The sequence below is a fragment of the Nonomuraea sp. NPDC059194 genome (genome assembly GCF_042754765.1).
In the GTDB taxonomy this organism is placed as follows: domain Bacteria; phylum Actinomycetota; class Actinomycetes; order Streptosporangiales; family Streptosporangiaceae; genus Nonomuraea.
On sequence record NZ_JBHZBH010000037.1, the window covers coordinates 1 to 55030 of the forward strand.

The 55030-nt window shown below is 70.0% G+C and carries 56 protein-coding genes and 2 pseudogenes (1 of these 58 cut by a window edge); 38 read left to right on the forward strand and 20 right to left on the reverse strand.

Going from position 1 to position 55030, the window contains the following annotated elements:
- Positions 1–104: 104 nt before the first annotated feature.
- Positions 105–650: a TetR/AcrR family transcriptional regulator gene (locus tag ACFXJ8_RS33795; RefSeq protein ID WP_379648057.1), complete on the reverse strand. Its 546-nt coding sequence runs from the start codon at positions 648–650 to the stop codon at positions 105–107.
- Positions 651–744: 94 nt separating this feature from the next.
- Between ACFXJ8_RS33795 and ACFXJ8_RS33800 the strand changes: the two genes are divergently transcribed.
- The 3 genes from ACFXJ8_RS33800 to ACFXJ8_RS33810 all read left to right on the forward strand — a co-directional run bounded on the left by ACFXJ8_RS33800 (position 745) and on the right by ACFXJ8_RS33810 (position 2171).
- Positions 745–1359, forward strand: coding sequence for a DUF2867 domain-containing protein (locus tag ACFXJ8_RS33800; protein ID WP_379648058.1), 615 nt, complete (start codon positions 745–747; stop codon positions 1357–1359).
- Positions 1356–1802, forward strand: a complete 447-nt coding sequence (locus ACFXJ8_RS33805) for a DUF6463 family protein (protein WP_379648059.1) — start codon at positions 1356–1358, stop codon at positions 1800–1802. The genes ACFXJ8_RS33800 and ACFXJ8_RS33805 overlap by 4 nt, the downstream gene beginning before the upstream one ends.
- A 126-nt stretch (positions 1803–1928) precedes the next feature.
- Positions 1929–2171 (forward strand): hypothetical protein, encoded by a 243-nt coding sequence (locus tag ACFXJ8_RS33810; protein WP_379648060.1) that lies wholly within the window; start codon positions 1929–1931, stop codon positions 2169–2171.
- Between the two features lie 87 nt (positions 2172–2258).
- Here the strand turns inward: ACFXJ8_RS33810 and ACFXJ8_RS33815 are convergent, their stop codons facing one another.
- Together ACFXJ8_RS33815 and ACFXJ8_RS33820 are read right to left on the reverse strand one after the other, a co-directional pair.
- Positions 2259–2855 (reverse strand): TetR/AcrR family transcriptional regulator, encoded by a 597-nt coding sequence (locus ACFXJ8_RS33815; protein ID WP_379648061.1) that lies wholly within the window; start codon positions 2853–2855, stop codon positions 2259–2261.
- A complete protein-coding gene (locus tag ACFXJ8_RS33820; RefSeq protein WP_379648062.1) occupies positions 2852–3175 on the reverse strand; it encodes a DMT family transporter in 324 nt (107 codons plus the stop codon). The genes ACFXJ8_RS33815 and ACFXJ8_RS33820 overlap by 4 nt, the downstream gene beginning before the upstream one ends.
- Positions 3176–3307: 132 nt before the next feature.
- Between ACFXJ8_RS33820 and ACFXJ8_RS33825 the strand changes: the two genes are divergently transcribed.
- Positions 3308–4240 (forward strand): radical SAM protein, encoded by a 933-nt coding sequence (locus ACFXJ8_RS33825; protein ID WP_379648063.1) that lies wholly within the window; start codon positions 3308–3310, stop codon positions 4238–4240.
- Between the two features lie 112 nt (positions 4241–4352).
- On the opposite strand, the gene ACFXJ8_RS33830 is transcribed toward ACFXJ8_RS33825, so the two are convergent.
- On the reverse strand, positions 4353–4946 hold the full coding sequence (locus tag ACFXJ8_RS33830) for a TetR/AcrR family transcriptional regulator (RefSeq protein ID WP_379648064.1): 594 nt from the start codon (positions 4944–4946) through the stop codon (positions 4353–4355).
- A gap of 102 nt (positions 4947–5048) precedes the next feature.
- Between ACFXJ8_RS33830 and ACFXJ8_RS33835 the strand changes: the two genes are divergently transcribed.
- From ACFXJ8_RS33835 to ACFXJ8_RS33870, 8 genes are all read left to right on the forward strand, one after another.
- Positions 5049–6053: an agmatine/peptidylarginine deiminase gene (locus ACFXJ8_RS33835; protein ID WP_379648065.1), complete on the forward strand. Its 1005-nt coding sequence runs from the start codon at positions 5049–5051 to the stop codon at positions 6051–6053.
- Complete coding sequence (locus ACFXJ8_RS33840) at positions 6050–6982, forward strand: nitrilase-related carbon-nitrogen hydrolase (RefSeq protein ID WP_379648066.1); 933 nt, start codon at positions 6050–6052, stop codon at positions 6980–6982. The genes ACFXJ8_RS33835 and ACFXJ8_RS33840 overlap by 4 nt, the downstream gene beginning before the upstream one ends.
- 10 nt (positions 6983–6992) lie before the next feature.
- Positions 6993–8576 (forward strand): ABC transporter substrate-binding protein, encoded by a 1584-nt coding sequence (locus ACFXJ8_RS33845; protein ID WP_379648067.1) that lies wholly within the window; start codon positions 6993–6995, stop codon positions 8574–8576.
- The gene (locus ACFXJ8_RS33850) at positions 8573–9529 is read left to right on the forward strand and encodes an ABC transporter permease (protein ID WP_379648068.1); all 957 of its coding nucleotides are present in this window, start codon (positions 8573–8575) and stop codon (positions 9527–9529) included. Before ACFXJ8_RS33845 ends, ACFXJ8_RS33850 begins: the two co-directional genes overlap by 4 nt.
- Entirely contained in the window at positions 9526–10371 is an 846-nt protein-coding gene (locus ACFXJ8_RS33855; RefSeq protein ID WP_379648069.1) for an ABC transporter permease, read from the forward strand. Before ACFXJ8_RS33850 ends, ACFXJ8_RS33855 begins: the two co-directional genes overlap by 4 nt.
- Positions 10368–11303, forward strand: coding sequence for an ABC transporter ATP-binding protein (locus tag ACFXJ8_RS33860; protein ID WP_379648070.1), 936 nt, complete (start codon positions 10368–10370; stop codon positions 11301–11303). Before ACFXJ8_RS33855 ends, ACFXJ8_RS33860 begins: the two co-directional genes overlap by 4 nt.
- Positions 11296–12045, forward strand: coding sequence for an ABC transporter ATP-binding protein (locus ACFXJ8_RS33865; protein WP_379648071.1), 750 nt, complete (start codon positions 11296–11298; stop codon positions 12043–12045). Before ACFXJ8_RS33860 ends, ACFXJ8_RS33865 begins: the two co-directional genes overlap by 8 nt.
- 77 nt (positions 12046–12122) lie before the next feature.
- Complete coding sequence (locus ACFXJ8_RS33870; protein ID WP_379648072.1) at positions 12123–13214, forward strand: agmatine deiminase family protein; 1092 nt, start codon at positions 12123–12125, stop codon at positions 13212–13214.
- Between the two features lie 45 nt (positions 13215–13259).
- On the opposite strand, the gene ACFXJ8_RS33875 is transcribed toward ACFXJ8_RS33870, so the two are convergent.
- Entirely contained in the window at positions 13260–13829 is a 570-nt protein-coding gene (locus ACFXJ8_RS33875) for a dihydrofolate reductase family protein (RefSeq protein WP_379648073.1), read from the reverse strand.
- 87 nt (positions 13830–13916) lie between these two features.
- On the opposite strand from ACFXJ8_RS33875, the gene ACFXJ8_RS33880 reads away from it, so the two are divergent.
- Positions 13917–14432 (forward strand): GNAT family N-acetyltransferase, encoded by a 516-nt coding sequence (locus ACFXJ8_RS33880; RefSeq protein WP_379648074.1) that lies wholly within the window; start codon positions 13917–13919, stop codon positions 14430–14432.
- A gap of 337 nt (positions 14433–14769) precedes the next feature.
- Here the strand turns inward: ACFXJ8_RS33880 and ACFXJ8_RS33885 are convergent, their stop codons facing one another.
- Complete coding sequence (locus ACFXJ8_RS33885; RefSeq protein WP_379648075.1) at positions 14770–15633, reverse strand: alpha/beta hydrolase; 864 nt, start codon at positions 15631–15633, stop codon at positions 14770–14772.
- A 321-nt stretch (positions 15634–15954) separates the two neighbouring features.
- On the opposite strand from ACFXJ8_RS33885, the gene ACFXJ8_RS33890 reads away from it, so the two are divergent.
- The 3 genes and pseudogenes from ACFXJ8_RS33890 (at position 15955) to ACFXJ8_RS33900 (ending at position 17687) form a co-directional block, all read left to right on the forward strand.
- Entirely contained in the window at positions 15955–16698 is a 744-nt protein-coding gene (locus tag ACFXJ8_RS33890) for an SDR family oxidoreductase (protein ID WP_379648076.1), read from the forward strand.
- A gap of 268 nt (positions 16699–16966) precedes the next feature.
- Positions 16967–17257: pseudogene (locus tag ACFXJ8_RS33895) on the forward strand (sigma factor); the annotation flags it as partial.
- An 88-nt stretch (positions 17258–17345) separates the two neighbouring features.
- A complete protein-coding gene (locus ACFXJ8_RS33900; RefSeq protein WP_379648077.1) occupies positions 17346–17687 on the forward strand; it encodes a hypothetical protein in 342 nt (113 codons plus the stop codon).
- Positions 17688–17711: 24 nt separating this feature from the next.
- Here ACFXJ8_RS33900 and ACFXJ8_RS33905 read toward each other — a convergent pair whose 3' ends face one another.
- From ACFXJ8_RS33905 to ACFXJ8_RS33915, 3 genes are all read right to left on the reverse strand, one after another.
- Positions 17712–19805 carry a transglycosylase domain-containing protein gene (locus tag ACFXJ8_RS33905; protein WP_379648078.1) on the reverse strand — a complete coding sequence of 698 codons (2094 nt, stop codon included), beginning with the start codon at positions 19803–19805 and terminating at the stop codon, positions 17712–17714.
- Positions 19805–20749, reverse strand: coding sequence for a class A beta-lactamase (gene bla / locus ACFXJ8_RS33910; protein ID WP_379648079.1), 945 nt, complete (start codon positions 20747–20749; stop codon positions 19805–19807). Before bla ends, ACFXJ8_RS33905 begins: the two co-directional genes overlap by 1 nt.
- A 515-nt stretch (positions 20750–21264) precedes the next feature.
- Positions 21265–22173, reverse strand: a complete 909-nt coding sequence (locus ACFXJ8_RS33915; protein WP_379648080.1) for a hypothetical protein — start codon at positions 22171–22173, stop codon at positions 21265–21267.
- 89 nt (positions 22174–22262) lie between these two features.
- Here ACFXJ8_RS33915 and ACFXJ8_RS33920 point away from each other — a divergent pair, with 89 nt between their 5' ends.
- Positions 22263–24074 (forward strand): M48 family metalloprotease, encoded by a 1812-nt coding sequence (locus ACFXJ8_RS33920; protein WP_379648081.1) that lies wholly within the window; start codon positions 22263–22265, stop codon positions 24072–24074.
- On the opposite strand, the pseudogene ACFXJ8_RS33925 reads toward ACFXJ8_RS33920, so the two are convergent.
- Positions 24071–24341, reverse strand: a pseudogene (locus ACFXJ8_RS33925) (family 20 glycosylhydrolase). The gene ACFXJ8_RS33920 and the pseudogene ACFXJ8_RS33925 overlap by 4 nt on opposite strands.
- 467 nt (positions 24342–24808) lie before the next feature.
- On the opposite strand from ACFXJ8_RS33925, the gene ACFXJ8_RS33930 reads away from it, so the two are divergent.
- Both ACFXJ8_RS33930 and ACFXJ8_RS33935 read left to right on the forward strand, forming a co-directional pair.
- The gene (locus tag ACFXJ8_RS33930; RefSeq protein ID WP_379648082.1) at positions 24809–25699 is read left to right on the forward strand and encodes a helix-turn-helix domain-containing protein; all 891 of its coding nucleotides are present in this window, start codon (positions 24809–24811) and stop codon (positions 25697–25699) included.
- A gap of 60 nt (positions 25700–25759) precedes the next feature.
- On the forward strand, positions 25760–26959 hold the full coding sequence (locus ACFXJ8_RS33935) for an epoxide hydrolase family protein (protein ID WP_379648083.1): 1200 nt from the start codon (positions 25760–25762) through the stop codon (positions 26957–26959).
- Between the two features lie 224 nt (positions 26960–27183).
- On the opposite strand, the gene ACFXJ8_RS33940 is transcribed toward ACFXJ8_RS33935, so the two are convergent.
- Complete coding sequence (locus tag ACFXJ8_RS33940; protein ID WP_379648084.1) at positions 27184–27777, reverse strand: helix-turn-helix domain-containing protein; 594 nt, start codon at positions 27775–27777, stop codon at positions 27184–27186.
- A gap of 99 nt (positions 27778–27876) precedes the next feature.
- Here ACFXJ8_RS33940 and ACFXJ8_RS33945 point away from each other — a divergent pair, with 99 nt between their 5' ends.
- From ACFXJ8_RS33945 to ACFXJ8_RS33965, 5 genes are all read left to right on the forward strand, one after another.
- Positions 27877–28503, forward strand: coding sequence for a class I SAM-dependent methyltransferase (locus ACFXJ8_RS33945; protein ID WP_379648085.1), 627 nt, complete (start codon positions 27877–27879; stop codon positions 28501–28503).
- Positions 28504–28539: 36 nt separating this feature from the next.
- A complete protein-coding gene (locus ACFXJ8_RS33950; protein WP_379648086.1) occupies positions 28540–29034 on the forward strand; it encodes a DinB family protein in 495 nt (164 codons plus the stop codon).
- Between the two features lie 29 nt (positions 29035–29063).
- Positions 29064–30101, forward strand: coding sequence for an alpha/beta fold hydrolase (locus ACFXJ8_RS33955; protein WP_379648087.1), 1038 nt, complete (start codon positions 29064–29066; stop codon positions 30099–30101).
- Positions 30102–30233: 132 nt separating this feature from the next.
- Positions 30234–30680 (forward strand): hypothetical protein, encoded by a 447-nt coding sequence (locus ACFXJ8_RS33960; RefSeq protein ID WP_379648088.1) that lies wholly within the window; start codon positions 30234–30236, stop codon positions 30678–30680.
- The gene (locus ACFXJ8_RS33965) at positions 30668–31342 is read left to right on the forward strand and encodes a BBE domain-containing protein (protein ID WP_379648089.1); all 675 of its coding nucleotides are present in this window, start codon (positions 30668–30670) and stop codon (positions 31340–31342) included. Before ACFXJ8_RS33960 ends, ACFXJ8_RS33965 begins: the two co-directional genes overlap by 13 nt.
- 6 nt (positions 31343–31348) lie before the next feature.
- On the opposite strand, the gene ACFXJ8_RS33970 is transcribed toward ACFXJ8_RS33965, so the two are convergent.
- Complete coding sequence (locus tag ACFXJ8_RS33970) at positions 31349–32473, reverse strand: Ig-like domain-containing protein (RefSeq protein ID WP_379648090.1); 1125 nt, start codon at positions 32471–32473, stop codon at positions 31349–31351.
- Between the two features lie 174 nt (positions 32474–32647).
- Positions 32648–34861, reverse strand: a complete 2214-nt coding sequence (locus tag ACFXJ8_RS33975) for an ATP-dependent RecD-like DNA helicase (RefSeq protein ID WP_379648091.1) — start codon at positions 34859–34861, stop codon at positions 32648–32650.
- A 164-nt stretch (positions 34862–35025) separates the two neighbouring features.
- Between ACFXJ8_RS33975 and ACFXJ8_RS33980 the strand changes: the two genes are divergently transcribed.
- From ACFXJ8_RS33980 to ACFXJ8_RS34000, 5 genes are all read left to right on the forward strand, one after another.
- Positions 35026–35415: a YbaB/EbfC family nucleoid-associated protein gene (locus ACFXJ8_RS33980; protein ID WP_379648092.1), complete on the forward strand. Its 390-nt coding sequence runs from the start codon at positions 35026–35028 to the stop codon at positions 35413–35415.
- Complete coding sequence (locus ACFXJ8_RS33985; protein WP_379648093.1) at positions 35412–35843, forward strand: hypothetical protein; 432 nt, start codon at positions 35412–35414, stop codon at positions 35841–35843. Before ACFXJ8_RS33980 ends, ACFXJ8_RS33985 begins: the two co-directional genes overlap by 4 nt.
- A 13-nt stretch (positions 35844–35856) precedes the next feature.
- Positions 35857–39621, forward strand: coding sequence for an ADP-ribosyltransferase (locus ACFXJ8_RS33990; protein ID WP_379648094.1), 3765 nt, complete (start codon positions 35857–35859; stop codon positions 39619–39621).
- 11 nt (positions 39622–39632) lie between these two features.
- Positions 39633–40001 carry a hypothetical protein gene (locus ACFXJ8_RS33995; protein ID WP_379648095.1) on the forward strand — a complete coding sequence of 123 codons (369 nt, stop codon included), beginning with the start codon at positions 39633–39635 and terminating at the stop codon, positions 39999–40001.
- A gap of 274 nt (positions 40002–40275) precedes the next feature.
- Entirely contained in the window at positions 40276–41607 is a 1332-nt protein-coding gene (locus ACFXJ8_RS34000) for a serine hydrolase domain-containing protein (protein WP_379648096.1), read from the forward strand.
- Positions 41608–41614: 7 nt separating this feature from the next.
- Here ACFXJ8_RS34000 and ACFXJ8_RS34005 read toward each other — a convergent pair whose 3' ends face one another.
- Positions 41615–42028 carry a hypothetical protein gene (locus tag ACFXJ8_RS34005; protein ID WP_379648097.1) on the reverse strand — a complete coding sequence of 138 codons (414 nt, stop codon included), beginning with the start codon at positions 42026–42028 and terminating at the stop codon, positions 41615–41617.
- Between the two features lie 118 nt (positions 42029–42146).
- Between ACFXJ8_RS34005 and ACFXJ8_RS34010 the strand changes: the two genes are divergently transcribed.
- The 6 genes from ACFXJ8_RS34010 to ACFXJ8_RS34035 all read left to right on the forward strand — a co-directional run bounded on the left by ACFXJ8_RS34010 (position 42147) and on the right by ACFXJ8_RS34035 (position 46989).
- On the forward strand, positions 42147–42941 hold the full coding sequence (locus tag ACFXJ8_RS34010) for a helix-turn-helix domain-containing protein (protein ID WP_379648098.1): 795 nt from the start codon (positions 42147–42149) through the stop codon (positions 42939–42941).
- 87 nt (positions 42942–43028) lie between these two features.
- Positions 43029–43439 (forward strand): molybdopterin-binding protein, encoded by a 411-nt coding sequence (locus ACFXJ8_RS34015; RefSeq protein ID WP_379648099.1) that lies wholly within the window; start codon positions 43029–43031, stop codon positions 43437–43439.
- 10 nt (positions 43440–43449) lie between these two features.
- Entirely contained in the window at positions 43450–44220 is a 771-nt protein-coding gene (gene modA, locus ACFXJ8_RS34020) for a molybdate ABC transporter substrate-binding protein (RefSeq protein WP_379648100.1), read from the forward strand.
- A gap of 5 nt (positions 44221–44225) precedes the next feature.
- Positions 44226–45044 carry an ABC transporter permease gene (locus tag ACFXJ8_RS34025; protein WP_379648101.1) on the forward strand — a complete coding sequence of 273 codons (819 nt, stop codon included), beginning with the start codon at positions 44226–44228 and terminating at the stop codon, positions 45042–45044.
- Positions 45041–46075, forward strand: coding sequence for an ABC transporter ATP-binding protein (locus ACFXJ8_RS34030; RefSeq protein WP_379648102.1), 1035 nt, complete (start codon positions 45041–45043; stop codon positions 46073–46075). The genes ACFXJ8_RS34025 and ACFXJ8_RS34030 overlap by 4 nt, the downstream gene beginning before the upstream one ends.
- A gap of 53 nt (positions 46076–46128) precedes the next feature.
- Positions 46129–46989, forward strand: coding sequence for a hypothetical protein (locus ACFXJ8_RS34035; RefSeq protein WP_379648103.1), 861 nt, complete (start codon positions 46129–46131; stop codon positions 46987–46989).
- Positions 46990–46999: 10 nt separating this feature from the next.
- On the opposite strand, the gene ACFXJ8_RS34040 is transcribed toward ACFXJ8_RS34035, so the two are convergent.
- The gene (locus tag ACFXJ8_RS34040) at positions 47000–48070 is read right to left on the reverse strand and encodes a class I SAM-dependent methyltransferase (RefSeq protein WP_379648104.1); all 1071 of its coding nucleotides are present in this window, start codon (positions 48068–48070) and stop codon (positions 47000–47002) included.
- An 81-nt stretch (positions 48071–48151) separates the two neighbouring features.
- Between ACFXJ8_RS34040 and ACFXJ8_RS34045 the strand changes: the two genes are divergently transcribed.
- Positions 48152–51025, forward strand: coding sequence for a BTAD domain-containing putative transcriptional regulator (locus ACFXJ8_RS34045; RefSeq protein ID WP_379648105.1), 2874 nt, complete (start codon positions 48152–48154; stop codon positions 51023–51025).
- Here ACFXJ8_RS34045 and ACFXJ8_RS34050 read toward each other — a convergent pair whose 3' ends face one another.
- On the reverse strand, positions 51026–51748 hold the full coding sequence (locus ACFXJ8_RS34050) for a PIG-L deacetylase family protein (RefSeq protein ID WP_379648106.1): 723 nt from the start codon (positions 51746–51748) through the stop codon (positions 51026–51028). It abuts the gene before it with no gap.
- 162 nt (positions 51749–51910) lie between these two features.
- Positions 51911–52033, reverse strand: a complete 123-nt coding sequence (locus ACFXJ8_RS34055) for a hypothetical protein (RefSeq protein ID WP_379648107.1) — start codon at positions 52031–52033, stop codon at positions 51911–51913.
- Positions 52034–52038: 5 nt separating this feature from the next.
- Between ACFXJ8_RS34055 and ACFXJ8_RS34060 the strand changes: the two genes are divergently transcribed.
- Positions 52039–52287 carry a hypothetical protein gene (locus ACFXJ8_RS34060; protein ID WP_379648108.1) on the forward strand — a complete coding sequence of 83 codons (249 nt, stop codon included), beginning with the start codon at positions 52039–52041 and terminating at the stop codon, positions 52285–52287.
- 61 nt (positions 52288–52348) lie between these two features.
- Here ACFXJ8_RS34060 and ACFXJ8_RS34065 read toward each other — a convergent pair whose 3' ends face one another.
- Genes ACFXJ8_RS34065 through ACFXJ8_RS34075 form a run of 3 tightly spaced genes read right to left on the reverse strand, consistent with a single transcriptional unit; the run spans position 52349 to position 54829 of the window.
- Positions 52349–53146, reverse strand: coding sequence for an ABC transporter permease (locus tag ACFXJ8_RS34065; RefSeq protein WP_379648109.1), 798 nt, complete (start codon positions 53144–53146; stop codon positions 52349–52351).
- Positions 53139–53894 carry an ABC transporter permease gene (locus tag ACFXJ8_RS34070; protein ID WP_379648110.1) on the reverse strand — a complete coding sequence of 252 codons (756 nt, stop codon included), beginning with the start codon at positions 53892–53894 and terminating at the stop codon, positions 53139–53141. The genes ACFXJ8_RS34065 and ACFXJ8_RS34070 overlap by 8 nt, the downstream gene beginning before the upstream one ends.
- Positions 53891–54829, reverse strand: coding sequence for an ATP-binding cassette domain-containing protein (locus ACFXJ8_RS34075; RefSeq protein WP_379648111.1), 939 nt, complete (start codon positions 54827–54829; stop codon positions 53891–53893). The genes ACFXJ8_RS34070 and ACFXJ8_RS34075 overlap by 4 nt, the downstream gene beginning before the upstream one ends.
- A gap of 156 nt (positions 54830–54985) precedes the next feature.
- On the opposite strand from ACFXJ8_RS34075, the gene ACFXJ8_RS34080 reads away from it, so the two are divergent.
- A protein-coding gene (locus tag ACFXJ8_RS34080) for a DUF6401 family natural product biosynthesis protein (RefSeq protein ID WP_379648112.1) crosses the window boundary here: on the forward strand, positions 54986–55030 show its 5' end (the start). 207 nt of this gene lie beyond the right edge of the window; only the first 45 of its 252 coding nucleotides appear in the window; the start codon lies at positions 54986–54988; the stop codon falls past the right edge of the window.

Here is a 55030-nt window from a genome sequence, read left to right on the forward strand (position 1 = left end):
GTGCGGTTGCGAGGGTGTCCAGTTCGGTCGTCACACACTGAGGATGGGCGCCCTCGCCCTATCTCCGCAGCTATGCCTTGGACTCATTCATCTAGAGGGCGTGGCTACTGCGGGCGCAGGAGGTGTTCTCCGGCGAGGTGGACGGCTTCGCGCGTGGTGTAGCCGGGGTGGTCGGCGACGATGAAGTGGCGGCCGATCGTGAGCGCGAACGCCAGGATGCTGCGGGCCTCGATCTCGTCGGGGTCGGTGATGAAGGTGGCGAACATCGTGCGCAGGAACGCCATGCGCTCGTTGTCGATTCGCCGCAGGCGCGCCGCGACGGCCTGGTCGTGGCGGGCCCAGGCCCGGACCGCGAGGTCAATGCGGTGCAGGTCTTCGGAGAAGGTCAGTTGACCGGCGCGCCGGATTCTCTCGGCGGGGTCGCCGCCTTCGGCCTCGACCTGGGCGAGGACCTCTTTGGTGCAGCGGCTTTCCCACTCGTCGAGCATCTCGGTGAGCAGCGCGGAACGGCCGTCGAAGTGTCCGTAGAAGCCGCCCTTGGTCACGCCGAGCGTGGTGGCGAGCGTCTCGACGCGGACCGCGTCGGGTCCTGCCTGGGCGAGGGCTTCGAGGCCCGCCTCTATCCAGCGGGCTCGTGTGGTGCGGGCCACGGCGGGAATCTGGCCACCTCCGTTTGATCACGTTGGGTTTGTACGTTACCGTACACATCAATTGTACGGTGCCGTATAGATAAGGGGGCCACCCGTGCCACGACTCGCCGAGGCCGCCTACACCGAGCAGCCGTGGCGCATCCACGAGCTCACGCGTGACTTCTCGGTCGAGGACGTGTGGTCCTTCCGCACGCCGGGAGCCGGGCCCGGCGACTTCCCGGCGATGCTCGCGGCGCTGCGAGCGGCCGGCGGACCCATGCAGCAGTCCTGGCCGACGAGGTCGCTGTTCGCCCTTCGGTGGAAGCTCGGCGCACTCCTCGGCTGGGACAAACCATCGGCGGGTGTCGGTACGCGGGTCCTCTCGCTGCGCGACCGACTGCCCGACGACGTCCGCGACGCTCCCCGCGGCCCCGACGACGCCGCCATGCCCCTCAAAGCGGTCTACGAGCTCGACCGGGAGTGCGCTCGCGAGCTGGCGAACAAGACCGTGCACACCGTGATGCATCTGGGCTGGGTTCAAGGAGCCGACGGCGACTACGAGCTGCGCATGGCCGTCCTGGTCAAGCCCAACGGATGGTTCGGACGGCTCTACATGGCCGCCATCGCGCCTTTCCGATACCTGATCGTCTACCCGGCCCTGACCCGGCAGTGGGAACGAGCCTGGCGCGACCGCAACCAGGCCGAGCACGAAGAAGGGACGTCACGATGAACTCCGGGAAGCGGCTGCTGCGCTGGGCGAGCGGGATCATGATCGTGCTGGGATCAGGGCACCTGTTCCTGCTGGCGCTCACCGCCTGGCAGGACATCACCGGCTGGGTGCGGCGGGGGATGTGGGCAGCGGTCCCGCTCGCGCTCGGTGACGGGGGCGCCGTTCAGACGGTGGAGTCCCTTCAGAACAAGGTCACCTTCTGGGGCGGTCCTGGAAGCTTCGCCGTACCCCTGATTCTGCTGGGTTGCCTGACCTGGCACCTCGCCGGACGCGGAGTGGCGGTGCCCGCCGGGATCGGCTGGGGCGTCGCGGCGTGGTGTGCGCTGGGCGGAGTCCTTCTCGTGCCGTCCCCGTTCTTCGCCGGGGTCGTCGCCGGGGCGCTCATCATCGTGGCAGCGCGCAAGAAAGATCTTCACCCGGCGGTTCACGCAGGCACGTCATAGGGCAGGCCGTACGGCTCGGCCATCGTGATCCGCCGGGACCGGCCTGCCGCTCTGATGTCGCCAACGACCGACGTCTCTTCTTTGGCGCGAGCCGCAAACCGGGGCCAAGGGCACGGCGGAGCCGACGTGTCCGAGCAGGTCCGGCGCGGCAGGCTCACCAAGCGCGACCCGGGCCGATGGGACGCCCCAGCGGTCGACGCCTTTCTCGGCTGGGCCGCCTGGCACAAGCACGCCGAGGATCCCCGATACCGACCCGACGTCATCGTCGATGACAGTTGGCCCCGTATGGTCTGGCACCGCTGGACTGGATGGACTTCCGACGATCAGCGATGGCGCACCCACCTGCTCGACACCACGAGCAATGGGTGACCGAACAGCGGCTATTCGGGTTTCCCTGGGTTGACCTTGAACCCATTCCGCCATCAAGGCCGCCGTGCTCCCCGCCGAATGCCCTGATCATCGACGCTGACCGCCCTCCTGGGTGACGGCCCGCAGGGCGAGCTCGAGCAGGGCTCTGGCGTCGTCGGCGGGCCGTTGCTCGACCACGTGCTCCAGCCACAACGCCGAGACAGTGGTGTACAGCAAACGCACCCGGGCGTCGGTCGCGGGCAGCTGGAGGGCGTCGGCGATGACGGCGACGCAGCCGTCGGTCCAGCGGCGGGCGATCTGCTGCAGGACCGGGTCGCGGCCTGCGTGCACGTACAGCTCCCACAGCGCCAGTTGCCGCATCCGGTCGGCCTCGACGACCTCCTCCAGGATGGCGCGCACCCCGTGGGTGCCCACCCAATGGCGGGTGGCGGCCAGTTCGGAGTCGACGAGCTGGCCGAACGCCTCGGCCAGCAGCTGGTCGCGGGAGGTGAAGTAGTAGGTGGTGGCCGCCAGCGGCAGGGCGGCGCGCTGGGCGACCGCCCGGTGGGAGACCGCGGCGAACCCGCCCTCGGTAAGCAGCTCGACCGCGGCCGCCAGCAGCGCGGCCCTGCGCCTGCGCGCCCGGGTCTGCTGCGGTTCACGCGCTTCATCGTCTACGGCGGGCCGTCCCGCCCGGCCGGTCAATGACCACCGGCCAGGTTGAGCACGACCACCCCGCCGATGATGAGCAGGATCCCGGCGACCTTGACCAGGGTGAGGCTCTCGCCGAGGAACAGGGCTCCGATGAGCGCGATGGCCGCCGTGCCGACACCGGACCAGACGGCGTAGGCGGTGCCGACGTCCATGTGCATCTTCAGCACCTGGGCCAGCAGGACGAACGAGGCGATGTATCCGGCGGCCACGACGAGACTCCAGCCGAGATGGCTGAATCCGTTGCTGAGTTTGAGCGCGGAGGTCGCCACGACCTCTGTCGCGATCGCGCCGAAGAGCAGCAGCCAGGCCATGGGCGAACCTCCCGAGAAAATTGGGACGACCGTACCAGTTTAATCGCTGGCCTGCCACAACAGCCGTTCTGCTTGAAACCGCTGTCGAATGCGTGTTCTATGGGGGCTGTGGCATGGGACGCGCTTTCGCTCGTGGACGTCGCAGACGAGCGCCCCGCGATAGAACGGCGTGCCGTCCTGCGCGGCGCCTTCTACGAGACGCAGGCCCGTACGATGATCGAAAAGGTGCCCCCGACCTCGGGTGTCACCGAGCGCTGGGCGGTCAGCCCTTACCGGGGGTGCGCCCACGCCTGCCGCGGTTGCGGCGCCAGGCGTGCGCACCGCTCGCTCGGCCTCGATTCCGGGCGCGACTTCGACACCAGGATCGTGGTCAAGGCCAACGCCGCCGTGCGGCTGCGGGCCGAGCTCGCCCGCTGGCCGGGCGAGCCGGTGGCGATCGGCGTGGCCGGCGACTGCTACCAGGAGGCCGAGGCGACCTACCGGCTGATGCCCGCGCTGGTGGGGGCGCTGGCCGAGGCCGGGGTGCCCTTCACCGTCTACACCAAGAGCCCGCTGGTGCTGCGCGACGCCGAGATCCTGGCCGCGGCCGGCGCGCGGGTGGCGGTGTCGATCGCGTTCGTGGACGAGAAGATCCGCCGCTCGGTCGAGCCCGGAGCGCCGAGCGCGCAACGCCGGCTGGAGCTGGTGGCGGCCCTGCGCGAGGCGGGGGTGGACTGCCAGGTGCTGATGTCGCCGGTGCTGCCGCTGCTCAGCGACGCGGCCGACCAGCTGGAGGCCACCGTGCGGCGCATCGCCTCGGCCGGGGCCTCGGGGGTGCGGCCGGTGGTGTTGCGCCTGCCGTACGGCACGCGGCAGTGGTACCTGTCATGGCTGGAGCAGGCACATCCCGCGCTGGTGGAGCGCTACGCCCAGCTGTACGACCAGGCGGGCATGCCGGCGCCCGGCTACGAGGAACGCATCACCGGGCAGATCGCACAGCTGGCCCGCGCCTACGGCATGCGGTGCGGCCCGGCGCCCGCCCCGGCCGCCAGGGCTCCCCTGGCCGACCAGCTCGCCCTGGTGTGAAGCCTGGCGTGAGGCCTGGTGTGAAGCCTGGCGTGAGGCCTGGTGTGAGGCCTGCTCGGCCGCCGTTCCACGGCGCGGCGCCTTATCCGGACAAGGGCTCGTGGAACGTGCCTCAACTCTTGCCGGGTGATCGCTTGCCCAGCTCCGCGATGACCGCGCCTTCCACCAGTTCACGGGCGCGTTCCAGGCTCGTCGAGCCGCTGAGCCACCGTTCGCTCACCCCTTCGACCAGGGCGGTGAGCCGTTCGGCCACGTCGAGGGGATCGGCGTCGGCGTCGGCCAGCCCGGCCGCCTGGGCCTTCCGGATCATGTCGGCGAGTTCTTCGGCCCATTCGCGGGTGGAGGTGCTGAGCGGCTCGCGCAGGTCGGGGTTGAAGACGGCGCTGGCCCGTAGTTCGCCCCAGGCCGCGCTGTTCTCCCGGACCGCGGGGGTGTCCTGCAGTTCCAGGAGCAGGAGCAGTTCGAGCTGCTCTCGCGGGTCCTTGCCGATCTCCAGCGCTTCGTTGGTGTAGCGGCCGGCTCGCTCGTTGATGAAGTCCAGGGTCCTGCGCATCAGGCCGGCGCGGTCGCCGAAATGGTAGTAGATCAGCGCGGTCGACACTCCGGCCTCGGCGGACAGCTTTTCCACTCGTAGACCGCGCACACCGCTGTGGGCGATGACGCGGACGGCCGCTTCCAGGATCAGCCGCTGGCGATCGGACGACATTTCACCTCACGTCGCAGGTCGGGGACGCCTTGACTGAAACTTCAGTCGGTGTGCACTATAGCAACCACCGAAGGCTGACTGAATTTTCAGACAGGAGAGATCATGCGTATGCCGGCTGAATGGGCCGTCCACGACGGCTGCCTCATGGCCTGGCCGACCCGGCAGGAGCTATGGGCGGACGTCCTGGCCGCGGCCCGGGAGGAGTACGCGGCGGTGGCCAGGGCCATCGCCCGGTTCGAGCCGGTGACCATGGTCGCGCTGCCCGGACAGGGGAATCAGGCGCGCGAGCTGTGCGGCACCGCCGTCGAGGTGGTCGAACTGCCGATCGACGACTCGTGGCTGCGCGACTCAGGTCCGATCTTCGTACTCGGCCCTGACGGTTCCCGCGCGGGCGTCGACTTCCGCTTCAACTCCTGGGGCGGAAAACACCACCCGTGGGACCACGACGATCGCATCAGCGCGCTGCTGCTGGAACGCCTCGGCGTCGACCGAATCTCCTCCCGCATGATCCTGGAGGGCGGCGCGATCACCGTCGACGGCGAGGGCACCCTGATCACCACCGAACAGTGCCTGCTCCACCCCAACAGGAACCCGGATCTGACCCGCGCCGACATCGAGGACGAGCTCAAGGCCAAGCTGGGCGTCACCAAGGTGATCTGGCTGCCGTACGGCGGGCTGGAGGACCGCGAGACCGACGGCCATGTGGACGGCGTCGCCGCGTTCACCGCCCCCGGCAAGGTGCTCATCCAGCTTCCCGACGACCCCGGGCACCCCGACTACGCCCGCATGCGCGCCAACAAGGCGGTGCTGGAGGCCTCCACCGACGCCGCCGGCAGGCCGTTCGAGCTCATCGAGCTGCCGCAGAGCGCGTTCGTCGAGGTCGCGGGAGCGGTGGTCGAAGTCGGCTACCTGAACTTCTACGTGGCCAACGGCGGTGTGGTCGTCCCCGTCGCCGGGGTCGAGGCCGATGAGAAGGCGCTGGCCGTCATCGCCGGCGCCTTCCCCGGCCGCACCGTGGTCGGCGTGAAGGCACCGGTCATCGCCTATGGCGGCGGCGGCGTGCACTGCATCACCCAGCAGATCCCGGCCGCCGGGAGGGCTTCATGAACTACGTCGAGCTGACCTCGTTCGGATCGCCGCTCGGCTCGCCCGCCCGAGCCGGTGACGGACCCGGCGCCCTCCTGCGGGTGGGCCTGGTCCAGATGTGCTGGCAGGCCGACGAACGGGCCCACGACGACGCCCTGCGCACCGGGGTACGCCGGGCCGCCGAGCTCGGCGCCGAAGTGGTGTGCCTGCCCGAACTGACCCGCAGCCCCTACTTCGCCGCCGACAAGAGGCAGGCCGACAGTGCGGGCCGCTACCTGGAGGACCTGCCCGACGGCCCCACCACCGCGCTCGCCACCGAACTGGCCGCGGAGCTGGGCATCACGGTGCACGCCTCGCTGTACGAGCGGGCCACCGACGGCGGCCTCGGCTACAACACCGCGATCTGCGTCGGCCCGGACGGCACGCTGCTGGCCCGCACCCGCAAGCTGCACATCCCCCGCTTCCCCGGCTACCACGAGGACCTGTGCTTCCGCCCCGGCGACACCGGCTTCCCGGTGGTCGAGGTGCGCGGCGCCAGGTTCGGCTTCCCCACCTGCTGGGACGAGTGGTTCCCCGAACTGGCCAGGACCTACGCGCTGGAGGGCGCGCAGGTGCTGGTCCACCCGACCGCGATCGGCTCGGAGCCCGAGCTGCCCCACTTCGACACCCGGCCCATGTGGGAACACGCCATCTCCGCCAACGGGCTGGCCAACGCCCTGTTCATGGTGGTGCCCAACCGGGTCGGCGCCGAGGGGCTCATCACCTTCTACGGCTCGTCGTTCATCTCCGACCCCTACGGCCGCGTGATGCTGCGCGCCCCCCGTGACCGCCCCGCCGTACTCGTCGCCGACCTCGATCTGGACCAGCAGCGCGACTGGCTGGAGTTCGGCCTGATCCACACCCGGCGGCCGGAGCTGTACGGCGCGCTGACCCGCCCGGGTCTGACCTAGGGAGAAACTCATGCGGATCGCAGCGCTCACGGCCGTCGCCTTCATGGTGTCGGCCTGCGGCGGGGCCGCCACCCCCCACTCCACCCCCGCCGCGGGCTTCACGATGTCGGCATCGACGCCGCCCGCCCAAGGCGACATCGACTCCTTCACCTGGTCCATCTACGCCGAGCCGCCGACGCTGGACTACATCTACGCCTTCGACTACCCGCAGAACATGATCCTGTCCAACGTCTGCGAGAGCCTGATGCGCTGGACCCCGCAGCTCGGCCTGGAGCCCGGGCTGGCTTCGGAGGTGAAGCAGCCGGATCCGAAAACGTTCGTCTACCGCATCCGGGGCGGGGTGAAGTACCACGGCGGCGGCGAGGTCACCGCCGACGACGTCGTCTACAGCCTGCGCCGCCACCTGGATCCCGCCCTGGGCTCCTACTGGGCCAAGTCCTTCGACCGGGTCGCCTCGATCGGCAAGAGCGGCCCGATGGAGGTGACGGTACGGCTCAAGCAGCCCGACTCCCAGTTCAACCAGTGGATGGCCACCTCGGCGGGCACGGTCGTCAACCCGCGCGCGCTCCAGGCCAAGGGCCGGGACTACGGCAACCCGGACGGCGGCGTGGACTGCACCGGCCCCTACCGGCTCGGCCCGTGGCGCAAGGGCGAGTCGATCGAGCTCGACCGCTTCGCCGGCTACTGGGGCACGAGGGCGAAGGCCGGGAAGGTCGCCTTCCGGTTCATCACCGACCCGGCCGCCAGAACCAACGCCATGCTGACCGGCGAGGTCGACGGCGGCTACCTCATCGCCCCCGACAGCTACGCCCGCCTGAGGGAGGGTGGCAAGGGCGCGCTCTACTTCGGCAAGAGCCTGACCACCGTCAACCTCGCCTTCACCAACCTCAAGGGCACGCTGAGCGATGTCCGGGTACGGCGGGCGCTGTCACTGGCCCTGGACCGCGACGGCTTCATCAAGACGGGACTGCAGGGCGTCGGCTCGATCGCCGCGGCCCCGGCGCCCCGCGACGCCTGGCCGGACCAGAACGCCGCGCCGCGGGGCGTCAAGCGCGACGTGGCCGCGGCCAGGGAGCTCATCCGGCAGGCGGGCGCCACGGGCAAGAAGATCACCGTCGCGACCAGCCCCATCGGCACCGACGTGTCCCTGCTGGCCACCGCCGTACAGGCCGCAGGCACCGAGATCGGCCTGGAGGTCGAACTCAAGACCATCGCGCCCGACGCCTACACCGCCCTGTTCTCCGACCCGAAGGCGCGCGCGGCCGTCGACCTGTTCCCCTGCACCTACTACCTGTCCATCACCGACCCGCTGGCCAGCTACTCGATCTTCCGCAGCGACGGTTTCGAGAACTACATGGGCTACTCCGACCCCGCCTACGACGCGCTCGTCGACCAGGCGATCGCGGAGTACGACCCTGCCAAACGGGCGGCGCTGACCGGCCGGCTGCGGGAGAAGGAGGCCGAGCAGGTGCTGTGGATTCCCGTCGCCGAGTGGCCCACCTCGCTGTACCTCAGCAAACGCATCACCGGTGCGCCGACCTCGATCGCCTACATGTACTACCCGTGGGCGGCCGACGTGGGTGCGGCCGGATGATCGCCCGCTTTGTCCTGCGGCGGCTGCTGGAGTCGGCGCTGACCCTGGCGACCGCGTCGTTCCTGGTGTTCGGCGCGGTCCATCTGGCCCCGGGCAGCCCGGAGACCTTCCTGCTCGGCGGCCGGGCCGCGAGCACGCAGGCCCTGGCCGCGATCAGAGCCCAGTACCATCTGGACGACCCGTTCATCCTGCAGTACCTCAAGTGGGCAGGCGGCGTGCTCACCGGCGACCTGGGCCGGTCGATGCAGTACCGCAGCCCGGTGCTCGGACTGATCGAAGCCCGGCTGCCCAGCACGCTGCTGCTCATCACGATGGCCGCCGTGCTGGTGGTGGTCCTCGGCATCGGCCTGGGCCGGCTGGCCGCGGTGCGCGCCGGAGCCACCGACTCGGCGGTGCTCGTCGGCACCTCGGTCGCGCTCGGCACCCCGTCGTTCGTCGCCGCCATCGGCCTGCTGTGGGTCTTCTCCCTGCAGCTCGGCTGGTTCCCGACCATCGGCAGCGGCGACGGGCTGCCCGACATGGTCTACCATCTGACCCTCCCATCGCTGGCGCTGGCCCTGTACTGGACCGGCTGGCTGGCCCGGGTCACGCGCGGCGCCATGCGCGACCAGCTCGCCCTCGAACACGTCACCATCGCCCGGAGCCGTGGCCTGCCGGAACGCCTGGTGATCCGCCGCCACGTCCTGCGCAACGCCCTGGGCCCGATCGTCACCGTCAGCGGCCTGACCATCTCGGGGCTGGTCATCAGCACCGTGCTGGTCGAGGCCGCCTTCGGCATCGGCGGGCTCGGCGCGCTGCTGGAGAGCTCGGTGCAGGTCAAGGACTTCCCCGTGGTCCAGGCCATCACGCTGCTGGTGGTCGCGCTGTTCACGGTGACCAACCTGGCCGTGGACCTGTGCTACCCGTTGGTCGACCCTCGGGTCCGCCTCGGCGACAGGAGCGATGCCGGATGACCGCCGTCAGCGGGATCCTGCGCGGCCTGCGTGCCCCTCGGCGTGGTCTCTACCTGACCTGCCTCGCCTTCGCCGCCCTGACGGTCGTTGTCGCGATCGCCGCGCCCTTGCTCACACCCCATGACCCCAACGCCACCGACCTCGGTGCCGCTCTGACCGGCCCGTCGCCCAGCCACCCGCTCGGTGCCGATGCTGCCGGCCGTGACACCCTGTCCAGGCTCATCGCGAGCGCGAGCGCCTCTCTCCTGGGCCCGATCGCCGTCGTCGTCTTCTCCACCGTCGCGGGCGTGCTGGTCGGCGTCACCGCCGGGTGGCTCGGCGGCTGGCCCGACACACTGCTGTCGCGCGCCGCCGAACTGCTGCTCGCCTTCCCCGCCCTGCTCGTGGCGATCATGTTCGTCGCGTTGTACGGCACCGGCCTGGCAGCCCCGGTCATCGCCCTTTCCCTGGCCTATCTGCCCTACGTCAGCCGGCTGGCCCGCAACCTCGCCCTCTCCGAACGGCAGCGCCCCTACCTGGCCGCCTACCGGGTGCAGGGCTTCTCGAGCCTGACCATCTGCCTGCGCCACCTGATCCCCAACATCGCCCCGGTGGTGCTCGCCCAGTCGTCGGTCAACTTCGGCTATGCCCTGCTCGACCTGTCCGCCCTGTCCTACCTGGGGCTGGGTGTGCCGCCCCTGACTCCCACCTGGGGATCGATGATCAACGACGGCCAGTCCGCTCTGCTGCAGGGCCATCCGCTCTCGGCCGTCCTGCCCTGCGCGGCGATCGTGCTCACCGTGGTCGCCTTCAACGTGGTCGCCGAGCACTGGGCCGACCGCGTGTCACGGAGGCGGGCATGAGCGTGCTACACCTGACAGACCTGCGCATGTGGCTGCCCGGCACGCTGCGGCCCGTCCTCGACGGGGTCGAGCTGAGCGTGGACGAGGGCGAGACCGTGGCGCTGGTCGGCGAGTCCGGCTCCGGCAAGAGCCTCACCTCGCGGACCGTGCTCGGGCTCCTGCCGCCCGGCGCGTCCGTCGAAGGAACGGCAGCGGTCGAGGGCGAGGACGTGCTCACCATGCCGGCGCACCGGCTGCGCGAGCTGCGCCGCCGTACCGTCGCCATGATTTTCCAGGACCCGCGCGCGGGCATCAACCCGCTGCGCAGGGTCGGCGACTTCCTGGTCGAGGGGCGTCCCGGGTCGCACGATCGCGCCCGCGAGCTCATCGAGGCGGTCGGTCTGGAGCCGCGGGTCCTGCGGCAGTATCCGCATCAGTTGTCCGGCGGGATGCTGCAGCGGGTCACGATCGCCGCGGCCCTCATGGGCGGTCCGAAACTTCTGCTGTGCGACGAGCCGACGACCGCCCTGGACGTCACCACCCAGGCCGAGATCGTCGCCTTGCTCACGTCTTTGCGGCACAGGTACGGGACCGGGCTGCTGTTCGTCACCCACGACCTGGAACTGGCGGCGGCCATCGCCGACCGTGTGTACGTCATGTACGCGGGACGGATCGCGGAGACCGGGCCGGCGGCCACGCTGTTCTCCCGCCCGCGCCATCCCTACACCGCTGCCCTGCTCGCGGCCACCCCCAGGGTGCTGAACGGTTCGCGAAAGCCTGGGCAGCGGCTGGCCACCATCCCGGGACAGCCCCCCGACCTGCGGACCGAGCTGGCCGGCTGCGCCTTCGCCGCCCGATGCCCGCTGGCGGGGCCGGAGTGTCACACCGATCCACCCGAGCTGATCGCCCAGGTCGCCTGCCACCACAGCCTCACCGGAGCAGAGCATGCTTGAAGTCGAGGGGCTGTCCAAGTCCTACGGAAACGTCCAAGCGGTCCGCGATGTCACCTTCACCCTGGCCGAAGGCGGCTCGCTCGGCGTCGTCGGCGAGTCAGGGTCGGGCAAGACCACCACCGCCCGCATCGTCCTCGGCCTGGAGCGCCCCGACGCCGGACGCGTCACCGTGCGCGGTCACGACCGCTCCATCCGGCGGCGAGGCCGTGCCGAGCGACTACGGCGGGCCCGCGAGGTGCAGATCGTCTTCCAGGACCCGTTCCTGTCGCTCGATCCGCGGCTCAACGCCATGACGGTGCTGCGCGAGAGCCTGAAGCTGCACTTCCCTGACATCGACCACGCCCGGCGGATCGCCCAGCTCCTCGACCAGGTCGGCCTCGGCGAGCGCGAGGCCGCCGCGCTGCCCCGCCAGCTGTCGGGCGGTCAGCGCCAGCGGGTCGCCATCGCTCGCGCGCTCGCGGTCGAGCCGTCCGTCCTGGTGCTGGACGAGGCGGTGGCCGCGCTCGACGTCTGCGTGCAGGCGCAGATCCTCAACCTGCTGGCCGACCTGCGCGAGCAGACCGGCACCGCGTTCCTGTTCATCACCCACGACCTCGGGGTGGTGAGTCAGGTCACCGATCACCTCGTCGTCATGCGACACGGGGAGATCGTCGAGCGTGGTCCGACCGCGCGCGTCCTGAACGAACCGCAACACGCCTACACCCAGCTCCTGGTGTCCTCGATCCCCAGACCGGCGAACTAGACTCATTCCTAACGAAAATTTCAGTCAGGAGGACTGTTGTGCGGATATCACGACGTCAGACACTACAAACCGCGATCTTGGCGGCTTTCGGCGGCGCGCTGAGCGCCTGTGGCTCGTCCTCGACGGGGACCGGGACGACGACCGCCGCGGCGAAGGACGCCCCTGCCGTACAGGGATGGCTGATGCCCGAAGAGACGCATCCGCACCAGATGACCTTCATGTCGTGGCCGACCGAGCTGATCTGGGAGTCCGACACCGCAGGGGTGCGCCGTGACATCGCCGGCATCGCCCGCGCGATCGCCGACTTCGAGCCGGTGGTACTGCTCGCCAACCCCAAGGACGTCAAGGCCGCACAGCGCGCCTGCGGTTCCCAGGTCGAGGTCGTCGCGATCCCGGTCGATGACCTGTGGATGCGCGACACCGGACCCACCTTCGTGCTCGGCGGCAAGAACATCGCAGGAGTCGACTTCAACTTCAACGGCTGGGGCCGCAAGCAGGAACACTCCCGCGACAAGGATGTCGCCCGCGAGATCCTGACCATGGAACGCGTCACCAGAATCCAGGCGCCGATCGTCGCCGAAGGCGGCTCGATCGAGGTCGACGGCGCGGGCACGCTCATGGCCACCGAGAGCTCCCTGATCAACGACAACCGCAACCCCGGCAAGACCCGCGCCGACATCGAACGCGCGCTGAGGGAAACCGTCGGCGCGACCACCTTCATCTGGGTCAAAGGCGTCAAGGGCAAGGACATCACCGACTACCACATCGACGCGCTGGCCCGCTTCTCCGAGCCCGGCGTCGTGGTGATCAGCACCCCGCCCAAGGACGCCCCCAAGGACGTCTGGCTCGCCGCCTACGACCAGGGGCGCAAGGTGCTGAACTCGGCCGTCGACGCCCGCGGCAAGCGGCTCGAACTGGTCGAACTGCCGGAACCGGTCGACATCGGCCGCCGCGGCGACGGCTTCCTGGCCACTTACGTGAACTACTACGTCGTCAACGACGGCGTCATCCTGCCCCGCTTCGGCGACAAGAAGGCCGACAAGAACGCCGCCGCCATCATCCGCGACCTCTACCCCGGGCGCGAGGTCGTCCAGGTGCCCGTCGACACCCTCGGCGAAGGCGGCGGCGGCATCCACTGCGCCACCCAGCAGATGCCCAAGCGGAACTGATCATCCGCGCCGGGGCCGCACGATCCAGGCGAGCGACGACTGGGCTCACCGCTGGTAGCGCAGCAGGACGGCGCTGCCGTCGAAGGCGCGTGACTCCACCAGCCGCAGGTTCAGGCGCTCATCGAACCGCGTCGGGAACAGCGGCAGGCCGCCGCCCAGGACGACGGGGTGGACCACGATGCGGTAGTCGTCGATCAACCCGTGTTCGGTCAGGGACGCCGCCAGGTGGGATCCGCCCGTCAGCAGCATGTCCTTGCCCGGCGCGGCCTTGAGCTCGGCGACCTGGGCGGCAAGGTCGCGGCCGATGACGCGGGTGTTGTGACCGAGGTCGCCGTCCAGGGTGGCAGAGAAGACGATCTTGGGGGTGGCGCGCCACAGAGAGGCGAAGGCCAGGTCGTGCGCGTCGGCGGTAGCAGGGTCGGCGTCGGCGGTGGGCCAGTAGGCCGACATCATCTCCCACACCTTGCGCCCGTACAGGAAGGTGTCGACGCTCTCGTTCATGGCGATGGAGTAGTCCGACAGCTCGCCGCTCATGGAAGGCCAGTCGAACTCGCCGTTGGGGCCGCAGATGTAGCCGTCGACGGAGGTGTGGACCCAGTAGATGATGTTCCGCATCGTCGTGCTCCTTGCTCTGAGGTGCTCTTTCACCTGGAGGTCGGAGCCAGGGACGGCTTCTTGACATGCCGCCCGTAGGATTTCGGGATGAAGATTCGCAAAGGTGAGCCGGGTGACGTCGAGGCGGTCCTCGCGATGTTCGACAGTGCCATCGAGTGGCTGGTCTCGCAGGGGCGGACCGGGCAGTGGGGCAGCGAGCCGTTCTCTGCCAGCGCCAAGCGCGTGGAGCTGGTCAACGGCTGGGCCGGCGGCGAGGGGATGCGCATCGCGGAGATCGACGGCCATCCAGCCGGGTGCATGACGCTGGGTGAACCCCTCTCCTACGTCGCCGCGGCGCCCGAGCCTGAGGTGTACGTCCAGGGGCTGGTCATCGACCAGCGCTTCCACGGGCGTTCGGTGGGCAGGGCGCTGCTGGAGCGGGCGATGGCCGAGGCCGCCGAGCAGGGTGTGGACCTGGTGCGGGTGGACTGCTACGCCGGTGATGACGGGCAGCTGGTCCGCTACTACGAAAGCTGCGGGTTCCGGCGCACCGAGGAGTTCCAGGTGGGCGAGTGGCCCGGTCAGGTGCTGGAGCGCAGGGTGTCGGCCGGTTCGGCCGCCTGAGCGCTCGCTAGTGAACGGCGCCGCCGTTCACGTGCCCCCGGCGGTACGGCGGCGCCGGTCCGCGGCCTGTCGGTCAGCATCGGCGCTCGCACGACGGTCCAGTCGAGGTCGCGGGCGGCGGCGGTCGGTGCTGCCCAGGCACGACAGCACCGGATCCCGCAACCAGATCAAGGCCGCGTCCCGGCACCCCCGCCACGGCGCGGCAGGTGGTCGCACGGCAGGAGCAGCGCCCTTGGGCCGACCCACCCGGAGACCCCGCGGACGCGGCGTGATCTGGACGAGCTGACGTCGAAAACGCCCCCGCCGCCGAGGATGGCGGCGGGGGCGGCGGCGGGCGTCAGGCGAGGTCCGCCAGCAGTTCCGCGAAGACCTGCGGCCGGCTGAAGTAGCCGACGTGCGAGGTCGCCAGCGTGTGCACCTCGAAGGGGTTGTGCGGGGTCAACGCGTCCGCTTGGCGGATCATGTAGTCCTGGACGGCCGGGGTGATGCCGCGGTCCTCGGACAGGCGGATGTAGGTGTGCGGGACGCGTCCCCATCCGTCGGCCGTGACCAGTGCCGCCGGCTCCAGCACCGTGTAGTTCTCGTCCGGGTCCATGGAGTCGAGCAGCAGCCGGAACTGGTGGTCGGTGGAGTCGGCCATGATGGCGGTCTTCAACTCGGCGAACAGTTCCGGGTCGGCGTGGGCGCTGCGCCAGTTCAGGCGGGCCACACCGGGGTCGGGCACGCCGGGCACGGTGATCCGGGCCGCCGCGGCGTCGAGCAGGTTGTCGTCGACCACGCCCCACGCCTCGGTGAGCATGGCCGGGCTGCTCAGGCACAGCGCGGAGAGGTAGACCACGCGGTCGAGCAGTTCCGGTACGGCGTTGGCGACGGCGCTGATGGTCAGGCCGCCAAGGCTGTTGCCGACCAGGACGACCGGGCCCAGTTCGGCGAGCCGGCGCACGATGTCCACCACGTGCCGCACGTTGTCCTGCAACGTGACGGCGCGCATCGGGGACGGGGCGTCGGCCAGTGCCGCGGCGTCTTGCGGCAGCCGGTAGTAGGCGGCGGGAGTGTCGGCACGGTCGCCGTGGCCGGGCAGGTCGACGGCGTACGAAAGGTGTCCGAGCAGGGCCAGTTCGTTCTGCAGGGGCCCCCAGGCCCGGGCGTTGCTGGAGCCGCCGTGAACGAACACGAAAGTGGGGCGCGAGATTGCGCGCATGAAAGGAATCCTCGTCATCCAGAGGTGAACGGTGGGCGCGGGACCCGGCGCAGGCGACGGCCTGCACCGCGGTCAGAACGCCGACCGGGTGCGGATCGACTGCCAGTTGTGGATGACGGAACACATGGGGCAGAGCGTAGCGGATGAGGCGATGGGGCCGCATTCGCATTTCGCTCGACGCAGCCCTCCCTGCCGGTCTCCGGGAACCTCCGACATCCGCCCGAGTGGCGGGGGCCGCTGATGACCGCCCGCAACGGGCTCCCGGTTGTGAGGTCGCTCACAACGCGTCACAGCCGATCGGAGCGTTTCGTCTTAGAGGGCATGACGAACGCGGAACAGACCTCGGTGTTGATCACCGGAGGCAACAAGGGACTCGGTTTCGAGGCGGCCAGGCGGCTCGGCGAACTGGGTTGGACGATCTTTCTCGGCTCACGCGATGAAGGCCGAGGGCAGGCAGCCGCCGACAAGCTGACTGCCGGTGGCGCGAACGTGGTCATGGTCCCGCTGGACGTGACCTCGGACGAGTCGGTGGCCGATGCCGTACGCCTCGTCCGGGAGCACACCGACCGGCTGGACGTGCTGATCAACAACGCCGGCGCGTCAGGAAAGGGGATCGCGCCCGCAGACGCGACGGTTCCCGAAATTCATTCCGTCTACGACACCAACGTGTACGGACCGATCAGGGTCACGCACGCGTTCCTTCCCTTGCTGCAGGCGGCGTACCATCCGCGGGTGGTGATGGTGTCCAGCGCCGTCGGCGCCTTCTCGGTCGTGACCGATCCGGACCAGCCCTCCTCGAAAATGCACGAGCTCGCCTACAGCTCGTCGAAAGCGGCGCTGAACATGATCACCGTCCGGTACGCCCAGGCACTTCCGAAGATCAAATTCAACATCGCCACTCCCGGAGAAGTCGCCAATCGCACATTCGCCGCCACCGACATGAACAATCACACTGGGCAGCTGACGGTGACCGAGGGCACCGACTCGATCGTCAGACTCGCGATGATCGACGCCGACGGGCCGACCGGGACCTTCATCGATCGCCTCGGCCCCATTGCGTGGTGACCGCCGCGCAACCAACCTGCGGTCCGAACCGAAGAGCCGGAGGCGGCGGTCGGCGCAGTGCGCGTACGGCTGGCGGCCGCGGTACTGCGTGATCGCGGGCCGGGCGGCTCGGATACCCTGCTGCACGTCGTGGGCAAGCGCCCTCGAACGGGAAGGCAGGCAGATGAGCCGCGGTACGCGCGTTGGCGGGAGGGATTCCGTGCCTGGGTCAGCGGATGAGACGGGCGCGACCGGGTATCGGCCGCTGCTGTTCTCCATCGCCTACGGAATGACCGGATCTGTGGGCGATGCCGAGGACATCGTGCAGGACGCCTTCCTCGGCCTGACCCGGGCGCGCCAGGCGGGAACCACGATCGCCGAGCCGAAGGCGTACCTGACGACGGCGGTGACGCGGCTGGGCATCGATCACCTGCGTTCGGCGCGGGTGCGGCGGGAGACGTACGTGGGAGACTGGCTGCCCGAGCCGGTCGTCGTGCCCGCCGACAGGCAGGGGCCGGCCGAGCACGCCGAGCTGGCCGACTCGCTGTCGATGGCGTTCCTCGTGCTGCTGGAGTCCCTTTCGCCGGTGGAGCGGGCGGTGTTCATGCTGCGCGAGGTGTTCGGGTACGGCTACCCGCAGGTTCTTCGAGGCCGCCGCGGGCGGCGACATGGACGCGCTGCTCGGCATGCTCGCGCCCGACGTGGTGCTCCACGGGGACGGCGGCGGCAAGGCGCAGGCGATCGCGAAGCCGGCGACCGAGCCGCGGCGCGTCGCACAGCTGCTCGTCGCCGGGCTCCGCCGGGTCAGGAAGCTCGGCCTCACCCTCCGGCCGGCCTGGGTCAACGGCCGGCCGGGCGCCGTGATGTACGACGCCGAAGGGCGCGTGGCCAGCGTGGTCGAACTCGACATCGCCGATGGCGTGGTTCAGGCGATCCATTCGGTGGTCAATCCCGACAAGCTTGGCCACCTCGGACCGGTATCCGATGTGGCGCGACTGCCGGAGCGATAACCCGCAAGGTGGCCAGCCATGCCGTCAGTCCCCGTGGGGCTGTGGCGTGGGCCGGCACTCCTGGGAGCAGCCCTCGAACCGGGCCGAGTCGACGGCCGGGAACGAGGTCGGCGGCACGCCCCTCAGCGCGCCGATCATCGTCTCCTTCCAGATCGGGCCGGGAAGGGTGGCCCCGGCCACCGCCCCGTAGTACCGCCCGCCGATCGTCACCCCGGTCAGCTTGTGGTCGCGGGAGCCCCGCGGGTCCCCGATACTCACCGCCGCCGCCAGGTCAGGAGTGAACCCGGCGAACCACGCGGCCGCGTAGCCGTCGGTGGTGCCGGTCTTGCCCGCCGCGTCGCGCCCGATGCCGCCGACGCCGCTCATCGTGCCGCGGGTGAACACGCCGGACAGCACATCGGCTGTCGCGTCCGCGACCCCGGGGTCGATCGCCTGGCGGCACTTCGGCCGGTACGCGGTTGCCCTGCCGTCGCGGTCGATGATCCGGGTGATGGCCATCGGCGCGCAGTACCGGCCGCGCGCCGCGATCGCCGCGTAGGCGTTGGCCACCGTCACCGGGTCCATCTCGTTGATGCCGAGCGTGAACGTCTCGAACTCCTGCAGCTTGCGCCCGTCGGAGCGGCGGATGCCGAGCGACCTGGCCGTAGTGACCGTCTCGCAGAGCCCGACCCGCTGCTCCAGCTCCATGAAGAACGTGTTGACCGAGTTCCAGGTGCCGGTCCGCAACGTCTTCCAGCCCGGGGAGCCCTCGTCGTTGGTGACCGTGTGCGTGGGGTCGCCGATGTTGGCGCCCTTGCAGTTGGTGAACGTCGAGTAGCCCGGCGCCCGGTAGCCGGCGCCGGCGCGCAGGCCGTCGTCGAGCTTCATGCCCTGGCTCAGCGCGTTGATCAGCGTGAAGGTCTTGAACGTGGATCCCGCCTGGAATCCGACGCCGCCGCCGTGTTCGACGTCGGCGACGAGGTTGTAGGAGATCTCGTTCCTGGCCTTGCTGCCGCCGTACCGCCTGCTCGCCGCCATCGCCCTGATGGCGCCGGTGCCCGGCTGGACCAGCGCCTCGGCGGCGACGGGGCCGTCGGAGGCGTGCACGTACGTCCTGATCGCCCGGTCCGCGGCGGCCTGCATGGCGGGGTCGATCGTGGTCCTGATCGTGAGGCCACCGCGGTTGAGCAGCTCCAGGCGGGCTCGGGCGGTCGTGCCGAAGTCGGGGTTGTTCAGGATCTCGTGCCGGACGTACAGGCAGAAGTAGGGGTACGTGCTGGACTCGCAGCCGCCGGGGAGTTTGGTGCCCTTGTAGCCGAGTTTGGTGGCCTTGGCTGCGGCGGCCTCCTCCTGGGTGATCTTGCCCAGTTCGGCCATGCGGTTCAGCACGACGTCACGGCGGTTCAGCAGCCTCTTGCGGTGCTTGCTGCCGAGGTTGGGGTCGGTGGCGTTCGGGTCCTGTACGGCGCCCGCCAGCGTCGCCGCCTGGGGCAGCGTGAGTCGGCCGGCCTTGACGCCGAAGAAGCGCTTGGCCGCCGCCTCGACGCCGTAGGCGCCGGCGCCGAAGTAGGCGATGTTCAGATATTTCTCGAGGATCTGGTCCTTGGTGTACTTCTTCTCGACGCCCATGGCGTACCGCAGCTCGTTGAGTTTGCGCGCGTAGCTGGTCTCCAGGGCTGCCTCGCGCTGCGCCTGGGTGTCGGCGGAGTTGAGCAGCACCTGCTTGACGTACTGCTGGGTGATGCTCGACCCGCCCTGGCTCACCCTGCCCGCCTGCAGGTTCGTGGCCAGCGCCCGGATCGTGCCCTCGATGTCGATCGCGCCGTGCCGGTAGAAGCGGTAGTCCTCGATGGCGACGATCGCCGTCTTCATGACCTCGGCGATCTCGTCGAAGCCGACGACCTGCCGGTACTCCTCGTAGAAGCGCGCGATCTCGCGTCCCTTGGCGTCCTGCACGATCGTGACCTCGGCCGGCGGCGGCTCGACGAGGTCGACCGGCTTGAGGTCGACCGTTCCGGCCGCCGAGACCAGGCCGAGGCCCGCGCCTCCCGCGGCCGGGACCGCGATCCCCGCCACGACCAGGCCCGCCGCCGCGCTCGCGGCGGCGAGCCGTACGATGTTCGTCCCCCGACGTGACATCAGAGCCTGCCGAGCCCGCGGGCCAGGATGGTGGCGGTGTCGGCGACGACCTTGTCGTCGTAGGAGGCATCGGCGGCCCGGCGGTTGGTGTAGATCGACATGATGATCGGGGCGGCCGACTTGCCCGGCCAGACGACGGCGATGTCGTTGGCGGCGCCGTACGCCGAGCTGGTGCCGGTCTTGTCGCCGACGGTCCAGCTCTTGGGCAGGCCGGCGCGGATACGGGCGTCGCCGGTCTTGGTAGCGATCAGCCAGGCGGTGAGCCGCTCCCTGTCCTTGGCGTGCAGCGCGTTCCCGGTCGTGAGGGCGCGCAGGTCGCGGGCCATGGAGGCGGGCGTGGTGGTGTCGCGCCGCTCCTTGGGGCTCCAGTCGTTGAGCTCGGTCTCCCAGCGGTCCAGGCGCGAGATCGGGTCCTTCAGCGTGCGCAGGTAGGCGGTCAGGCCGGCGGGCCCGCCGATCTGCTTGAGCAGCATGTTGCCCGCGGTGTTGTCGCTCAGGGTGATGGCCGCCTCGCACAGCCGCGCGACGCTCAGTCCGTCCTTGACGTGCTTTTCGGTGACCGGCGAGTTGGGCTTGAGGTCGGCGCGCGTCCACGTGACGACCTTGTCCATCAGACCGGGCTCGGAGGTGCGCGCCTTGTGCAGGACGGCCGCGGCGACGAACGCCTTGAAGGTCGACAGCATCGGGAAGCGCTCGCCCGACCGGTAGGCGATCGTCTTGCCGGTGGCCGTGTCGATGGCGTACGCGCCGATGCGGCCCTTGAAGGAGGCCTCCAGTGCGCGCAGCTGCTTGCCGGCGCTCGCCTCGGCGCTCTGCTGCGTCTGTACGGCAGGCACCGCCGCCGCCGAGGCCGCAGCCGTGCCGAGGGCGCCACCCGCCAGGAGAGGGATCGTCAACACGATGGCTCCCAGCGCTGTCGAGCGGCGGGCTCGGAGGTTTCGCATGCCATGTCCTTGCTTGTCATCCGTCAGAGGGCAGGAGCAAAGCAGATGCGATCAGATGATGTCTAATAGCGATATCAGCAGAGATCGATATCCGATCCTGTATGGATGCTGGTCAGCTTGATGATCGACGTGGCGAGGACGTGGAGTGCCGCGTACTGCAGGGAGTCGTCGGTGATCTCCTGGGCGAGCTGCTCGGCTCGGCGGGCACCGGCCGCGCCGGGATCGGCTTCGGTGACGAGCTCCTCGCTCCACAGTCTCCCGGCTGGTCACCCAGGCCGCCGAATCCGGTGATCCGGTGGCGGCCGACGTCGTCGAAGAGGCTGCGCGTCATCTGGTGGCCACAATCGCGGCCAGGGCGCTGCAGCCGGATGCGCCGCACGAGCTCTTCCGACACCCGCGAAGCCGGGAGGCACCCCTTCCCCCGGACAACCGGGAACGCCGCCTCTCCCCCCTCCACCCCGTCTTCCTGACCTGGCCGACAGGGAAAGGGATGACTGAAAACGGTGTGGGCAGGCTCAGCCCGCGCTCTTGAAAGCCACCGTCCTGAAGAGCTTGAACTGTTTGTCCGCCCCACCCTTCAGGTGGAACCAGGGCCAGTCGGTGGCTCGATCGCCGATGCGGCGGAACCGCTCGGCCGCGGCGGCATAGTCGTCGGCCAGGCAGAAGGTGAAAGCCAGGACGTTCTCTACGGTGTCCCAGCCCGGGTCCCGATGCCCGGGGTAGGCGTCGACCCGCTGCGCGGTGGCACGGAGCTCGGCGCGGGTCTCGTCGTTGTCCAGCGCCTCCCGCCCGTGCTCGATCCAGGTCTCGAGGTAAGCGACCGTGATCAGGTGCGGCAGGGGCGCGGCGCGGGCGAACTCCCACATCTCCTCGTCGCTGCCGAACCACTTGCCGCACAGGTACTGCAACATCTGCTCGTGCGCAGTGCGATGGGCGGGATGGCGCTTGACCACGTTCCCGAAGCGGCGCTCGGCCTCCTCCCGATTCACCCGCCGCCCGCGGGCGGAGGTGACCAGCGCGGCCCAGGCCTCGGTGTCGTCGGGGTCGCGCTCGACCACCTCGTCCAGGCAGTCCTCGGCGGTCTTGAGCCGCCGGTGGAACTCCTTGAACTGCTCGTGCGAGGTCTCCGACGCCCGGCCGCCGCCGCGGGCCTCCCACGCCCAGGAGACGCCGTGCACGCCCTTGACCAGCAGGGGCAGGGTGGAGCCCGGCTCGGCGGCGATCCACTCGTCGATCCAGTCCTGCAGATTGTCGATCTCCGAGCAGATGTCGAGGTAGAAGTCCCGGTCGTCCGGGTGGCGCACGCCTGACAACATTCCGGCGGCGGTAGGCCAGTCGCGGCGGGTCAGCGCGGCGCGCAACTGCCTGGCCAGCAGGTCGCCGTGGTCGGGGTCGACGATGGACCGCTTCCGCCAGAACGCCATGTGATCACCCTTGTTTGATCTTTCGGCTACACAAGCTAGCGAACAACCTGTACTTTGTCGCGAAATTTCATCTGATAGGACCCCCTGACATGCGCGCCTTCGTCTCCCTCGCCCTGCTCGCGGGCTTCTTCCTGGTCGCCTTGGCCCAGCTGGGCGGCGCGGTCGCCCTCGCCTACTGGCTGTCCACGGTCGTCTCCGGCCTTGTCGCGGTGAAGCTCACCTGGCCGATCCTGGCAGCCGTGGTCGGCAGCGCCGGCGTCGGGATCTGGCGTGCCGTACGCAGCAAGCCGACGCCACCGCCCGGCCTGCTGGTCACCCCGGAGCAGGCACCCGCGCTCTGGCAGTCCGTCCACGAGCTGGCCGCCGCGGTCGGCACCCGGCCGCCGGACGACATCCGTCTGATCCCCGAGGTCAACGCGGCGGTGAGCGAGGACGCCAAGCTCCTCGGCCTGATCACCGGCCCGCGGCACCTGTACATAGGCCTGCCCCTGCTGCACACGCTGACCGTCGCCCAGCTCCGCGCGGTCCTGGCGCACGAGCTCGGCCACTACTCGCACAGCCACACCCGCCTCGGCGCGGTGGCCTACCGCGGGCGGCTGGCCATCGCCGGCACCCTCGACCGCATCGGCCCCTACAACGTCTCCGGCTGGATCTTCAAGCTCTACGCCCGGCTCTACGTGCTCGCCGACAACGCGGTTTCGCGCCGCCAGGAGTTCGAGGCGGACCAGGCGGCGGTACGGCTGGCCGGACGCGAGGCCGCGGCCGGCGCGCTCCGCGAGATCCCCGTGCTCGACCAGGCCTGGGACTTCTTCCTCGACCGTTACCTGAGCATCGGCTGGGACGCCGGATACGCGCCGGACGACCTGTTCGCCGGCTTCGCCGCCTTCGTCCAGGCCCGCCAGGGCGAGCTGGACGAGCTGCGCGCCGAGCCGCCGGACGACTACGGCTCTCGCTGGGACACCCACCCGCCGATCGCCACCCGGGTCGCCACCATCCAGGCCTCCCCCGACGCGCCGGCCCACCCGGACACCCGGCCCTCCGGCGTGCTCCTGCCCGACCTGGCCGCCGCCGGGCAGCAGCTGCAGGCGGGGATGCTCGACCTGGACGGCCGGCAGATGCTGCCCTGGCCGCAGTTCACCGCCGCCGCGCTCCGCGACGACCTGCAGCGCGACAGCGACGTCGTCTTCCGCACGCTCAAGCGCTCCACCGGCGCGGCCAGCCTGCCCGAGGTCCTCGACCAGATCGAGGCGGGCTGCCTGATCGATCTGGCCCAGCCGTTCTTCCCCACCGCCACCCGCCGCGAGGTCGGCCCGATGTTCGCCGGGCCGCTGGCGACCTTGCTCCTGCTCGCCGCGGTCAACTGCGGCAAGGCGGGCTGGAGCCACTCCTGGTCAGGCCCCGCCGAGCTGGTGCCTGACCTGGGCCTGGAGCAGCTCGCCGAGCTGGCAGTCTCGCAGGGCGGCCTGCCCGCCGCCCGCGCCCGCCTGGCCGAGCTGGGCATCGACCCGCGCGCCGCCGCCCTGGCCGAGGAGACCCCGACCGCCCGCGGCTCGTCGGTGCTCGCCGGGCTGGCCAACATCAAGGTCAACGGCACCGAGTTCGACGTGATCGCGCTGAGCGAGGGCGTCGTGCTGGTGCCCGAGCCCGGCTCGACCGAGAAGGGCACCCGCCGCCTCACCGAGCTCGTGCGGTCCGTCCCGGCCGACGAGCTGGCGCGGATGTACCGCTTCATCCCCTACGAGGACATGGCGAGCACGCAGGTCACCCGCGAGGTGCCGCTCAAGGCGACCATCGGGCTCCACAGCGGCGAGACGCTGCAGCTGAAGGAGAAGATGGCCAGCGAGTTCCTCACCAAGACCTGCCGCGAGGACTTCGCACACATCCTGCGGCAGGTCGGCTAGGCGACGATCGCGGTCTGGGCGTGGCCGGGCAACTCGATCTCCGGCACGATCATGACGAAGCGTTCGGTGGCGTGGGCGACGATCTCGCGGATGTCGTCGTGGGTGTAGGTGCTCGCCGCTGACCTCCGTCAGACACGGATATTTCAGGATGTGCAGCCGCCAGCCCTGGTCGTCGGTCAAATGGTCGTCGGTCAGATGCAGGTGGAGCGTGTTCGTCCGGTGCAGCGCCAGCAGGTCGATGAGCTTGAGCACGAACTCCTTGGGCATGTAATGGCGCGCCACGTCGCGCCTCGCCAGGGTGCAGGCGGCGTGGGATCCGGACAACGTGCTCGGCCGCTCGCCGTCGTCCTGCCCACCGACTTCCTCGGTCGAAGAGCTGGCCTGGCGCTCCTCGCGCAGCCGTCAGCAGCGCAGCGTCACCGGGCCGCTGCCGTCGCGGGCGGCGGTGGCCCGCTGCACCTGGCCGCCGGACAGCCGCACAGCGTCGTCTTGCCCGATCCGGCGGCTCCGGTGGTCACCATGAACGAGCGCCGCCGGGGGCGTCGAGAGGACCTGAGAGCTGGGCGGCCAGTTCGTGGGCCGGCCGGGCAGGCTCCACGTCCGCCTCCCGTCAGAGCCGGGCTCGTCGTCGGGCAAGTGACGTTGTCCTGTCTCTGGTAAGTCCGAGCGGGGCAAGCCGGCTGCGTGAGGCTCGGGCATCCTGATCTGCGGCGTGTGCCGTTAGCCTCGGTCGCATGGTGTTCGACTCCGTTCATTTCGATCTCCAGCCCTATGCCGGTTTCGACATGAATCGATATGTTCGGCGGACGCACTGCAGCTGGGAGGACCTCGGCTGGCAGTCGTTGCTCGCGCAACGGTTCGACCACGTCCCGCTGGTCGAGGACATGGAGTTGCCGGCCGCGGCGGACTTGCACCTGATACTGCCCGTAGCAGGCCGGGCCGTGATGGAGACGCGGATCGGTGGTCGATGGAGCCGCCACACCTGGGTACCGGGGCAGCTCGAACTGGTCGTTCCGGACCGGCCCGCCCTCCGCCGCTATCGCGCGGACGGCCCGTTGCGCAGCGTGCAGGTCCATATCCCGCGCAGCACCGTCGAACGGGCCGCGGAGCAGCTGGGTGGCCGCGCGGTGGACTACACGAGCATGGCGGCGTCCGTGGCCGCCGGCGATGCGCTGATCGAGGAGGCTGTCCGCGCCGTCGGCTCCGCGGACGAGACCGGCGACCTGTACGCCGAGTCCGCGGCCGCCTTCCTGGCCGTGCACCTGCTCACCCGCCATTTCCGGCTACCTGGTCAACGGGCGCCGGTGCGGGAGGACGCACGCGTCCGCGCGGCGATCGCCCTCATGCGTGACCGACTGGCCGAACCGCTCACCCTGGCCGACATCGCGGACGAGGTGCATCTCAGCGTCTATCACCTTGTTCGCGTGTTCAACCGAGCAACAGGAGAAACGCCCCACCGGTTCCTCACCCGATTACGGATCGAGAAGGCGCAACGCCTGCTGCGGGATACCGACCTCGCGGTCGCCCACATCGCGCCGCTCTGCGGTTTCGCCAGTCCCGGTGCTCTGTCGACGGCCTTCCTGCGGCACACGGGCGCTCGTCCCTCGGCATATCGCAATTCCTGACCGCTCTCCCGGCAATCTCAGGCATGGACCCGGGGGTGGCCCGTTTCTAGGGTTTCGTCCATGTCTGGAAACACGGCGACAACGCCTGAGATCGAGCCCTACCCCATGCACATTCCTGACCGCGACCTGGCGGACCTGCGGGCTCGTCTCGACGGGGTTCGGCTTCCCGAGCCGGAAACGGTGCCGGACGCCACACAGGGTATCGAGTTGGATCAGCTGAGGATGCTGCTGGACACCTGGCGACAGCACGACTGGCGGGCCAGGGAAGAGCAGTGGAACACAGTTCCGCATTACCGCGTGCGCCTCGACGGCCTGCGTATCGCGTTCTGGCACGTGCGCTCGCCCGAGCCCACAGCGCTCCCCTTGTTGTTGACCCACGGCTGGCCGGGCTCCGTCCTTGAATTCGAGAACGTCCTCGGGCCGCTCAGTGATCCGGTCGCCCATGGCGGTTCCGCGAGTGACGCCTTCCACGTCGTCGTCCCGGCCCTGCCAGGGTTCGGCTTCAGTGATCGTCCGCGCGAGCGCGGCTGGCACCCCGCCCGTACGGCACGGGCGTGGGCGGAGCTGATGACCGTGCTCGGCTACGAGCGGTTCGGCGCGCACGGCGGAGACTGGGGCGCGTTCGTCAGCACCGAACTGGCGCGCCTGGTGCCCGAGCGCGTCACCGGCCTGCACCTGACGATGCCGATCGCCTCTCCCCTGCCGGACGACCGGATCTCACCGGACCCGGCGGAACAACGCATGCTGGAGCGGCGTGACATGCATCTCGCGGACGGCTACGGCTTCGGGATGATCATGGGTACGCGCCCGCAGACGCTCGGTTACTCCCTGCTCGACTCGCCTGCCGGCCTGGCGGCGTGGCTCGGCGAGAAGTTCGCCGCCTACTCCGACACCCGAGCGGAGGCCGGTGGCGGGGTGAGCGTGTCGCAACAAGTGGACAACATCGCCCTGTACTGGCTGACCGGGACCGGTGCCTCCAGTGCTCGCTGGTACTGGGAGGCCATGCGGTGGGTACCGCGCAGCGCCGAAGAAGAGAACGCACAACCGGTGACGGTGCCCACCGCCTGTTCGCTGTTCCCGGCCGAGCCGTGGCCGACCGCCCGGCGCTGGGCCGAGCGCCGCTACCACGACCTCCGGTCATGGCACGAGCTGGACCGCGGCGGCCACTTCCCCGGTCTGGAACAGCCAGATCTGCTGGTCTCCGAAATCAGGGCCGCATTCCATCATGTACGTCACCATCCCGGCGATCTCTCACGATGAGGTTTCTCACCCCTCCCATCCATCGGCAGTCGGATCCGCCTCCGCCGGTGACCAGCCGCGCGACCCCACCGGTCAGCCGTTACGGCCCTCCACTCGGGTCCGTGCGGGGAAGAGTAACCGTGCGTGACAGAGGTTACGTTGGGCGGTGCCACAGGGCGGCGGGGGTCGATTGCGGCTTCTGCACGGTCACTACCGAGCGCGAACACTGAAATCTCTGGCTGAGTTCACCGCTGGCTCCCGCCGTGAGACGGCCGATGTGGGTCAGCGTGTATGTGCGTACGCATCCCTTGCGGGTCGAACAGGATAAGAAGCTCGACAACGCCGCCGTCGGCGCTGCCCAGCCAGTGCGGCAAGGAAGTGTCGAACTCGGCTGCCTCACCGGTCGGCAGCGTCAGGTCGCGCTCGCCGAGGATGAGCCGCAAGCGTCCGTTGAGCACGTACAGCCATTCGAAGCCGTCGTGGGTCTGCGGGGTCGGTACGAGCGGTTCCGGTTGCGCGGGGATGATCATTTTGAACGCGTGTATTCCGCCCGGCCGCCGGGACAGCGGCACGAAGGTCATCCCGAACCTACGGATCGGCGTGAGGTGGATCCGGGGGTCGCCGGTGCGCGGGGCGCCTACGAGGTCGTCCAGCGAAACGTTGTAAGTACGGGCCAGCGGCAGCAGCAACTCCAGGGTCGCCCGGCGCTGCCCGCTCTCCAGCCGGGACAGGGTGCTCTCCGACACGCCGGTTGTCGTCGCGAGGTCGGCGAGGGTGATGCCGCGGTGACGACGCAGCGCACGAAGTCGCGGCCCCACCGCGTCGAGCACCTCGTCCATTTCGTGGTCCACGAGGCCATCTTGCCAGAACCGCAAGGTTTCGTGCCAGATCGGTGCGCCCCCGTCGAGACTGAGCGGACACCGACGGAAGGAGTCTTGATGAACGCCAGCGATGCGGTCATGTTCTGGGACGGCGTGTACGCGGCGCGACCGGCGGCCACCGATCCGCGGCCGAATGTTCGTCTCACCGAGACGGTCACGGGCCTGCCGCCCGGCGACGCGCTGGACCTCGGATGCGGCGCCGGCGGTGACGCGCTGTGGCTCGCCGGACAGGGGTGGCACGTCACCGCCGCCGACATTTCGGCCATGGCGGTCGAGCGGCTCGCGGCAATCGCCTGCGCACACAGCCTGGACGATCGCGTCACCGCCGTGCGGCACGACCTACGCAGGTCTTTCCCGCACGGCGAGTTCGACCTGATCTGCGCCCATTACCTGCACACCCCCTTCGACCTGGACAGGGCGGCCGTCCTGCGCTCGGCCGCGCACGCGTTGCGCCCGGATGGGCGGCTGCTGATCGTCGACCACGGCTCGACCGCGCCGTGGTCGTGGAGCCAGGATCCCGACGTCCGGTACCCGAGCCCGAGGGAGGTCGCGGCCGGTATCGATCTGGACGCGGCGACGTGGACGGTCGAGCGAGCCGACGCACCCCGCAGGATCGCGACCGGGCCGGGCGGGCGCACCGCCGAGGTCACCGACCACGTGCTGCTCATCCGCCGCAGCGCCTGACACGGCGAACAGCGCCGCCGAAGAGAGGAAACCACTATGCCGAACACCGTGCGCCGCCGCCGCGACACTCCGCCGCCCCGGACCGGAAGCAGCGAGGCTGAGGTCCTGCGCGGATTCCTCGACTACCTGCGGGCCTCGGTCGCGGCGAAGGTCGACAGTGCACCCGAACCGGAGGTGCGAACGGCCGCGGTGCCATCAGGCACGAACCTGCTCGGCCTGCTCAACCACCTGACTTTCGTCGAACGCTCGATGTTCCTCGGGGAGGACGTCACCGACTGGCAGGCGACGTTCCAGGCCGCACCGGCGGACAGCGTGGCCGATGTCGTCGCCCGCTACCGCGAGACGGTCGAGCGCGCGAACGAGGTTCTCGACGGGTGCACCGATCTCGGCGCACCGCTCCCTCGACCGCGGCCGAACCGCCCCGCTCCCAGCATCCGCTGGGCACTCACCCACATGATCGAGGAGACCGGCCGCCACGCGGGCCACGCGGACATCCTCCGCGAACTGATCGACGGCGCGACCGGACGCTGACCCCGCCACCTTCTCCAGGACAGGAACACATGATGACCACACAGCGGCCGTTGTCGCGCCGCTTCCTCCGATCCGCGCGCACGGTGGCGACCATCACGCTCAGCCTCGTGCTCGCGATCGGCACCGCAGCCTGTTCCACGCCGACCGCGACCGGCGTTGCCCCCTACGCCGTCGCCACCCAGGACGACCCGGAGTTCGAGAACACCTTCCGACACGAGTTCGCCGATGTCGACGGCGTCCGCATGCACTACGTCACTGGCGGCAGCGGCACACCGGTGGTGCTGATCCACGGCTGGCCCCAGACGTGGTACGGCTGGTGGCCGATCATGCCGGCACTCGCCGAACACCACACCGTCTACGCTGTCGACCTTCCGGGACTGGGCGACAGCAACGGCTCACCGACCGGCTACGACAAGGCCACCCTGGCGCGGTACGTGCACACGTTGATCGCCGACCGGCTCAAGATCCGGGACGCCGCCGTCGTCGGCCACGATTTCGGCGCCGCCGTAGCATTCCAGTACGCCAGCCAGTTCCCCGACGAGACCGCCCGCCTCGGCTACTTCGACCTGCCGCTACCCGGGCCCGCTGTCGATGCGGCCACGTACCGCTCACTGAGCTGGCACATCGCCTTCCACTCCCAGCGACGGGTCCCCGAGGCGGTCGTAGGCGACGACGTCCGCGAGTACCTGGCGCTGTTCTACCCCCAGGTCTCGTTCGGCGGAACGGCGTTCGGTGGCACCTCGGATCGGTCCCCGTTCACCGACACCGAGATCAACGAGTACGCACGGAGCTACAGCCGGCCAGAGGTCCTGTCGGGCGGCTTCGAGCTCTACCGCACCCTCGACAAGGACGTCCGCGACACCGCGGCAGCGGCACCGGTACGTGTACCGACCCTGCTCATGACCGCCCAGGGGCAGCTCGACGCGATCCGAGCCACAGTGGCCCCGCGCATGACCAAGATCGTGCGCGCGGTGGACGTGCCGCACGCAGGGCACTGGCTCGTGGAGGAGAACCCTCGGTTCGTCACTGCGGAGCTAGTGCGTTTCCTCTCGGCACCGATCAGCTGAGCTTCGCTGTGAGTTCCGCGCTGAGTGGCCGGGATTCTTCGGAGCCGTCTGGCCGGGCGCGTGATCTCCGGGGTGTCAACGTCTCCTTCGACCATCCAGAAGCGCGCGACAAGATCGGGATAACGTGACCCCTTGGAGGAACTCGACAATGCCGATGGATCCAGGCACCACCTCCAACCATCGCGCCGGCGTGGAAACGATCTGCGGGAGGAGGGACGCGTGACAATGGCACGAGTGCTGGTGGTGGGTCTCGATCCCGCCAAGCTCCAGGGCTGGGACCCGGAGCCGGTTCAGGCAGCGATCGCACGCGGTCAGGCCCGCTTCGACGATCATGGTGTCGAGGCCGACTGGTGCCTGGTGGCATTGGGCGAGAATCCCGAAGAAGCGATAGTGGAGGCGCTGACTCGCGAAGACTACGGCTGCGTCGTGATCGGGGGTGGCATCCGCACGCACGAGCCGTTGCTCGAGTTCTTCGAGAAGGTGGTCAACCTGGTCCGGCAGCACGCGCCCGGCGCAGCCATCGCCTTCAACAGCAGCCCCGACGACTGCGCCGACGCAGCTTTGCGGTGGCTGCGCTAGCCCGGCAGGGCAGGCGTCTTGGCGGGCGAGGCCCTCGCCGGGAGTCCCTGTCGCACCCGCGGCGGAAAGACCGCCGATGGGCGCTTGCCGTACGGGCCTTCTACGCCGGCCCCGCCGAGGAAGCTGAGCGCTGCCTGGCGCCGCTGGTGGAGGCCGCCGGTCCGGCGCTCGTGGACGGGTTCGCGCCGATGAGCTTCGCGCGGGCGGCCACCGTCTTCGGCGGTCCTCCGCCCCCGCCGATGGCGGTGCGTCAGCACCTCGACCTGCTGCCGGAGGTGTCCGACGAGGCGATCGAGGTGATCGTGAAGAGCGCGCAGGAGCCGGTGAGCGCGATCGAGGTGCGCCACTGGGGCGGGGCGATGGCGCGACCCGCCCCGGGCGCGGGGCCCGTCGGCCACCGTGACGTGCCGTTCTCGGTGATCACCACGGCGCTGCTGGGCGACCCCGGCGCGGCGGCCGGGGTGGACGCGCGGATGCGGGAGGTGGCCGGGTGGATGCGGCCGTACGCCACGGGCGGCTCGTTCCTGAACTTCCTCACCGACCCGGCCAGGACCGCAGCCGCCTACACCCCCGCCGACCACGCGCGCCTTGCCAGGGTGAAGGCGGCGTGGGACCCGGACAACGTGCTCGGCCGCTCGCACAACATCGCGCCGTGCCCCTGACCCTGGCTACAGGGCGCTGCCCTTCTTCCACTCCTTGAACGGCAGCTGCCAGAAGCCCCAGCCGTTGTTCCACTCCAGGTCGCGGTTGGTGCCCTTGATGTCGACGACGTCGCCGCGCTGCATGTGGTCGAAGTACCACTTGGCCTGGTCGGGGCGGGAGTTGATGCAGCCGTGGCTGACGTTCTGCCGGCCCTGGGCCCAGACGTTGTCCTTGGCGTGGACGTACTCGCCGGAGTTGGAGATCCGCACCACGTGATTGATCATCACGTCGTAATAGCCCGGGTCGCCCTTCTTGCGGCCCGGGGAGATCATCCGGACCGGGTTGGCCTTCTCCATGGTCAGGTGGACGCCGGAGGTGGTGGTGTACTCCCTGGTGGTGGCCATGCCGGCGCTGATCCGCATGGTCTGCACCTTCTTGCCGTCGCGGTAGACGTACATCATGTGCGTCTTGGTGTTGATCTTGCTGACCTGCTTGGCGCCGATCTTGATCGAGGTGGTGTAGTCCTTCACCCCGTACATGTCCTTGCCGCCCTGCACGCCGCTCAGGCGCGCGGTCAGCTTCACCGTCTGGTGCGCGGGCCAGAAGGTGGCGGTGCGGTAGATGACGGTCTTGTCGTTGATCCACCGCCATGCGCCCTCGACGGGCTTTTCGGCCTCGACCTCCAGCGCCCCCTCCACGGTCGCCTTGTCGGAGACCGGGTTGTTGAAGGTCAGGATGATCGGCGCCCCCACGCCGACCTTCTCGCCCTTCTGGTTCGGCGTCACGTCGGCGACGGCAAGCTCGACCTCGGGCTTGAGGGTCTTGAAGCTGGCCGCCGCGGTGGTCGTCCCCGCCTTGGCCGACACGCTGTAGCTGCTGGTGGGCCGCAGCGGCTCCTTGGAGACCCACTTGGTCTTGTCGGCGTTGAAGGAGCCCTCGAGCTGCTTGCCGCCGCCCTGGACGACCACCTCGTCGAGCGCGCCGCCCGAGGCTGTCACCACGACCTTCTTGTCCGGCTTCACCTTGGCGCTGCCCTCGGCCGGACTGATCTTGATCTGCGGCGCCGGCGTGGCAGACGTCGTGGCGGTCTCACCCGCCGCCCCGCTCGTCCCCCCGGTGGTGGCCGAGCCGCCGGAGCACGAAGCGGTCATGGCCACGGCCACCATGACCGCGACCCCGGCAACGGGCTTCCGCCAAGCTGGCGCAATGCTCAACACAGTCCTCTCCCCCATACCAGCAATCCGCACCCAAAAACCTCAAGGGCTATACGTATTGGATGCTGAATCATATGGGAGAGTTCGCACAATTTTGGACGCATAGGGTGGTCAACCGCTTGACAAGCGGTGAGTCAGGCCCGTATGCCTCCTTCCTGCTCCTCTGGTCCTGACGGCCTGCGCCAGCGCCCGCCGCGAGCCGACGATGACCACCAGCCGCTTCGCCCTGGTGATGGCGGTGTAGAGCAGGTTGCGCTGCAGCATCATCCACGCGCTGGTGGCCAGCGGGATCACCACGGCCGGATACTCGCTGCCCTGCGAACGGTGGATCGAGACGGCGTAGGCGTGGGCGAGCTCGTCGAGTTCATCGAAGGCGTACTCGACGCTCTCCTCCTCATCGGTCAGGACCGTCAGCTTCTGCTCGTCCGGCCTGATGTCGGTGACCACGCCGACCGTGCCGTTGAACACCCCTGCCGCGCCCTTGTCGTAGTTGTTGCGCAACTGGGTCACCTTGTCGCCGATCCTGAAGACCCGCCCGCCGTACCGGCGCTCGGGCAGGCCCTCGCGGGCGGGGGTCAGCGCCTCCTGCAGGGCGGCGTTGAGCGCGCCCGCACCCGCCGCGCCGCGGTGCATGGGCGCGAGCACCTGCACGTCGCGGCGGGGATTGAGGCCGAACTTGCGGGCGATACGGCGGGCGACGACGTCGACGGTCAGCTCGGCGATCTCCTCCGGCTCCTCGCAGGGAAACAGGAAGAAGTCCTTCATGCCCTCCAGGACGGGATGACGACCGGTGTTGACGCGGTGGGCGTTGACGACGACGCCCGACTCCTGGGCCTGGCGGAAGATCTGCGTCAGCCGTACCCGGGGGATGTCGTCGGCGGCCAGCAGGTCCTTCAGCACCTCACCCGCGCCGACCGACGGCAGCTGGTCGACGTCGCCGACCAGCAGCAGGTGCGCGCCGGGCGCGACGGCCTTGACGAGCTTGTTGGCCAGCAACAGGTCGAGCATGGAGGCCTCGTCGACCACGACCAGGTCGGCCTCCAGCGGGTTGTCACGGTCGAAGGTGGCCTCGCCGCCGGGCCGCAGCTGCAGCAGCCGGTGGACGGTGGTGGCCTCGTGCCCGGTCAGCTCGGACAGGCGCTTGGCGGCCCGGCCCGTCGGCGCGGCCAGGATGACCTTGGCCCGCTTGGCGCGGGCCAGCTGCACGATCGACCGGACGGTGAAGGACTTGCCGCATCCGGGGCCGCCGGTCAGCACCGCGACCTTCTCGGTCAGGGCCAGGCGGACGGCCTGGCGCTGCTCGGCGGCCAGCTCCGCGCCGCTCTGCCGGCGCAGCCACTCTTCGGCCCGTTCCCAGTCGACGTCGGCGAAGGCCTTCAGCCTGTCGCGGCCCGTGCGCAGCAGGCCGAGCAGGGTGCCGGCCAGCGAAAGCTCGGCCCGGTGGAAGGGCACCAGGTAGATCGCCGGGACGACGTTCTCTCCCGCGGGGATGTCCTCCCTGACCACGCCCTCCTCGGCGACCAGCTCGTCCAGGCAGGTCTTGACCAGCTCGGACGGCACCTCGAGGATCTTGACCGCGTCGGCGACGAGGTTGGGCGCGGGCAGGTAGCAGTGACCGTCGTCGGCGGCCTGCGACAGCGTGTAGCGCAGGCCCGCCTTGACCCGCTCGGGGCTGTCGTGCGGGATCCCGACGGCCTGGGCGATGGTGTCGGCGGTCTTGAAGCCGATGCCCCACACGTCGTCGGCCAGCTTGTACGGCTGGCTCCTGACGACGGAGACGGACGCCTCGCCGTACTGCTTGAAGATCCGCACGGCGATCGAGGTCGAGACACCGACACCCTGCAGGAAGATCATGACTTCTTTGATGATCTTCTGTTCTTCCCAGGCGATCGCGATCAGCTTGGTGCGCTTGGGCCCCAGCCCGGCCACCTCGACCAGGCGTTCGGGCGCGGTCTCGATGATGTCGAGGGTGTCGGTGCCGAAGTGGTCGACGATCCGCTCGGCCATTTTGGGGCCGATGCCCTTGATCAGGCCGGAGCCCAGATAGCGCTGGATGCCCTGGATGGTGGCGGGCAGCACGGTGGCATACGACCAGACCTCGAACTGCCTGCCGTAGCGGGGATGGGAGGTCCACCTGCCGGTCAGCCGCAGTGACTCGCCGACCTGCGCGCCCAGCAGCGGCCCCACCACGGTCAGCAGCTCGGATCCCGAACGCTCGGTGGCCACGCGGGCGATGGTGTAGCCCGTCTCCTCGTTGGCGTAGGTGATCCGTTCAAGGACAGCCTCAAGACTCGACCCAGGGGAACCGCCCGGACCAGCGTTCACGGAAAACCTCTCTCCCGACTGTCACCGGTCAGGGTAGAGCAGCTTGGAGCCCGCGACCTCAGCTGGAAGCAGCAGTGGAACGGAGATCGGAAGATCATCCGACGTTCCGTGTCAGGGAATGGTAGAAACTTCCTAACTTGTGAGGCTTGCGGGGGTGGTGTGGAATGAGTGAGGAGTTCCGACTGGCCATAGAGGACATGGCCAAGGAGTACAACCGTCAGGCGGAACAGCTCAAGCAGGCCTATGCGAAGCTGCGCGAGACGACCGCGGTCGGGAAGTCCGACGACGGCATGGTGACGGTGACGGTCGGCCCGCGAGGGCAGGTCCAGAACATCGAGTTCAACCCGCGCGTCTACGGGAAGCTGTCGCCCTCCGAGCTGGCGTACTCGATCCTCGAGCAGATCTCGGCGGCCTCGGGCGAGGTGGCCGAGCGCACCAAGGAGCTCATGTCGCCGTTCGTGCCCGAAGGCCTGCCATACGAGGAGTTCTTCGGCGACGACGTCTCACTCGACTCGCTGCTGCCCCAGCCGATCGACCTCGAGGACCGCGAATGACCCCCCAGCACGGGGGCTATTCCGTGCGGACATCGGGACTCCGCACGCGTGCGAGCTACGCCGAAGGGGACGCGGACACCCTGTGGTGGGAGAAGCGCCTGCTGCTGGAAGTGTTCATGACCGAAGGCAACCCGCTGGGCGATGACCAGTATGGCGCCGAGCTGGAAAAGAAGCTGCCCAAGCTCCAGGGCGAGATCATGGACGCCTTCACCGCGTGCATCAACGAGGCCGAAGGCATCCGCGACGGGCTCCACGGCAATGCCCGGACATACGATTCCGCCGAACCCGGATACGGCGACGGCCAGGGCTGGAGCGGGGAGTCCGGCTCGGTGCCGCCGCCGCCGACTTTGGGGCAGCCGGATCAGTCGCCGTCCGGCTCGTACCCGGCTGAGCAGTATCCGTCGGAGTTCTACCCGCCGATGCCGTAGTGGATGAGTTGACATGGGATTTGATGGGTTTCTCGTTCCTGACTGGGCCAAGCCATATGTGGGCTGGGTGGTGGGGATGGATTGGCCGGAGGGTGATGAGTCGGGGTGTTTCCGGCTGGCTGATGCGTGTGCGGCCTCTGCCAAGAATGTGATGGCCGCGGAGGGGATGGGGTACGCGGCTCGTGAGGGTGAGGACTGGGACGGCGAGGCGCTGCAGGAGTTCGTCGAGTTCGTTCGTCAGGTGTGGGGTGACAAGCGGGTCGAGCTGGTTGAGCGGTTGGTGGCGGCGGCGCTGGAGTTCAACCGGGTGGGGGTGCAGGTCGAGTACACCAAGCGGATGATCGAGGTGTCGGTCTGGTTTCTGATTTTTCAGATCGGCTGGTTGCTGGCGGCGGCGATGGGGCCGTGGGGTGGGGTGTCGCTGGCGATGATCGGGCCGCGGTTGCAGTTGACGCGGTTGGCGATCGGGCAGTTGGGCAAGCGGTTGATGATCAATGTGGGGTTGTTCGGTGTGCTGCTGGGCGGTATGGATGCGGCGGTGCAGGCGACGCAGTCGCGGCGGGATGGCGTTGATTGGGATCAGGTGTGGGCGTCGGCGGGTTCGGGCGCGTTGACGGGTGCGTTTTTGACGTTGTTCACGGGGTTGGCTCCGACGCGGTCGATGTGGGGGTTGATGACGCGGTCGGGTTTGGCGGGGGGTGCCACGGCGGCGACGGTGGAGGTGATGAGTGGCCGGCCGCTGGATGAGAAGATGCTGCGGACCATTCTGATGAACATGACGGCGGGTTTCGTGGGCGGCGCGGACGCGCACTGGGCCAGCTGGAACCCCTCGACCGGTTCGATAGCGGGCACGGGGCCTTCGGGGAAGACGGGCGGGGACCTTTCCCCGACCTCGCACGACGGTCCCCACCCACCCTCCAGCGGATCGTGGAAGAACAGCCTGCCGCCGTCGTGGCTGACGAATTCGACGTCCGGCGCCGTGGGCGGGCCGCACCCGACGATGGGCACCCAGGCCTCCGGTGTAGCGCAGCACGGCACGCCGGGGAGCTACGGCATCCACTACACCTACGCCGAAACCCCGGCGCACGGCACATTGGACCTCAGCACCAGCTTGTCGCAGGCCACACACATCACGAAGGGACCGGCCGACAGCACGTTAGGGCCCACCCCTCATCACGTGGACATCGACTCTGCGACGAGCGCCTCCAAGCCTGACCCGGGGAAGCCGGGACCGGTCTTCCACGCGTTGGCGCAGTCGGACACCGCTACCGGGCCGAAGCCCAAGCCGAGCATCGATTCGCTGATCAACGGTTCGGGCCCGCCGCACGCGCCTGCGCCTGCGCTGAAGGGCGCCGGCACGGCGGGCCCCGCCGGCGGGGCATCTCACCCGCCGGCGCATGCCGGCGGCTCCGGCACCGCATCACCGGCCGGCGGGCACCACACGGCCCCGTCAGCGGGCCCATCGGCGGCTCCTCATCTGGCTTCCTCGACCGGAGCCGCCCACGCAGGGGGCGCGACTCCTTCACCGGCCGCTCACCCGTCGACCACATCGCCGGGCGCCCACCCTCTTCCCGTCTCGCCAGTGGCCGGCGGGCATTCCGGCGCGGCCGGCCCGTCGGCGGTCCACCACGCCGACAGCGGCGGGTCTTCGGTCACCGGGCATGCCGACAACACCTCCACCTCGGCGGCCTGGCACGCCGATGCCGGCGGGCCGGGCGGCGGTGTCAAGGACGCCTCCCCCAGCCCGTTCAAGATCCTCGCCGACCCCGGCAGGTCCGGTGACGGCTACGCCGGCCCCGGCCTATGGGGCAAGTACGGCGCCGCCGGCGTGCTGATCAGGAACACCGACGCCAGGGGTGTGGAGCGCTACCTGGTGGTGCAACGCGGCCCGGGCGTCAGCTCGAACGTGGGCAAATGGCAGCTGCCCGGCGGGGCGTTGGACAGCAAGGAGACACCCGCGCAGGGCGCGGCCCGGGAGATCAGCGAGGAGCTGGGCGTCAACCAGGCCTACCTCGACACGCTCAAACTGACCGGAACCCATGTGGTGGAGGCCGCCAACGGCTGGAAGTACACCAACATCGCCGCCGAAGGTGACATGTTCACCCCCAGGGTCGACATGACCGAGACCGGCGACGCCAGATGGGTGACGCTGTTCGAACTGGGTGACATGGCCGCCCAGGGCAAGCTGCACCCCGCTATGGTCAAGTCTCTGAACGATGTGCTGTCGCTGTTCCACGACGCCAAACACGGCGATGACCCGGCAGCCGGGCCCGCGGTGCTGTCATCGACCGACCCCTCCCCCCATGCCGCTCACACCGGCGCCCACACCGGCGCGGACGCAGGCCCGGCCGCCGCACACCCATCTGCCGCCGCCTTCGGCGACGGCCCACCCACCATCGCCCGCATGGACGGCTACACCCAGACCGGCGGTCAGGGCGGCAGCAACCTCGGCGGCCGCTTCGTCGACCCCGCCGGCCGGGAATGGTACGTCAAAGCCCCCCGCAGCGACGTCCACGCCAAAAACGAGGTACTGGCCAACCAGCTCTACCGCGAAGCCGGGATCCGCGTGCCAGTGGTCGAGCTCATCGACCTCAACGGCCACTTCGGCGAGCGCCACCTCGGCGTCCGCTCGGCCATCGTCGACGGCGTCCAAGACCTCCACGCCAGGCTCGATGACACCGCCTACCTCAAAGACCTCTACGCTGGCTTCGCGGTGGACGCCTGGCTGGGCAACTGGGACGTGGCCGGCCTCGCCTTCGACAACGTGCTCAGCAGCAACGGTCACCCGCTGCGCCTGGACGCCGGCGGTTCCCTGCTCTACCGCGCCCAGGGCGAGCCGAAGGGCGCCCTGTTCGGCCCCGTCGTCGGCGAGATCGACACCCTGCGCGATCCTTCCATGAACCCGCAGTCGGCACACGTGTTCAAAAACCTGACCGACGACGACATCCGCGCCGGGGTCCGCAAGATCGAAAAGATCAGCGAGCAACGCATCGACGCGCTCGTCGACCGGCACGGTTTCCCGCCCGAGGAAGCCGCCGCCCTCAAATCCACGCTCAAAGACCGCCGCAACGACCTCATCAATCGCTACGGAACGCAACCCGAGCCGCGTTACGAGGGACTGACCCCCGAGGGCAGACCGGAGATCGTCGCCACACTTCAAAAGCTTCCTTCGGGCCTTCTCTACGTCGGGCCGGGACCGCATGTGCCACTCGACGCGCCCTTCGGCGCACGCCTGGTCAGCGAGTCGTTCGGCAACGCGGTCTGGGGCGGCGTCCTCGACAACCTGTCGGAGGCCCAGGTGAACGCGCTCAAGGGTTACACTGCTTCTGATTACAGACAGATCAATAAATTCTTGCGCGACAACACCACCTTGGGCGTCGGCTCTCTTGAGAGAGCGCATACAGAAATGCGGATCGAGCTCATAAATTCGGCCACGTACGTCCGTCTGCTGCCCGAGACGATCGACGTTTACCGAGGAGTCTTCGACGATGCCTTCACCGTCCCGATCGAGGAACTTCCCGGAACCATTCAGAGAGACCCGGCGTTCATGTCGACGAATATCGGCATGGACGCCGCTTGGAAGGACATGCCCGTGCGGCTGCATCTTCGAGTGCCCGAGGGAACTCCGGCGATCTATGTCAAACCGATCAGCGGATACGGCACTGAGCGCGAGTTGCTCCTGGGTAGCGGCCGATCATGGATGGTGGAAGACGTTCGCATGAGGGGTGGTATCTGGCATGTATACGGCTGGATGCTCCCTGACCAGCCCGACAGATAAGGAAGCCAACGTTGTCACTGACCGACGAGCCCAAATTTCGTACGACGTTCGCGCCAGAAAGCTACGCGCGCACGACGGAGTCCGCCATTCGCTATGTGCCGGTGAGCATCGACAGCACGATCGTCGGCTACCTGTGGGCGGCCGTCTCCGATGACGCCGCCAAATACGTCGCGCGAGAAGACGCCGGCGACCTCGGCGCCAATGCGGGCGTGGCATGGGTACAGCGGCTGCGCCAGGCGAGGGCCAACGGCCTCGCGCCCCTACAGGCTCTGCGGCACTGGGTGGGGCAGGAAGAAGACCCCCGCGCAGGCCGTATCGACCTCGACACCGAGCAGGAACTTCCGAACCTGAAGGCGCTGGAGGACCTGGCCGCTGGATGACCTCACCGCGGCGCCTGCACCGCGCACCATGGCCTCCGCAGTGCAGGACAGCGCCGAGGCCATGGCCTTCCCGTGCCGACGTCGGCCGCGTCGCCCTGCCTTTGCGGAAGTCCTACCGAATGAGCTCGTCGAGTTCCGGGTGGTATGTCGAGGATGTCCAGCTGCGGGGGCTCAACCTGGCACGTCTATGGATGGGTGCTCCCGCATGAACCGTAGACAAGAGGAACGACGGCCGTGCATCGAGAGCCGCGAACCCTCGGTAATCTTCCCCGGTATGAGCGAAGTGGGTGAGAGCGCGGCCAAGGCGCTGCTGCGCAGGCTGGCCGTGGAGCAAGCCGAGTCCAGGGTGCCGTCGCTGACGGCGGCGATCGTGCGTGACGGCGAGCTGGCGTGGTTCGGGGCCAGGGGCCAGGTCGGCGACGGTGCGCCGACCCTCGGCACGCAGTACCGGATCGGCTCGATCACCAAGTCCATGGTCGCCGTTGTCGTGATGAGGTTGCGTGACGAGGGCCTGGTCGATCTGCTCGACCCGCTCGGCAAGCACGTCGAGGGCACCCCGTTCGACCAGGTCACGATCGCCCAGCTGCTCTCGCACACCGGCGGGCTGTCGGCCGAGCCGCCGACGCCGTGGTGGGAGCGCACGCCCGGCCTGCCGATCGACGAGCTGGTGGCGCGGCTGGGCCCCGACGAGGCCAGGCACCGCCCCGGCCGCCGCTTCCACTACTCCAACCTCGGCTTCGGGCTGCTGGGCGAGCTGGTGGCCCGCCACCGCGGCATGCCGTGGGTGGAGGCGGTCCGACGGGAGGTGCTGGAGCCGCTCGGGATGACCGACACCACCGCCAGGCCGCGGGCGCCCCACGCCACCGGCTACGCCGTGCACCCCTTCGCCGACGTGCTGCTGCCCGAGCCCGAGCACGACGCGGCGTCGATGGCGCCTGCGGGCCAGCTGTGGTCGACGCCCGCCGACCTGGCCAGGTGGGCGGCCTTCCTGGCCGGTTCCACGCAGGGCGTGCTCAGGCCCGAGACGCTGGCCGAGATGCGCGAGCCCGCCACCGTGGACGACGGCGACGCGTGGACCTCCGGCTACGGCCTCGGCCTGCAGCTGGCCAGGGCGAACGGGCGGCGCCTGGCCGGGCACACCGGATCGATGCCCGGCTTCCTGGCCACCGTCTGGACCGACCCCGCCGACCGGGTGGGCGTGCTGTTCATGGCCAACACCACCTCGGGCGTGAGCCGTACGCTGCTGACCGAGCTGCTGGCCATCCTCGACGAGCACGAGCCGCGCCTGCCCGAGCCGTGGAAGCCGGTCGCCGCAGACCCCGACCTGCTGGCGTTGACGGGCCTGTGGCACTGGGGTCCCACGCCCTACCTGCTGCGGCTGCTGCCCGAGCGAGGCCTGTCGCTGACACCGGCGCACGGGACCGGACGGGCCTCGCGGTTCGTCGCCCAGCCGGACGGCACCTGGCTGGGCCTGGACGGCTACTACGCGGGCGAGGTGCTGAGGGTGGGCGACGGGTTCCTCGACCTGAACACCTTCATCTTCACCCGCGAGCCGTACGACAAGGGAGCGCCGATCCCCGGCGGACCCGGCGAGTGGAGCGCCTGAGCGCCACCTACGTCGCCGGGCCTGCGACGCCGACCGCGTGCTCGCCCGCGTTCATCGACCGCCGCAGGCCGACGAACTGCACCGCCGCGAAGACCGCCACCACCAGCGCGCCGACCAGCATGAACACCACGCCGAGCCCGGTCAGCGGGATCAGGCCCGCGAAGGCGAGCACGAGCTGGCCGACGCACGACAGCGCGTTCCCCGCCACCACGTAGCCGCCCAGGCGGGCGGGAATGCGCGGATAGCCGGCGATGAGCCCGAGGGCGGCGGCCCCGCCCAGCATGGCCACGCCCAGCGGGACCGACCACGTCGTCGGCAGGCCGAGCGGCCCGCTCAGCGCCGGCCCGCCGGCGAGCATGGCCAGGCCGAAGACGGCGGTGCTCCAGCCGTCGATCCGCAGGATGGTACGCAACAGGGTCACAGGGGTCTCCTTCGTCAGGTGTCGAACTCGGAGAAGACGGTGCCGCACGCGGTTCATGGGCTCAATGACCTCTGAGGTCATGGCGGCGCTGACCTGAGCCTCGTCTACGCTTGCGGGAATGACCAAGGACCGGCCGTCCCGGGTGGGCGTCCTGCTGCGGGAGTGGCGGCAGCGGCGCAGGCTCAGCCAGCTCGACCTCGCCCTGCTCGCCGACAGCTCCGCGCGCCACCTGTCGTACGTCGAGACCGGCAAGGCCCGCCCGAGCAGGGAGATGGTGCTGCGCCTGGCGGAGGCGCTGGAGGTGCCGCTGCGCGAGCGCAACACGCTGCTGCTGGCCGCCGACTACGCGCCCGCCTACCGCGAGAGCTCACTCAGCGACGACTACCTGGCCTCGGTCCGTTCCGCGCTGGAGACCATGCTGGCCGCGCACGAGCCGTACCCCGCCGTCGTCGTCGACCGCCTGTGGAACGTGGTGGCGGGCAACCGCGCCATGTCCGTACTCCTGAACGGCATCCCGTCGCACCTGCTGGAGCCGTGCCCGAACGTGTTCCGGCTCACCCTGCACCCCGACGGCCTGGCCGCGCACCTGGTCAACCTGGGCGAGGTGCGCTCGCACTTCCTCGACAGGCTGCGGCGCCAGGTCACCGCCACCGGCGACGAGGAGCTGCGGCTGCTGTACGAGGAGGTGTGCGGCTATCCCGTGCCCGAGCCTCAGGATGAGGGCGAGGAGCTCGGTTCTGGCCCTTTTCAGGTGCCGCTCAGGATCCGCACGCCGCTCGGCGAGCTGTCGATGTTCAGCACGATGGCCACCTTCGGCGCGCCCGCCGACGTGACGCTGTCGGAGTTGGCGATCGAGCTGTTCTATCCGCTGGACGAGTTCACCGGCACGACCCTGCGCGCGCTGGCCTCGTGAATGCGATGGCTTAGCGGTGGATCGCCCCGCTGTTGCGGACGAGGGCGGCTGTTCAGGCTGGAATCTGCGAAGGTATGGTGAGTGCTTGTGACGACGTTTCGGATCAGCGAGGCCGCCGCCCTGCTCGGGGTGAGCGCCGACACCGTGCGCCGATGGGTGGACGCGGGACGGCTGGCGGCCGAGCGGGACGAGCACGGCCACCGCCGGGTGAAGGGCGCCGAGCTGGCCGCCTTCGCCCGCGCCCAGATCGAGGCGGAGGACGGCTCGGGCGTGTCCTCGGCGCGTAACCGCTTCCGCGGCATCGTGACCGAGGTCATCAGGGACGCGGTGATGGCCCAGGTGGAGATCGCCGCCGGGCCGTACCGGGTGGTGTCGCTGATGAGCCGCCAGGCCGCCGACGAGCTCGACCTGCAGGTGGGCGTGGTGGCGGTGGCCGTGATCAAGTCCACCAACGTCGTCGTGGAGATCCCCGACCACACTCGCACTGTGAGTCAGTAAGGAGTCCTCGGTGCTCAGGCGTCAATCCAGGTGGGCCATGGCCCTCCCCCTCGTCGTGGCCCTCGCGGGCCTGTCCGGCTGCGGTACGGCCGGCAGCGAGGGCGAGAGAACCACGACGGTCACGGTGTTCGCGGCCGCGTCGCTGACCGGCACGTTCACCGAGCTCGGCAAGGCCTTCGAGGCGGCCCACCCGGGCACGACGGTGAAGCTGAACTTCGGCTCCAGCGCCACGCTGGCCCAGCAGATCACCGCGGGCGCGCCCGCGGACGTGTTCGCCGCCGCCAGCCCCGCCACCATGAAGACCGTCACCGACGCGGGCCTGGCGGGCGCGCCGGCCACGTTCGCGCGCAACAAACTGGAGATCGCCGTGCCCGCCGGCAACCCGGCCAAGGTCGACGACCTGAAGGACCTGACCGACCCGAAGGTCAAGGTCGCACTGTGCGCCGAGCAGGTGCCGTGCGGCGCCGCCGCGGCCAAGGCCCTGGCGGCAGCCGGGCTGAAGGTCACACCCGTCACGCTCGAACAGGACGTCAAGGCCACCCTTACCAAGGTCGAGCTCGGCGAGGTCGACGCCGCCCTCGTCTACCGGACCGACGTGATCGCCGCGGCGGGCAAGGTGCGGGGCATCACCTTCCCCGAGGCCGACCAGGCGATCAACGACTATCCGATCGCGGTGCTGTCCAAGGCGCCCGCGCCCGGCCCGGCCAAGCAGTTCGCCGACCTGGTGGCGTCGGCGCAGGGCACGGCCGTACTGACCAAGGCCGGATTCGAGGCACCCTGACCGCGATGACGCCCACCACCGCGCCACCCGAACGAGGCGGGAGCACCGGCCGCCCGCCATGGCTGCTGGTGGTCCCCGCGGTGCTCGGCCTCGCCTTCCTGGTGCTGCCGCTGGCCGGGCTGCTGGTCCGCACGCCGTGGCCGACACTGCTCGAACGGCTGGCCGAGCCGCAGGTGCTGGAGGCGCTGCGGCTGTCGCTGGTGACCTCGACGATTGCCACGGCCGCGTGCCTGCTGTTCGGCGTGCCGCTGGCGTGGCTGCTGGCCAGGGTCTCCTTCCCCGGCCGGCGGCTGGTGCGCGCCCTGGTCACCGTGCCGCTGGTGCTGCCGCCCGTGGTCGGCGGCGTCGCGCTGCTGCTGGTGCTGGGCCGGCGCGGCCTGATCGGCCAGTGGCTCGACGCCACGTTCGGCATCACGCTGCCCTTCACCACGGCGGGCGTGGTCATCGCCGAGGCGTTCGTGGCGATGCCGTTTCTCGTCATCAGCGTCGAGGGTGCGCTGCGCGCCGCCGACCTGCGCTTCGAGGAGGCCGCGGCCACGCTCGGCGCCTCCCGCTGGACCATCTTCCGCCGCGTCACCCTGCCGCTGATCATGCCGGGCGTCGTGGCGGGGGCGGTGCTGTGCTGGGCCAGGGCGCTGGGCGAGTTCGGCGCCACGATCACCTTCGCCGGCAACTTCCCCGGCACCACCAGGACCATGCCGCTGGCGGTCTACCTGGCGCTGGAGACCGAGCCTGAGGCGGCCATCGTGCTCAGCCTCGTCCTGCTCGCCGTCTCCGTCGTCATCCTGGCCAGCCTGCGCGACAGGTGGGTGAGCAGCCCATGACGCTGCGCGCGCGCCTGGTCGTCACCAGGGCGGCCTTCGGCCTCGACATCGCGCTCGACGTCGAGGCCGGGGAGGTCGTCGCCCTGCTCGGGCCCAACGGCGCGGGCAAGACCACCGCCCTGCGCGCCCTGGCGGGCCTCACCGGCCTGTCGGCCGGCGGACACATCACGCTCGACGACCGGCCGCTGCACGGCGTGGCCGTCGAACACCGGCCGATCGGCATGGTCTTCCAGGACTACCTGCTCTTCCCTCATCTGTCCGCCCTCGACAACGTCGCCTTCGGGCTGCGCTGCCGCGGCGAGGGCAAGGCCGAGTCCCGCCGTACGGCACGCGCGTGGCTGGAGCGCGTGGGCCTGGCCGGGCACGCCACGGCCAGGCCCCGCCAGCTGTCCGGCGGCCAGGCCCAGCGCGTCGCGCTGGCCAGGGCGCTGGCCGTACGGCCCCGCCTGCTGCTGCTCGATGAGCCCCTCGCGGCCCTCGACGCCCACACCAGGCTGGAGATCCGCACCCAGCTGCGCCACCACCTGGCCGACTTCGACGGCGCCACTGTCCTGGTCACCCACGACCCGCTCGACGCGATGGTGCTGGCCGACCGGCTCGTCGTCATCGAGAACGGCGCCATCGTGCAGGACGGCGCGCCCGCCGAGGTGGCCCGCAGGCCGCGCACCGACTACGTCGCCCGCCTGGTCGGCCTCAACTTCTACCGCGGCGTGGCCAGCGGGCACCAGGTCACGGTCGGCGAGCTGCCGTTCAACACCACCGAGGAGCTCGACGGGCCCGCGTTCGTCGCCTTCCCGCCCGCCGCGCTCGCCCTGTACCGCTCACGTCCCGACGGCAGCCCGCGCAACCTGTGGCAGGGCCGCATCGAGGGCATCGAACGGCACGGCGACAACGTCCGCGTCCATCTCGACGGGCCGATCACCGCGTTCGCCGACATCACCCCGGCCGCCGTCGCCGACCTCGACCTGACGCCCGGCCAGGCGATCTGGGCATCGGTCAAGGCCACGGAGACCCACGCGTACCCGGCGTGACCGCCGTCCGATATCGACAAGACCACAGGTCGTGGGGCGGGAAGGATGAGGTCATGGATATCGACAGGATTTCCGCGTTCATGGCCGGTCACGCGCGGCTGCTCGACCGCCGCCGTTTCGAGCTGCTGACCGGCGCGGGCTCGCCCGAGGCCGCCCTGGCCGCGCTGGAGGGCTACCGCAACGACGACGGCGGCTACGGATGGGGGCTCGAACCCGACCTGCGCTCGCCGGAGAGCCAGCCCGGAGCGGCGCTGCACGCCTTCGAGGTGTTCGAGCATGCGCCCAGCCGGCAGGCGGCCGAGCTGTGCGACTGGCTGGAGGCGGTGACGCTGCCCGACGGCGGGCTGCCGTTCGCGCTGCCGCTGACCGTCGAGACCGCCACCGCGCCGTGGTGGCAAGGTGCGGACCCCACGACGTCGTCGCTGCAGATCACGGCGGTGACGGCGGCTGCCGCGTGGCGGACGGCCGCGCGGGACAGCGTGGTCGCCAGGCATCCGTGGCTGGCCCGCGCGAGCGCCTACTGCCTGGAGGCGATCGCGTCGTTGCGGGAGCGGCCGCACGCCTACGTGCTGGCCTTCGCGATCCGCTTCCTCGACGCCCAGCCCCAGCACGCCGAGCTGCTGGACAAGCTGGGCACGTTCCTCCCGCCGGACGGCGAGCTGCACGTCGAGGGCGGCACGGCCGAGGAGAAGCTGCGCCCGCTCGACTTCTCGCCCTACCCTGACCTGCCGTCGCGCAGGCTGTTCGCCAAGGAGGCGGTGGACGCCGACCTCGACCGGCTGGCCGCCCTGCAGCAGGAGGACGGCGGCTGGACGGTCGACTACGCGACCATCTCCCCCGCGGGCGCGCTGGACTGGCGGGGCGCCATCACCGTCCATGCCGTCGACGTGCTGCGACGCAACGGCAGGAGCTAGCCCCGCCGCCTCATGGCCGGATCTCGTAGACGATGTTGAACGGAGTCTGGGCGGCCCGCCGGAAACGGGTGAAGCCCGCCTCCGTGACCACCTCGCGGATCGCCGCCTCACCGGCCTGCGCGCCCAGCGCGTAGCCGCCCGGCTGGGACAGGCCGTTGGGCACGCACAGGAACGTGGAGGCGCTGTAGTACAGCCGCCCGACCGGGTTGAAGTTCTCCTCGACGCGGTCGGAGGCGAGCGGCTCCACCAGAAGCCACGTGCCGTCCGGAGCCAGCGCCTGCCGTACCCGCCGGGCCGCCCCGAGCGGGTCGCCCATGTCGTGCAGGCAGTCGAACATCGTCACCAGGTCGTAGTCCGTCCCGGTGAAGGTCTGCGCGGTGGCCGCCTCGAAGCCGACCCGGTCGGTGAGCCCGGCCTGCGCGGCCTTCTCGCGCGCCAACTCGATCGACTCGGCGTGGTAGTCGGAGCCGACGACCGTGGTACGCGGGTAGGCCTCGGCGAGGAGGATCGACGACGAGCCGAGGCCACAGCCGAGATCGGCGACCCGCGCCCCGTCGATGAGCTTGGCCTCGACCCCGTCCAGCGCCGGGATCCAGTTGGGGATCAGCTCGGCCACGTAGCCGGGCCGGAAGAACGCGTCGCAGCCGACGAAGACGTCCTCGTCGTGCTCGTGCCAGCCGAAGCCCGCTCCGGTGCGGAACGCCTCGGTGATGCGCGGTTCGGCGCGCAGCATTCCCAGTGCGATGAGGAACGCCGCCGGCAGGTTGGGGCCGTTCGGGTCGGCCAGGCAGAACGCCTGCTCCTCGGTCAGCGCGAACTGGCCGGTCTCCGGCTCGTAGCCGACGTACCCGCCGGCGGCCTGTCCGCGCAGCCACTCGGTGAGGTAGCGCGGGTGGCACCCGGTGCGCTCGGCGAACTGCCCGGGCGTCGCGGGGCCCTGCGCGAGCGCGCGGTACAGGCCGAGCCGGTGGCCGATCACGACCGAGCCGGCGGCTTCGGTCGCCGCCAGATCGCTCACGAACCGGCCCAGGAACGCGTTCACCTCGCTCTCCTTGGTGTCCGACCGGCTGGTGCCGGTCACAACAGCAAGGGTCGGCGGGCGGCCTGTCACGGCCCTCGCACCGGCTATCGTCGTGCTAACAGGCTGGACACGGGGGGTGTCATGACAGTCGGGCGCCTGCCGCCGCCGGTTCGGGTGGAGGTGCTCGGGCCGCTGCGGCTCCTTGTCGACGGCGGCCTTGTGGATGTGCCAGGTCCGAAGCGGCGTGCGGTGCTCGCGCTGCTCGCGCTCGCCGAGGGCCGGATCGTGACAGTTGATCACCTCGTGGACGCGCTGTGGCCGTCGGAGGTGCCCGAATCAGGGCGTCAAGCCCTGCACAACCATGTCTCCCGGCTGCGTGGGCACCTCGGCTCGGCGGCGGCCCGGTTGGAGACGCGGCAGGACGGTTACCGGCTCGCGCTCGGGCGCGACGAACTGGACGTGGCACAGGCGCGAGCGTTGCTCGCGACGGCCCGCCGGGACCCCGCCGACGCCTTCTCGCTGTTGCGGGAGGCGCACGGGCTGTGGCGGGGGCCGGTTCTCGCCGACCTGACCGACGTCGTCCCCATCGCCACCGCCGTCGAGGAGTACGCGCAACTGCGCCGCGACGTGACCGACGCGCTGATCGCCGGCGGCATCGCGGCAGGACAGGCCGAGGGGATCCTGAGCCTGGCCGCCGCGTCGTCGGCCGCCGACCCCCTGCGCGAGCCCGCGGCCCTCCTGCACATGCGGGCGCTGGCGGCGACCGGGCAAGCCGCGGAGGCCCTGCGCGTCGGACGGGAGTACCGGCACCGGCTGGTCGACGAGACCGGCCTCGATCCGACGCCCGCGCTGGGCGAGCTCGAGCGCGACATCATCGGCGGCATCGCCGGTACGGTGATCACCAGGCCCGAGGTGCCCGGCCTGCCCACCACCCAGCTGATCGGCCGCGAGTCGCAGGTCGCGGCCCTGCGCCGGCTGCTCGGGGCCGAGCGTCTGGTCACGCTCGTGGGGCCCGGCGGCGTCGGCAAGACCAGGGTGGCCCTGGAGGTCGCGCGGCAGGGCGCGACACAGAGCGGCACGGCGACGGTACTGCTGCTCGCACCGGTCACCGATCCCGCCGCCATCCCGCACGCGCTGGCGGCGGCCCTGAACCTCAAGGTCGACCATGGCGACGTGCTGTCGGCCTGCGTCGCCGTGCTGGGCGACCACCCCGGCCTGCTGGTGATCGACAACTGTGAACACCTGCTCGACGGCATGCGCGACGCGGTGGAGGTGATCCTCTCCTCGTGTCCCGCCCTCTCCTTGCTGGCCACCAGCCGTGAACCTCTCGGCCTGGCCGCCGAGTACGTCTTCAGGCTGGGTCCGCTCGCGCGGGATCCGTCCGTGGCGCTCTTCCTGGACCGGGCCCGCCGGGTCCGCCCCGGTCCGCCGCCCACGCCGGCGGAGTTGCGTACGGTCGCCGACATCGTGCAGCGGCTCGACGGGATGCCGCTGGCCATCGAACTGGCCGCCGGGCGGCTGTCCACGTTCTCCCTCGCCGATCTGCGTGGCCGCCTCGACCGCTCGCTCGACCTGCTCGCTGGTGGCAGGCCCAGCGCGGAGTCCCGGCACCGGACGCTGCGCGCGACCCTCGAGTGGTCCTACCGGCTCCTCACGGAGGACGAGCGGCGGCTGTTCCGGCACCTGTCGGTCTTCGTCGACGGTGTCGGCCTCGACGACGCCGAGCGGCTCGCCACCGACCTGGGCCTGGACAGCGACCCCGGCAGCGCTCTGGCCCGCCTCGTCGACGCCTCCATGATCGACGCCTCCTTCGAGGGGGCCACCCGGTACCGCCTGCTGGAGACACTGCGGGCATTCGGGCTGGACCGGCTCGCGGCGGCCGGCGAGGACAAGGCCGCGGCCGAGCGCCTGGTGCGGTGGGCCGTCGAACTGACCGCGTGGATCGACACCGCCATGGCCACCGAGCGGGAACCCGAGGCCGACGCCGTCCTGCGCCGCGAACTGCCGAACCTGCGGGCCGCGTGGCGGCTGGCCCGCGGCCGGGGACGTCTGGACGACGCGGCGGCGATGGTCATCTCGATGTTCGACGCGGTCTCCTACCGCGATCTCGTCGAGATTCGGGACTGGGCGGAGGAACTGGCCGACGACACGGCGCTCGCCACCCATCCGCGGGCGAGCGCGGTGCTCGGCACCGCGGCCGAAGCCGCCTACCACCGAGGCGACTACCGCCGGGCCGACCGGCTCGCCCGTACCGGACTGGAAGAGACCACCGGATCGTGGCAGTGCCTGTCGGCGCTGTCGGTGGCCGACCTGGCTCGCGGCGCCTACGGCGACGTGGTCGAGCATGCCCTCGCCGCGGCCGTCCTGGCCGGCCCGCACCGGGAGAGCCTCGGGATCGCCGCCCTCGCGACGGCCTACGCGGGCGATCTCGACGCGGCGCGCAGACTGAACGACCGGGGGCTGGCCGCGGCGGCGGCGCCCTCGATGCTCTCGTGGGGCGCCTACGTCGCCGGGGAGATCGAGAGCTACGCGGGCCACAGCGAGCAGGCCGAACGGCACTACGTCCGTGCCATCGACCTGGCCCGCACCTCGGGCGCGACCTTTCTGGTCGGCATCGCGACCGTCGGGCTCCTTTCAGTGCGCGCCGCCGCCGGACGCGTCCACGAGGCGCTGGGCGGCTACCGCGACGTCATCGACTACTTCGCCCGCAACGGCAACTGGACTCACCTGTGGGTCACCCTGCGCAACCTCGCCGACCTGCTGCGCCGGCTCGGCGACGACGAGCCGGCGGCACTGATCGACGCCGCGGCCGACCGGGCTCCCGACGCGCCCGCCGTGGACCGCTCCCGCCCAGCCGAAGACCGCCCCGCCACCGACCGCTCCCCCGGCGCCGTGGACCACCGCACCGATTCTCCCGCGCACGCCGCGGACGCGCCCTCGACCCCGATCCCCAGCCGGGCCGCCGTCCTCGAGCTGGCGCGGCAGGCGATCGAGCGGAACCTCACCCGATCATGATCACTGCCGCCCGGCGAACGACTCGTCGCCGACCCAGGCCGTGAAGCGGCCGACGCCCATGCCCGCGATGAGCGCGCCCGTCTGGGTCTCCTGGGCCATCAGGGCGCGGACCTTGCGGGCCGCCGTTTCCGCGTCCAGCACGAGGTCGACCGCCAGCCGATGGGCGGGCGTCATGATCGGGTATCCCTGCGCGAAGATGCCCAGGCTCTCGTTGAGCGCGCTCCAGCGCGGTGCCCGCCGTTCCGCGAAGGTGGCATACAGCAAGCGCGCCCCCGACGGGGCGGCGCGGTCGAACGCCGCGGTGGTCCAGGCCGAGACCGCCTGATGGTCGGGGTGACCGGTGATGCCGTCAGGGCCGAAGGTCAGCACGGTGTCCGGGCGAACCTGTTCGATGAGCTCGCGCAGCCGAGCGACCGCGTCGGGCGTGCGGACCGCCGCGCACCGCCCGTCCCGGTAGCCGAGCCAGTGGTGCTCGGTGACGCCGAGGATCTCCAGGCAGCGTGCCAGCTCGCCGGTGCGCGCGACGGCCAGTCGACGCGGCGGCCATTGCCCCGGGTGGGCCGTGCCGAGTTCGCCGCGGGTCGCGGTCACGCACACCACCCGCGATCCGTGGTCACGAGCCATCGCCATCAGACCGCCGGCCAGGTAGGCCTCGTCGTCCGGGTGCGCCCAGACCCCCAGGATGGCGCCCAGCTCGGCGACGCCAGCCGCGGACTCGATCATGCCCGCACCTCCCTTGCGAGGATCTTGTGTACGGCCAGCCCGGCCACCCGGCCCGGTCCATGTCATCGTTCATCTTGTCCTCCACGTCGTCGCCATCCGATCGTCGGAGAACGGCCTCGCAGCGCACTACCGCGGCGCTGTCACGCCGGTGAGTTCGGCACGCTAGGTCCCGGCGCTCTGGTAGTGGCGCAGTTGCCCGGCCCAGATCCGGTAGGCCACCGCGAACAGCGCCACACCCAGCAGCGGGCTGGCGTAGGCGAGCGGCATGACGGTCTTGCCCAGCACGACACGTGCTGGAGTTGGCGGACGCGATCGTCGCGGAGACCGATGCGGGTCGCACGGCCAAGCGGCACCGGCAGTTCTTGCGCGAGCGTCTGGGCGTGAAGTACGAGGTGGTGCGGGCGGTGGCCAAGCAAGCCATTCGTTCCGCGGTGCAGACCAAGGGCAACCCGGCCGATCTGATCAACGTGGCGCTGGAGGAGTTGGTCCGGCAGCGCTGTGGACTGCCAGCCCCCCGTCGCCGCCGCCCCCGGATATGACCCTCGGATGAGCTACTCCTCGGAGCCGATCACTCCCGGTGTGAGGATTTCTTGACTGGGCTTAATGACCGACGCTTTGGTAGTGGTCAAGCTGACGTCTCCACATGAGGTAGGCCAGCGCGACCAGCACTACGCCCAGCAGCGGGGCGGCCAGCGCCCAGGGGGTGTCCAGCTTGCCCAGCACGACGCTCGCGGGTACGTACGCCACGAAGGCGACCGGCAGCACGAAGGTGAGCAGCCACTCGGTCACGCCTCCGAAGATCTTCATCGGGTAGGACCCGAACTTGCTGAAGACGTCGTCGACGAAGACGCGCAGGGCGAAGGTGTCGATCATGCGTAGCGCCAATGAGCACAGCGCGAGGAAGAAGGCGGCCTCGATGAGAGCGCCGCCGACGATCGCCAGGAAGCAGAAGGTGATGATCCAGGCGTTCCACTGGATCTGCGCGTTCTGGCCGGCGACGATGAGCAGCCCGGCGCCCACGAGCAAGTCGCCGAACTGGGCGATGCCCATTCTGTTGCCCATGAGCTGGACGAGGGGGTTGAGCGGGCGTAGTAGGAAGCGGTCGAACTCCCCGTTGCGTACCACCCATTGGATGTCGTTCACGCTCATCAGGGGAATCATCGCCAGGGCGTGGGCGGTCAGGCGCATGCCGTACAGGAAGGCGATCTCTGCCAGGCCCCAGCCTGCCAACGAGGGGAAGGTGTGCATCACCACCCAGATGAAGGCGAACCCGGTGCCCTGCCAGATCGCGCCGCTGAGGATGCCGACCACGGTGTTCAGGCGGTACTGCATGGCCCCGCGGGCGGAGGCGCGCTGCAGCAGGACGTACAGGCGCAGGGAACGGAAGACCTCATCCACCCTGGATCACCACCCTTCGGAGAGCCCGGGACCAGGTCAGCACGAGCAAGCCGCCCAGCCCCGCGATCCAGCCAACCTCGACCAGGACAGGGCCTGAGACGTCGGAGATGTGTCCGACGTAGATGGCCGCGGGCACGTAGCCCATGTACTTGAAGGGCAGTATCTCGGCCAACACGCCGAGGAAGCCGGGAAAGAAGGCGAGCGGCACCATCGTCCCGGCGAAGAACTGGCTGACGAGCCGGTAGAGCAGCGAGATGGCCCCGCTCTCCATCGTCCAGAAGCCGATCAGGCTGATCAGCAGCGCCAGCTGCACGGCAATCACGTATCCGAGTGCCAGAGTGATCAGGTAGCCGAGGCCGTTGACCGGCACGGTGATAGAGCCGACCAGGAGGACCACCGGGATGACCGGGGCGAGTAGCAGCAGCCCGCCCAAGGTGTTGCCGACCTGGAAGGCGGCCATCTGCCTCAGGTAGCCGACCGGCCGGGCCAGGTCGAAGAAGACCATGCCGGTGCGGATGCGGTCGTGCATGGTGCGGGCGACGACGGTATGGGTGGCGAATGCCTGCAGGTTGGCCAAGGTGAGGTAGGCAAGCAGCGCGTCCAGCGTGAGCCCGGCGGCCGAGGGGCGCGAGCCGTACACCGAGGTCCAGATCATGCGCAGGAGGAACACCTGGGCGACCAGCGTGACGCAGGTGATGGTGATGTTGCTGCGGTAGGCCAGGGCGAGGCGGAAGCCGATGCGTGTCATCGGGTGTAGATCCCTTTGATCACGCTCTCCAGGTCGGGTTCCTCGATCGACAGGTCGCGGATGGTGTGTTCGGCGGCGATCGACGCGATCATGCCCGGCAGGTCGTCGTGTATCTCGAGGACGTAGCGGCCCTCGGCGTCCCGTGGCACGCCGCGCACCTCCTCCGGCTCGGATTCCAGCGTGACCACCAGCCGCCGGGGCTCGTTGACCAGGGCATCGATAGCGCCATCGAAGAGCACTTTGCCGTGGTCGATGAGGATGATCCGCTTGCACAGGGCTTCGACGTCGGCCAGATCGTGGGTGGTCAGGATGACGGTGGTGCGCCCGACGCGGTTGGTCTCGACTATGAACTCGCGCACGGCCTCCTTGGCCAGCACGTCCAGCCCGACGGTCGGCTCGTCGAGGTAGAGGAGCGGGGGTTCGTACAGCACGGCTGCGGCCAGGTCGCCGCGCATCCGTTGGCCCAGGCTGAGCTGGCGCACTGGAGTGTCGAGGAACTCGTCGAGCCCGAGCAGGTCGCGCAGCTTCTTCAGCGACGTCTCGAAGCGCGGGGTGGGAACATCGTAGAGGGAGCCCACCAGTCGCAGGGACTCGATCAACGGTAAGTCCCACCACAGTTGGCTGCGCTGGCCGAAGACCACGCCGACGTTGCGTGCGTTGGCCGAGCGGTTGCGCCAGGGCACCAGGCCGTTGACCTCTACGGTGCCGCTCGTCGGGGTGAGGATGCCGGTGAGGATCTTGATGGTGGTGGACTTACCGGCACCGTTCGGTCCGAGGTAGCCGATGACCTCGCCCTCGTCGATCTGGAAGCTGACGTCGTCGACGGCGGTCTTCTCCTCGTACTGGCGAGTGACCAGCGTGCGTAACGCCCCAAAGGGGCCGGTGAAGGTGCGGGGGCGGCGGAAGACCTTGGTCAATTTCTCGACGCGGATCACCCGTCAATTTCTTTCAGATGCGCTTCGACTGTGGCAAATAGTTTCTGCTCTCGTCACCGTTTATGGTTGACGGAGCAACGGTACGGCAAACATTCGAGGCGTCCAGTGTCTGATCTTGCATGGGTTGAGCGGGTTCGAGCGGAGTTCGCGCATTGGGTGCTCGAGCTGCCCGCCGAACATCCCGGTGTGGGCGCGCTCCTC

What these genes read in the sequence shown, in the direction of transcription:
- ACFXJ8_RS33805 (WP_379648059.1), top strand. Translation starts at nt 1,356, where the DNA reads ATGAACTCCGGGAAGCGGCTGCTGCGCTGGGCGAGCGGGATCATGATC.
- ACFXJ8_RS33820 (WP_379648062.1), bottom strand. Translation starts at nt 3,175, where the DNA reads ATGGCCTGGCTGCTGCTCTTCGGCGCGATCGCGACAGAGGTCGTGGCG.
- ACFXJ8_RS33830 (WP_379648064.1), bottom strand. Translation starts at nt 4,946, where the DNA reads ATGTCGTCCGATCGCCAGCGGCTGATCCTGGAAGCGGCCGTCCGCGTC.
- ACFXJ8_RS33835 (WP_379648065.1), top strand. Translation starts at nt 5,049, where the DNA reads ATGCGTATGCCGGCTGAATGGGCCGTCCACGACGGCTGCCTCATGGCC.
- ACFXJ8_RS33840 (WP_379648066.1), top strand. Translation starts at nt 6,050, where the DNA reads ATGAACTACGTCGAGCTGACCTCGTTCGGATCGCCGCTCGGCTCGCCC.
- ACFXJ8_RS33845 (WP_379648067.1), top strand. Translation starts at nt 6,993, where the DNA reads ATGCGGATCGCAGCGCTCACGGCCGTCGCCTTCATGGTGTCGGCCTGC.
- ACFXJ8_RS33850 (WP_379648068.1), top strand. Translation starts at nt 8,573, where the DNA reads ATGATCGCCCGCTTTGTCCTGCGGCGGCTGCTGGAGTCGGCGCTGACC.
- ACFXJ8_RS33855 (WP_379648069.1), top strand. Translation starts at nt 9,526, where the DNA reads ATGACCGCCGTCAGCGGGATCCTGCGCGGCCTGCGTGCCCCTCGGCGT.
- ACFXJ8_RS33860 (WP_379648070.1), top strand. Translation starts at nt 10,368, where the DNA reads ATGAGCGTGCTACACCTGACAGACCTGCGCATGTGGCTGCCCGGCACG.
- ACFXJ8_RS33865 (WP_379648071.1), top strand. Translation starts at nt 11,296, where the DNA reads ATGCTTGAAGTCGAGGGGCTGTCCAAGTCCTACGGAAACGTCCAAGCG.
- ACFXJ8_RS33875 (WP_379648073.1), bottom strand. Translation starts at nt 13,829, where the DNA reads ATGCGGAACATCATCTACTGGGTCCACACCTCCGTCGACGGCTACATC.
- ACFXJ8_RS33880 (WP_379648074.1), top strand. Translation starts at nt 13,917, where the DNA reads ATGAAGATTCGCAAAGGTGAGCCGGGTGACGTCGAGGCGGTCCTCGCG.
- ACFXJ8_RS33885 (WP_379648075.1), bottom strand. Translation starts at nt 15,633, where the DNA reads ATGCGCGCAATCTCGCGCCCCACTTTCGTGTTCGTTCACGGCGGCTCC.
- ACFXJ8_RS33890 (WP_379648076.1), top strand. Translation starts at nt 15,955, where the DNA reads ATGACGAACGCGGAACAGACCTCGGTGTTGATCACCGGAGGCAACAAG.
- ACFXJ8_RS33900 (WP_379648077.1), top strand. Translation starts at nt 17,346, where the DNA reads ATGGACGCGCTGCTCGGCATGCTCGCGCCCGACGTGGTGCTCCACGGG.
- ACFXJ8_RS33905 (WP_379648078.1), bottom strand. Translation starts at nt 19,805, where the DNA reads ATGTCACGTCGGGGGACGAACATCGTACGGCTCGCCGCCGCGAGCGCG.
- bla (WP_379648079.1), bottom strand. Translation starts at nt 20,749, where the DNA reads ATGCGAAACCTCCGAGCCCGCCGCTCGACAGCGCTGGGAGCCATCGTG.
- ACFXJ8_RS33915 (WP_379648080.1), bottom strand. Translation starts at nt 22,173, where the DNA reads ATGGCGTTCTGGCGGAAGCGGTCCATCGTCGACCCCGACCACGGCGAC.
- ACFXJ8_RS33920 (WP_379648081.1), top strand. Translation starts at nt 22,263, where the DNA reads ATGCGCGCCTTCGTCTCCCTCGCCCTGCTCGCGGGCTTCTTCCTGGTC.
- ACFXJ8_RS33930 (WP_379648082.1), top strand. Translation starts at nt 24,809, where the DNA reads ATGGTGTTCGACTCCGTTCATTTCGATCTCCAGCCCTATGCCGGTTTC.
- ACFXJ8_RS33935 (WP_379648083.1), top strand. Translation starts at nt 25,760, where the DNA reads ATGTCTGGAAACACGGCGACAACGCCTGAGATCGAGCCCTACCCCATG.
- ACFXJ8_RS33940 (WP_379648084.1), bottom strand. Translation starts at nt 27,777, where the DNA reads ATGGACGAGGTGCTCGACGCGGTGGGGCCGCGACTTCGTGCGCTGCGT.
- ACFXJ8_RS33945 (WP_379648085.1), top strand. Translation starts at nt 27,877, where the DNA reads ATGAACGCCAGCGATGCGGTCATGTTCTGGGACGGCGTGTACGCGGCG.
- ACFXJ8_RS33950 (WP_379648086.1), top strand. Translation starts at nt 28,540, where the DNA reads ATGCCGAACACCGTGCGCCGCCGCCGCGACACTCCGCCGCCCCGGACC.
- ACFXJ8_RS33955 (WP_379648087.1), top strand. Translation starts at nt 29,064, where the DNA reads ATGATGACCACACAGCGGCCGTTGTCGCGCCGCTTCCTCCGATCCGCG.
- ACFXJ8_RS33970 (WP_379648090.1), bottom strand. Translation starts at nt 32,473, where the DNA reads ATGACCGCTTCGTGCTCCGGCGGCTCGGCCACCACCGGGGGGACGAGC.
- ACFXJ8_RS33980 (WP_379648092.1), top strand. Translation starts at nt 35,026, where the DNA reads ATGAGTGAGGAGTTCCGACTGGCCATAGAGGACATGGCCAAGGAGTAC.
- ACFXJ8_RS33985 (WP_379648093.1), top strand. Translation starts at nt 35,412, where the DNA reads ATGACCCCCCAGCACGGGGGCTATTCCGTGCGGACATCGGGACTCCGC.
- ACFXJ8_RS33990 (WP_379648094.1), top strand. Translation starts at nt 35,857, where the DNA reads ATGGGATTTGATGGGTTTCTCGTTCCTGACTGGGCCAAGCCATATGTG.
- ACFXJ8_RS34000 (WP_379648096.1), top strand. Translation starts at nt 40,276, where the DNA reads ATGAGCGAAGTGGGTGAGAGCGCGGCCAAGGCGCTGCTGCGCAGGCTG.
- ACFXJ8_RS34010 (WP_379648098.1), top strand. Translation starts at nt 42,147, where the DNA reads ATGACCAAGGACCGGCCGTCCCGGGTGGGCGTCCTGCTGCGGGAGTGG.
- ACFXJ8_RS34025 (WP_379648101.1), top strand. Translation starts at nt 44,226, where the DNA reads ATGACGCCCACCACCGCGCCACCCGAACGAGGCGGGAGCACCGGCCGC.
- ACFXJ8_RS34030 (WP_379648102.1), top strand. Translation starts at nt 45,041, where the DNA reads ATGACGCTGCGCGCGCGCCTGGTCGTCACCAGGGCGGCCTTCGGCCTC.
- ACFXJ8_RS34035 (WP_379648103.1), top strand. Translation starts at nt 46,129, where the DNA reads ATGGATATCGACAGGATTTCCGCGTTCATGGCCGGTCACGCGCGGCTG.
- ACFXJ8_RS34045 (WP_379648105.1), top strand. Translation starts at nt 48,152, where the DNA reads ATGACAGTCGGGCGCCTGCCGCCGCCGGTTCGGGTGGAGGTGCTCGGG.
- ACFXJ8_RS34050 (WP_379648106.1), bottom strand. Translation starts at nt 51,748, where the DNA reads ATGATCGAGTCCGCGGCTGGCGTCGCCGAGCTGGGCGCCATCCTGGGG.
- ACFXJ8_RS34070 (WP_379648110.1), bottom strand. Translation starts at nt 53,894, where the DNA reads ATGACACGCATCGGCTTCCGCCTCGCCCTGGCCTACCGCAGCAACATC.